At 66.1% G+C, this 57,671-nt stretch carries 43 protein-coding genes, 1 tRNA gene and 1 pseudogene (1 of these 45 running past the window's edge); 28 read left to right on the top strand and 17 right to left on the bottom strand.

Annotated elements, in window-relative coordinates:
* Nucleotides 1-214 carry the 3' end of a DUF3592 domain-containing protein gene (locus A5686_RS09890; protein WP_156750022.1) on the top strand. Its footprint begins 341 nt before the window's first position, so only the last 214 of its 555 coding nucleotides appear in the window; its start codon lies off the left edge, out of view; it ends in the stop codon at nt 212-214.
* Nucleotides 215-265: 51 nt separating this feature from the next.
* Nucleotides 266-1,420 carry a glycosyltransferase family 1 protein gene (locus A5686_RS09885; protein ID WP_067933605.1) on the top strand — a complete coding sequence of 385 codons (1,155 nt, stop codon included), beginning with the start codon at nt 266-268 and terminating at the stop codon, nt 1,418-1,420.
* 15 nt (nt 1,421-1,435) lie between these two features.
* On the opposite strand, the gene A5686_RS09880 is transcribed toward A5686_RS09885, so the two are convergent.
* Both A5686_RS09880 and A5686_RS09875 read right to left on the bottom strand, forming a co-directional pair.
* Nucleotides 1,436-2,674 carry a cytochrome P450 gene (locus A5686_RS09880; protein WP_067933603.1) on the bottom strand — a complete coding sequence of 413 codons (1,239 nt, stop codon included), beginning with the start codon at nt 2,672-2,674 and terminating at the stop codon, nt 1,436-1,438.
* A gap of 116 nt (nt 2,675-2,790) precedes the next feature.
* Entirely contained in the window at nt 2,791-4,020 is a 1,230-nt protein-coding gene (locus A5686_RS09875; RefSeq protein ID WP_082947568.1) for a cytochrome P450, read from the bottom strand.
* A gap of 158 nt (nt 4,021-4,178) precedes the next feature.
* Here A5686_RS09875 and A5686_RS09870 point away from each other — a divergent pair, with 158 nt between their 5' ends.
* A complete protein-coding gene (locus A5686_RS09870) occupies nt 4,179-7,352 on the top strand; it encodes an adenylate/guanylate cyclase domain-containing protein (RefSeq protein ID WP_067933601.1) in 3,174 nt (1,057 codons plus the stop codon).
* A gap of 86 nt (nt 7,353-7,438) precedes the next feature.
* Nucleotides 7,439-10,630, top strand: coding sequence for an adenylate/guanylate cyclase domain-containing protein (locus A5686_RS09865; protein ID WP_231986335.1), 3,192 nt, complete (start codon nt 7,439-7,441; stop codon nt 10,628-10,630).
* 25 nt (nt 10,631-10,655) lie between these two features.
* Here the strand turns inward: A5686_RS09865 and A5686_RS09860 are convergent, their stop codons facing one another.
* Nucleotides 10,656-11,480: an SDR family oxidoreductase gene (locus A5686_RS09860; RefSeq protein WP_067933599.1), complete on the bottom strand. Its 825-nt coding sequence runs from the start codon at nt 11,478-11,480 to the stop codon at nt 10,656-10,658.
* Nucleotides 11,481-11,537: 57 nt separating this feature from the next.
* Here A5686_RS09860 and A5686_RS09855 point away from each other — a divergent pair, with 57 nt between their 5' ends.
* On the top strand, nt 11,538-12,230 hold the full coding sequence (locus A5686_RS09855) for a demethylmenaquinone methyltransferase (RefSeq protein WP_067933595.1): 693 nt from the start codon (nt 11,538-11,540) through the stop codon (nt 12,228-12,230).
* Nucleotides 12,231-12,237: 7 nt separating this feature from the next.
* On the opposite strand, the gene A5686_RS09850 is transcribed toward A5686_RS09855, so the two are convergent.
* Together A5686_RS09850 and menJ are read right to left on the bottom strand one after the other, a co-directional pair.
* A complete protein-coding gene (locus A5686_RS09850) occupies nt 12,238-12,648 on the bottom strand; it encodes a DUF732 domain-containing protein (protein WP_067933594.1) in 411 nt (136 codons plus the stop codon).
* 113 nt (nt 12,649-12,761) lie between these two features.
* Nucleotides 12,762-14,000, bottom strand: coding sequence for a menaquinone reductase (menJ, locus tag A5686_RS09845; RefSeq protein WP_067933592.1), 1,239 nt, complete (start codon nt 13,998-14,000; stop codon nt 12,762-12,764).
* Nucleotides 14,001-14,022: 22 nt separating this feature from the next.
* On the opposite strand from menJ, the gene grcC1 reads away from it, so the two are divergent.
* The 3 genes from grcC1 (at nt 14,023) to A5686_RS09830 (ending at nt 16,280) form a co-directional block, all read left to right on the top strand.
* Nucleotides 14,023-15,030, top strand: coding sequence for a nonaprenyl/(2E,6E)-farnesyl/geranylgeranyl diphosphat synthase (grcC1, locus tag A5686_RS09840; RefSeq protein ID WP_067933648.1), 1,008 nt, complete (start codon nt 14,023-14,025; stop codon nt 15,028-15,030).
* A 102-nt stretch (nt 15,031-15,132) separates the two neighbouring features.
* Nucleotides 15,133-15,996, top strand: coding sequence for a zinc metalloprotease HtpX (htpX, locus tag A5686_RS09835; RefSeq protein ID WP_067933590.1), 864 nt, complete (start codon nt 15,133-15,135; stop codon nt 15,994-15,996).
* A 29-nt stretch (nt 15,997-16,025) separates the two neighbouring features.
* Complete coding sequence (locus A5686_RS09830; protein ID WP_067933588.1) at nt 16,026-16,280, top strand: helix-turn-helix transcriptional regulator; 255 nt, start codon at nt 16,026-16,028, stop codon at nt 16,278-16,280.
* 94 nt (nt 16,281-16,374) lie between these two features.
* Here the strand turns inward: A5686_RS09830 and A5686_RS09825 are convergent, their stop codons facing one another.
* The 4 genes from A5686_RS09825 to A5686_RS09810 all read right to left on the bottom strand — a co-directional run bounded on the left by A5686_RS09825 (nt 16,375) and on the right by A5686_RS09810 (nt 21,432).
* Entirely contained in the window at nt 16,375-17,925 is a 1,551-nt protein-coding gene (locus A5686_RS09825; protein ID WP_067933586.1) for a SulP family inorganic anion transporter, read from the bottom strand.
* Between the two features lie 242 nt (nt 17,926-18,167).
* Nucleotides 18,168-19,193, bottom strand: coding sequence for an NAD(P)H-dependent glycerol-3-phosphate dehydrogenase (locus A5686_RS09820; protein WP_067933584.1), 1,026 nt, complete (start codon nt 19,191-19,193; stop codon nt 18,168-18,170).
* 137 nt (nt 19,194-19,330) lie between these two features.
* Nucleotides 19,331-20,842 carry an NAD(P)/FAD-dependent oxidoreductase gene (locus A5686_RS09815; protein WP_067933582.1) on the bottom strand — a complete coding sequence of 504 codons (1,512 nt, stop codon included), beginning with the start codon at nt 20,840-20,842 and terminating at the stop codon, nt 19,331-19,333.
* A gap of 98 nt (nt 20,843-20,940) precedes the next feature.
* The gene (locus A5686_RS09810) at nt 20,941-21,432 is read right to left on the bottom strand and encodes a YajQ family cyclic di-GMP-binding protein (protein ID WP_067933580.1); all 492 of its coding nucleotides are present in this window, start codon (nt 21,430-21,432) and stop codon (nt 20,941-20,943) included.
* Between the two features lie 69 nt (nt 21,433-21,501).
* Here A5686_RS09810 and A5686_RS09805 point away from each other — a divergent pair.
* Nucleotides 21,502-21,585 (top strand) — tRNA-Tyr (locus A5686_RS09805).
* 1,314 nt (nt 21,586-22,899) lie between these two features.
* Here A5686_RS09805 and A5686_RS09795 read toward each other — a convergent pair.
* Nucleotides 22,900-23,997: a methyltransferase gene (locus tag A5686_RS09795; RefSeq protein WP_082947567.1), complete on the bottom strand. Its 1,098-nt coding sequence runs from the start codon at nt 23,995-23,997 to the stop codon at nt 22,900-22,902.
* A 458-nt stretch (nt 23,998-24,455) separates the two neighbouring features.
* Between A5686_RS09795 and A5686_RS09790 the strand changes: the two genes are divergently transcribed.
* Genes A5686_RS09790 through A5686_RS09780 form a run of 3 tightly spaced genes read left to right on the top strand, consistent with a single transcriptional unit; the run spans nt 24,456 to nt 28,170 of the window.
* Complete coding sequence (locus A5686_RS09790) at nt 24,456-26,792, top strand: hypothetical protein (protein ID WP_067933642.1); 2,337 nt, start codon at nt 24,456-24,458, stop codon at nt 26,790-26,792.
* A 9-nt stretch (nt 26,793-26,801) separates the two neighbouring features.
* On the top strand, nt 26,802-27,653 hold the full coding sequence (locus A5686_RS09785) for a hypothetical protein (RefSeq protein ID WP_067933578.1): 852 nt from the start codon (nt 26,802-26,804) through the stop codon (nt 27,651-27,653).
* Between the two features lie 19 nt (nt 27,654-27,672).
* Nucleotides 27,673-28,170: a hypothetical protein gene (locus A5686_RS09780; protein ID WP_067933577.1), complete on the top strand. Its 498-nt coding sequence runs from the start codon at nt 27,673-27,675 to the stop codon at nt 28,168-28,170.
* 32 nt (nt 28,171-28,202) lie between these two features.
* On the opposite strand, the gene A5686_RS09775 is transcribed toward A5686_RS09780, so the two are convergent.
* The gene (locus A5686_RS09775; protein WP_231986336.1) at nt 28,203-29,507 is read right to left on the bottom strand and encodes a hypothetical protein; all 1,305 of its coding nucleotides are present in this window, start codon (nt 29,505-29,507) and stop codon (nt 28,203-28,205) included.
* A gap of 160 nt (nt 29,508-29,667) precedes the next feature.
* Here A5686_RS09775 and A5686_RS09770 point away from each other — a divergent pair, with 160 nt between their 5' ends.
* Entirely contained in the window at nt 29,668-31,110 is a 1,443-nt protein-coding gene (locus tag A5686_RS09770; protein ID WP_067933574.1) for an amidase, read from the top strand.
* 130 nt (nt 31,111-31,240) lie between these two features.
* Here the strand turns inward: A5686_RS09770 and A5686_RS09765 are convergent, their stop codons facing one another.
* Nucleotides 31,241-32,131 carry an NYN domain-containing protein gene (locus A5686_RS09765; RefSeq protein WP_067933572.1) on the bottom strand — a complete coding sequence of 297 codons (891 nt, stop codon included), beginning with the start codon at nt 32,129-32,131 and terminating at the stop codon, nt 31,241-31,243.
* A gap of 46 nt (nt 32,132-32,177) precedes the next feature.
* Between A5686_RS09765 and A5686_RS09760 the strand changes: the two genes are divergently transcribed.
* Entirely contained in the window at nt 32,178-33,050 is an 873-nt protein-coding gene (locus A5686_RS09760; protein ID WP_067933570.1) for an alpha/beta fold hydrolase, read from the top strand.
* Between the two features lie 89 nt (nt 33,051-33,139).
* Here the strand turns inward: A5686_RS09760 and A5686_RS09755 are convergent, their stop codons facing one another.
* Together A5686_RS09755 and A5686_RS09750 are read right to left on the bottom strand one after the other, a co-directional pair.
* Nucleotides 33,140-34,402, bottom strand: a complete 1,263-nt coding sequence (locus A5686_RS09755) for a cytochrome P450 (protein ID WP_067933569.1) — start codon at nt 34,400-34,402, stop codon at nt 33,140-33,142.
* Between the two features lie 89 nt (nt 34,403-34,491).
* The gene (locus A5686_RS09750; protein ID WP_067933568.1) at nt 34,492-36,693 is read right to left on the bottom strand and encodes an FUSC family protein; all 2,202 of its coding nucleotides are present in this window, start codon (nt 36,691-36,693) and stop codon (nt 34,492-34,494) included.
* 111 nt (nt 36,694-36,804) lie between these two features.
* On the opposite strand from A5686_RS09750, the gene galT reads away from it, so the two are divergent.
* Both galT and A5686_RS09740 read left to right on the top strand, forming a co-directional pair.
* A complete protein-coding gene (gene galT, locus A5686_RS09745) occupies nt 36,805-37,902 on the top strand; it encodes a galactose-1-phosphate uridylyltransferase (protein ID WP_067933567.1) in 1,098 nt (365 codons plus the stop codon).
* On the top strand, nt 37,899-38,999 hold the full coding sequence (locus A5686_RS09740; protein ID WP_067933566.1) for a galactokinase: 1,101 nt from the start codon (nt 37,899-37,901) through the stop codon (nt 38,997-38,999). Before galT ends, A5686_RS09740 begins: the two co-directional genes overlap by 4 nt.
* Before the next feature lie 45 nt (nt 39,000-39,044).
* On the opposite strand, the gene A5686_RS09735 is transcribed toward A5686_RS09740, so the two are convergent.
* Complete coding sequence (locus A5686_RS09735; protein ID WP_067933565.1) at nt 39,045-39,725, bottom strand: LpqN/LpqT family lipoprotein; 681 nt, start codon at nt 39,723-39,725, stop codon at nt 39,045-39,047.
* A 202-nt stretch (nt 39,726-39,927) separates the two neighbouring features.
* Between A5686_RS09735 and A5686_RS09730 the strand changes: the two genes are divergently transcribed.
* A complete protein-coding gene (locus tag A5686_RS09730; protein WP_067933563.1) occupies nt 39,928-42,555 on the top strand; it encodes a GH92 family glycosyl hydrolase in 2,628 nt (875 codons plus the stop codon).
* A gap of 4 nt (nt 42,556-42,559) precedes the next feature.
* Here A5686_RS09730 and A5686_RS09725 read toward each other — a convergent pair whose 3' ends face one another.
* Entirely contained in the window at nt 42,560-44,935 is a 2,376-nt protein-coding gene (locus tag A5686_RS09725; protein WP_067933560.1) for a lysylphosphatidylglycerol synthase transmembrane domain-containing protein, read from the bottom strand.
* Between the two features lie 162 nt (nt 44,936-45,097).
* On the opposite strand from A5686_RS09725, the pseudogene A5686_RS09720 reads away from it, so the two are divergent.
* The 11 genes and pseudogenes from A5686_RS09720 to A5686_RS09670 form a co-directional block, all read left to right on the top strand.
* Nucleotides 45,098-45,614, top strand: a pseudogene (locus tag A5686_RS09720) (SAM-dependent methyltransferase); the annotation flags it as partial.
* A gap of 147 nt (nt 45,615-45,761) precedes the next feature.
* Nucleotides 45,762-46,709 carry a class I SAM-dependent methyltransferase gene (locus tag A5686_RS09715; protein WP_067933558.1) on the top strand — a complete coding sequence of 316 codons (948 nt, stop codon included), beginning with the start codon at nt 45,762-45,764 and terminating at the stop codon, nt 46,707-46,709.
* Between the two features lie 77 nt (nt 46,710-46,786).
* Nucleotides 46,787-47,509, top strand: coding sequence for a FadR/GntR family transcriptional regulator (locus A5686_RS09710; RefSeq protein WP_067933556.1), 723 nt, complete (start codon nt 46,787-46,789; stop codon nt 47,507-47,509).
* Complete coding sequence (locus A5686_RS09705) at nt 47,506-48,303, top strand: ABC transporter permease (protein WP_067933640.1); 798 nt, start codon at nt 47,506-47,508, stop codon at nt 48,301-48,303. Before A5686_RS09710 ends, A5686_RS09705 begins: the two co-directional genes overlap by 4 nt.
* Nucleotide 48,304: 1 nt before the next feature.
* On the top strand, nt 48,305-49,183 hold the full coding sequence (locus A5686_RS09700) for an ABC transporter permease (protein ID WP_067933554.1): 879 nt from the start codon (nt 48,305-48,307) through the stop codon (nt 49,181-49,183).
* Nucleotides 49,184-49,186: 3 nt separating this feature from the next.
* Nucleotides 49,187-50,398, top strand: a complete 1,212-nt coding sequence (locus tag A5686_RS09695) for an MCE family protein (RefSeq protein ID WP_067933548.1) — start codon at nt 49,187-49,189, stop codon at nt 50,396-50,398.
* A complete protein-coding gene (locus A5686_RS09690) occupies nt 50,395-51,426 on the top strand; it encodes a virulence factor Mce family protein (RefSeq protein ID WP_067933547.1) in 1,032 nt (343 codons plus the stop codon). Before A5686_RS09695 ends, A5686_RS09690 begins: the two co-directional genes overlap by 4 nt.
* Nucleotides 51,423-52,967, top strand: a complete 1,545-nt coding sequence (locus tag A5686_RS09685; protein ID WP_067933546.1) for a virulence factor Mce family protein — start codon at nt 51,423-51,425, stop codon at nt 52,965-52,967. Before A5686_RS09690 ends, A5686_RS09685 begins: the two co-directional genes overlap by 4 nt.
* Nucleotides 52,964-54,463 carry a virulence factor Mce family protein gene (locus tag A5686_RS09680; protein WP_067933544.1) on the top strand — a complete coding sequence of 500 codons (1,500 nt, stop codon included), beginning with the start codon at nt 52,964-52,966 and terminating at the stop codon, nt 54,461-54,463. Before A5686_RS09685 ends, A5686_RS09680 begins: the two co-directional genes overlap by 4 nt.
* A gap of 50 nt (nt 54,464-54,513) precedes the next feature.
* On the top strand, nt 54,514-55,635 hold the full coding sequence (locus tag A5686_RS09675; RefSeq protein ID WP_255405006.1) for a virulence factor Mce family protein: 1,122 nt from the start codon (nt 54,514-54,516) through the stop codon (nt 55,633-55,635).
* A gap of 3 nt (nt 55,636-55,638) precedes the next feature.
* Complete coding sequence (locus tag A5686_RS09670; protein ID WP_067933541.1) at nt 55,639-57,189, top strand: MCE family protein; 1,551 nt, start codon at nt 55,639-55,641, stop codon at nt 57,187-57,189.
* 395 nt (nt 57,190-57,584) lie between these two features.
* Here the strand turns inward: A5686_RS09670 and A5686_RS27900 are convergent.
* Nucleotides 57,585-57,671 (bottom strand): hypothetical protein (locus A5686_RS27900; protein ID WP_231986244.1); only part of this gene is annotated, 87 nt, incomplete at its 5' end.

Here is a 57,671-nt window from a genome sequence, read left to right as displayed (position 1 = left end):
CAAGAACGATCCGAACCTGGTGCGCGTGCAGCATCGCAATGCCGGGCTGGCGATCATCCCCGCCGGATCCATCGCGGTGGTCGGCTGGCTCGCCGGGGCGGCGATGCTGATCGCGCTGGCGCTGCTGGACAAGTGGCTCGACCGTCGCGACGTGCCGCCGGACGCGGCCGAAAACCAGGTAGCTAAAAGCGCCGGACCTGCAGATTTCGCGTGACGTATGCCCGCAGGCAACCTTATCGACAGCCGAGACTGACACGGTGGTGCCGTGCGCGTTGCCATCGTCGCGGAATCGTTTTACCCCGAGGTCAACGGTGTCAGCAACTCGGTGATCCGGGTGCTCGAGCATCTGCGCCGGACGGGTCACGAGGCCCTCGTCATCGCGCCCGACACGCCTCCTGGCCAGCGCAGGGCGGATCGCATCTACGACGGGATCCGCGTTCACCGGGTCCCGTCCCGGATGTTTCCCAAGGTGAGCACCCTGCCGCTCGGTGTGCCCACGCCCCGGCTGGTGAAGGTGTTGCGCGGGTTCGATCCCCATGTGGTGCATCTGGCTTCGCCGGCGCTGCTGGGCTATGGCGCGGTGCGGGCGGCCCGCTGGCTGGGGGTGCCGACGGTCGCGGTGTACCAAACCGACGTTCCTGGGTTCGCGGCGAGCTACGGCATTCCGATGACCGCGCGGGCCGCCTGGGCGTGGTTTCGTCATCTGCACGGGCTCGCCGACCGTACCCTGGCACCGTCCAGCGTGACCATGGAAGCGCTTGTCGCTCATCGGTTTCCGCGGGTGCACCGATGGGCGCGCGGTGTCGACGTGCTGCGGTTCGCCCCGTCCGCGCGTAGCGAGGCGCTGCGACGACGGTGGTCGCCGCAGGGCAAGCCCATCGTCGGGTTCGTCGGTCGCCTCGCACCCGAGAAACACGTCGAGCGTCTCATCGGGCTTGCCGCCGACGACGCGGTTCGGCTCGTCATCGTGGGCGACGGTGTCGACCGCAACAAGCTGCGATCGGCAATGCCGACAGCGGTTTTCACGGGTGCGCTATACGGCGACGAACTCGCCGCGGCGTACGCCAGCATGGACGTGTTCGTGCATCCCGGTGAGCACGAGACGTTTTGTCAGGTCGTGCAAGAAGCGCTGGCGTCGGGGTTGCCGGTGATCGCCCCCGACGCCGGCGGCCCGCGTGACCTCGTCACACCCTGGCGTACCGGCTTGTTGCTGGGTGTCGATGAGTTCGAGGCGAGGCTGCCCGCGGCCGTCACCCATTTGATCGACGAACGCCATCGCTACGCGCCGGCGGCCAGGCGCAGCGTGCTCGGCCGTAGTTGGCCGGTCATCTGTGACGAGCTGCTCGGCCACTACGAGGCGGTGCTGTCGCCGTCGGCTCGACGGCAGGTGATCGCCGGACGGTATGCGCAGGGCCAGTGAACGAGCGGTCGGCGCCTACCGTCCCGCGTCGAATTCGATTGGCAGCGTAGCCGGTCCGCTGATTGCGGTGAGCGGCTTCCACGGGGCGGGGCCGGTGCGACGGACATTGGGCATGCGGCGCGCCATGACCGTCAGGGCTTCGGCGAGCTCCAGTCGGGCCAGGTTGGCACCGAGGCAGTAGTGCATGCCGGCGCCGAACGTCTGCATCGGCAGGGGGTCGTCGCGGGTGATGTCCAGGCGGTCGGGGTCGTCGTAGACGGCGGGATCGCGGTTTGCGGCGGCGGTGTTGGCGATCACCAGCGTGCCGGCCGGGATCATGAATCCGGCGATCTCGACGTCCTCGAGGGCAACGCGGAGGGTGAGGCCTGCGATCGGCGAATGGCGCATTGTCTCTTCGACGGCGTTCGCCGCGAGTTCGGGACGTTCGGCCAGCAGCGCCCACTGGTCGGGGTGATCGCACAGCACCTGCACCGAGGCGGCCAACTGGTTGCGCGTTGTGTCCGTGCCGGCCATCAACAGGCCCGCTACCAGCATCCGCAGCTCTTCGGCGTTGAGGCGATCGCCGTCATCCTCGGCGCGGATCAGATCCGAGAGCAGGTCGTCGGTCAACGTGAGCCGGCGCTGAGCGACCATGTCGTCGATGTAGGCGTCGAGCTCATCCCATGCCGCCAAGATGGTCCGCTCATGCGTGGCGACCTCCCAGCTGAAGGCCTTGAAGATGTCGTCCGTCCATTCCGAGAACAGCTTCCAATCCTCGGCCGGGGCGCCCAGAAGCGCACAGATGATCGGGATCGGATATTGCCGGGCGATGTCACTGACCACGTCGCAGCGCCCGGTTGCGCTGTGTTCGTCCACCAGTTCGTTGATCACCTCGACGATCGTGGTGCTCAGCCGCGCGGTGGCTCGCGGTGTGAAGGCCTTGGATACAAGGCGGCGCAGCCGCTGGTGCGCGGGCCCGTCAAGGCTGATCAGGTTCGTTGCGACCCGCTCCCACAGCGGGCCACTGGTGATGCCTTGCGAGGCCAGGAACATGCCCTGGGGTACGCGGAATCGCGGGTCACGCAGGACGGTTCGAACCAGTTCGTAGGTCAGAAACTCCGGCCCATGGGGGCCGATGGCGATGGGCGCCTGTTGCCGCACCTGGCGGATGATCGTGTGTGCCTCTTCCAGGCTTTGGCAATGCTCATAGTCGATCGTCGGGAATCCGGCATCAAAGACGCTCGGGCAACTCGGCGCGTCAACTGTGATGGTCATGGTGGCCCCCAGAAGTCGTTGGTGCTTACCTTCATGTCCCAGCCTCGAGGTCTGGGCCGTCAAGCACACGCGTAGCCGACTACCTGTCTTGGGGTCCTGGTACTTATCTCACGCGATCACCGAGTGCGCACGGGGCAACCCGGCGTGAACCGAACCGGCATCGAATGGATGCCGTTGATCAAGGTCGACGCCATCCGTTCGACGGGACCGGCCGGCTCAAGGTTCTTCATCCGCGTCAACACCTCGGATATCAGCGCGCAAGCTTCCACTCGGGCCAAGTTCGCGCCGAGACAGAAGTGTGTGCCCCCCGCGCCGAATGCAAGGTGCCGGTTGGGGTTTCGGGTCAGATCGAGTCGGTCGGGATCGGCGAAAAGTTTCTCGTCCCGATTGGCCGACGGGTAGAACATCGCCACCCGATCGCCCTTCTTGACCGGCACCCCGCGCAGCTCGGTGTCCTCCATGGCCGTCCGGGTGAACGCTATCACCGGGCTGACGTAGCGCAACAGCTCCTCGACCGCCGTCGGCAGCAGTGACGGGTCGGCCTCCAGCTTGGCGCGCTGCTCGAGGTTCTCCATCAGCGCACACATGGCGCCGGCGACCAGGTTGCGGGTGGTGTCGCCGCCCGCGTTGATCAGCAGCATGAAGAAGGAGTTGAATTCCAGGTCGGTGAGGCATTGACCATCGACTTCGGCATGCAGCAGCGATGTGGCGATGTCATCCTCGGGATGCGCGCGCTTGCGGGCCATCAGGTCTGTGGAGTACGCCATCATTTCCATCGCTGCCTGGGTGGCGTGCTGGTCGCCGAGCAGCCCGGTATTCATGATTTCGGTCAGCTCGTAGAGTCGGTAACCGTCTATCAGTGGAATGCCGAGCAATTCGGCGATGACGTATGAGGGCAACGCCCCGGCGACCGCCTTGACGAAGTCGCACTCGCCTCGTTCGACGACGGTGTCGACCACGTCGCCCGCCATGTCCTCGATGCGCGCATTGAGTTTGGCGACCTGTCGCGGCGTGAACCCCTTGCTGACCAGGGTCCGCAGCGCGGTGTGGCGCGGCGGGTCCATCGTGATCATCATGACGCCCCGCGGGTCGAATAGGTCATCCGCACTGGGTGTTTCGAACCACACCGCCGTCGCCTCCGACGACCACGTGACGCTGTCGCGGGAGACGGCTAGAACCTCGTCGTAGCCGGTCAGGGCGAAAAACCCCGGTCCGTCCTGATACGGGTGCCATGCCACCGGCATGCGCTCGCGCAGCGCGCGGTACGCCTCGTGCGGTATGCCCGCCGCGTACGTGCGTGGGTCGGCGAGATCGACTCCACCAATGCTGATTGCGTCTTCGGTCACGGTCTACCTCCGGGCAGCTGTGCGCAATCTTCCTCCGAAGTTGACCGGATGACTCGGGTATTCGACTACCTGATACGGGTCAGTACCGCGGGAACGACCCAACCGCCTATCCTTTGAGGACTCTAAAAACCTTGGGGGCCCGATCGGCGGAGGGTCGAATGACGGCCATAGCGGCGTGCCAAACGTGTGGCACTGAGCCTCTGGAGAACGCTCGGTTCTGCCACGGCTGCGGCTCGCCAGTCAAAGGACCCGATACCCGCGCGGAGTACAAGCAGGTCACGGTCTTGTTCGCCGATGTAGTGCATTCGATGGACATCGCCGCGGCGGTGGGCGCGGAGCGGCTCCGAGAGATCATGGCGGATGTCGCCGACCTCTGCGCGGCGGTGGTGCAGCGATATGGCGGCACCGTGGACAAGTTCACCGGCGACGGCATCATGGCGGTGTTCGGCGCGCCGGTTGCGTTGGAGGACCATGCCGTTCGCGCCTGCTTGGCGGCGTTGGGGGTTCAGGAGGACACGACGCGGCTTGCCGTCGACGTCGGCGCCCGCGACGGGGTAGATCTGCGGTTACGGGTGGGGCTTAACTCCGGGCAGGTGATCGTCGGCGAAATCGGCTCGGGGCCTTTCGGTTACACCGCCATAGGCGAGCAAGTCGGCATGGCTCAGCGGATGGAATCGGCGGCTCCGCCGGGCGGGGTGATGCTCAGCGCGTCGACGGCCCGACTCGTCGAAGGCGCGGCGAACCTCGGTGCACCCGAGTTGGTTCACATCAAGGGTTCCGACACGCCAGTGCCGGCCCATCGGCTGCTGGGCATGGGCGACGAGCAGCGCGATGACTGGCATGCCGAGTCGAAGCTGGTCGGTAGGCGCGAGGAGATGTCGGCGGTCGAGGGTTTGCTGCAGCGCGCACTCGAGGGCGACGGCGCGGTGGTGGGCGTGGTGGGGCCACCGGGTATCGGCAAGAGCCGTCTGGCGCGTGACGTCTCCGCGATGGCAGCAGTTCGCGGCGTCGACGTGTTCGTCGCCTCCTGCGAATCACACACCAGCCAGATCCCCTTCCACGCCGTGGGGCGCCTGCTGCGCGCGGTCACGGGCATCAATGGTCTTGACCCGCCCGCCGCCCGGGAGCGGATCCGGTCTCAGGCTCGCGACGCGGAACCGGAGGACTTGCTGCTCTTGGACGACCTACTGGGCATCGCCGACCCCGACGTGGGACTGCCCAAGATCGATCCGGATGCGCGGAGGCGGCGGTTGACCGGGCTGGTCAACGCAGCGTCGCTGGCCCGCGAAACGCCGGCGCTTTACGTCATCGAAGACGCCCACTGGATCGATGAGGTCAGCGAGTCACTGCTGGCCGATTTCATCACCGTGATCCCGCAGACACGCACGCTGACATTGGTCACCTACCGTCCCGAATACCACGGTGCGTTGAGCCGGGTTGTTGGCGCCCGAACCATCGCCCTTCCGCCACTGAGTGATCCGGAAACCGCAGGATTGGTCTTGCAGCTGCTCGGAACACACCCGACAGTCGGTGAGTTGGCCACCAGGATCACCGAGCGGGCCGCGGGAAACCCGTTCTTCGCCGAAGAAATGGTGCGAGAGCTTGCTGATCGCGGCGTGCTGCAGGGCACCTCGGGCGCGTACAGCTCGACGGCGGACGGGGCCGCGGTGCGCGTGCCCGCCACGCTGCAGGCCACCATCGCCGCGCGCATCGACCGGCTGGACGTGAAGGCAAAACGCACCCTGAGCGCGGCGGCGGTCATCGGCTCGAACTTCAACCGGGACCTGTTGGAGACGTTGGGCATCGAGCCCGCGCTCGAGGAGCTGGTGTCGGCCCAGCTCATCAATCGGATCGGGTCCGGCCAGCGATCGGAGTATGTGTTCTACCATCCGCTGATTCGGACGGTGGCCTACGAATCGCAGCTCAGGTCGGATCGCGCCGAGCTGCACCGGCGCATTGCGGCAGCGATCGAATCACGTGCTCCGGCCGTGGCCGATGAAAATGCCGCCTTGATAGCCGAACATTTGGAGGCCGCCGGTGACGAGCACGGCGCTTATGGCTGGCACATGCGGGCGGCGGCATGGGCGACCAACCGTGACATCGCCGCGGCCTGGCTGAGCTGGGAGCGCGCCCGAACGATCGCCGACGCGCTACCCGCGGACGATCCCAACCGATTGACCATGCGCATCGCACCCCGAACCATGTTGTGTGGCATCGCCTTCCGGGTCAACGAGCACGTGGCCGGTGAGCGCTTTGAGGAATTTCGCGAACTGTGCGCCGCCGCGGGAGACAAGGCCTCACTGGCCATTGGCATGGTAGGGCTGGTGATGGATCATGCGCTTGACGACCGGCTGCGGGAGGCATCGCGGCTGGCATCGGAGGCCATGGCTCTCATCGAGTCGATCGACGAGCCCACCCTGACAGTGGGGCTGTCCGTCGCGCCCATCTTCACCAAGGGTGAGAACGCCGAATATTCGGATGTATTGCGGTGGTCCCAGAGAGTCATCGACCTGGCCGCCGGTGATCCGGCGAAAGGCAACTTCATCATCGGATCTCCCCTTGCGCTCGCCTTGACGAACCGGGCGATCGGTCGTTATGCCCTCGGCCGCGGCGGATGGCGAGAAGGCCTGGAGCAGGGTCTGGCCATGGCCCGCAGCACCGACCCCATGTCCTACGTCACGGTCGTGGCATACGTATACTTCGCGGGAATAGCCTACGGCGCAATGAGATCCGACGACCGTGCGGTACGCGAGATCGAAAACTCATTAGTTATCGCCGAACGATCCGGTGATGATATGGCACTGGCAATCGCGCGGATGACGTTGGGTGTTGCGCTGGTGCACCGAGAGACGGCCAAGGAGCGGGACCGAGGGCGAAAGCTGCTAGCCGAGTCCAACAATGGGTCGGTACGCCGTCGATATCTCCTGTCGCAGTTATCGATCGTCGAGGTGTACTTGGCGCGGGAGAAGGTTCGCCGTGGAGACCGCGATGAGGCCATACCGCTCATGCTTGCCGCGGTCGACCATCTGTTCCGCAAGGGGCTGGGGCTGGGTTGGGGCCTTCCAGCCACGGGCGCTCTGGTGGAGACATTGCTCGATTGCGCACCCGTCGATCACGTGGCCGAAGCCGAGGCGGCAATCGAGCGGCTGGCGAACGAGCCGGCCGAAGAGTTCCTGGCGATACGTGAGGTCTGGGTACTACGACTGCGGGCGCTGCTGGCGCGAGCGCGCGGTGAGGACGCCTCCTATCAGGACTTCCGGGATCGGTATCGCGCCATGGCCGACGAACACGGGTACGAAGGCCACATCGCGCGGGCCGCGGCGATGCCATGACGGCGGCGAGAGACTCTAAAGACTTTGCCCAAAGGCGGTGCAGCGATATTGCAGACATCGTTGACCAGCGGTGACACGATACTGACGTGGATGACGGTAGTCGCGGTGCACTGCCAGCTGCGGGCCTGCAATGTGGGTCGTGCGGTACCGAACTGCCACTGAGTTCCAAGTTCTGTAACGAGTGCGGCGCGCCGGTCACAAAGGTCAGTCGATCGGCGGAGTACAAGCAGGTAACGGTGCTATTCGCCGACGTGGTGCATTCGATGGACATCGCGGCGGCGGTTGGTGCTGAGCGGCTGCGCGAGATCATGGCCGAGCTGGTGGACCGCTGCGTGGCGGTCGTGCAGCGCTACGGCGGCACCGTCGACAAGTTCACCGGCGACGGCATCATGGCCGTGTTCGGCGCTCCGGTGGCGATGGAGGATCACGCGACCCGGGCTTGTCTGGCGGCCTTGGGTGTCCAGGAGGAGACCAAGCGGCTTGCCGTCGAAATCCGGGACCGCGATGGCGTGGACCTCCAGTTGCGGGTAGGACTTAACTCCGGTCAGGTGATCGCGGGCGAGATCGGTTCGGGGTCTTTGGGTTACACCGCCGTCGGTGAGCAGGTCGGGATGGCTCAGCGGATGGAGTCGGTCGCCCCGCCGGGTGGGGTGATGCTCAGCGAGTCCACCGCCGGCCTCGTCGAGTACGATTTCGCCTTGGGCGCAAAGGAATTCGTCCGCATCAAGGGTTCCGTGGATGCCGTGCCAGCGCGTCGGCTATTGTCCGCGTCGGCCGAACGCCGGGTGGGTCGTCGGCGCTCTCGCCTCGTGGGCCGCGAGTCGGAGACGGTGGCGATCTCGGCGATCTTGGATAGGGCGCTCGATGGGGTCGGATCTGTGGTCACCGTCTCGGGGCCGCCGGGCATCGGCAAGACGCGATTGGTCCGCGAAGCCGTTTCTGCCGCGACAAGCCGTGGCTTCGAGGTGTTTTCCACCTACTGCGAATCGCATACCCGGGAGATCTCGTTCCACGTGATCTCACGACTGTTACGCGCAGTGTTCGGACTCGGCGGTCTCACACCACAAGCCGCCCGGATGCGGGTGCGCGCAGCCGTGCCGCATACCGACGCCGAGGACCTGCTGTTGCTCGATGAGCTGCTGGGCATCCGTGACACCGATATGCTGGCGCCCGACATAAGCCCGGACGCCCGGCGGCGGCGGCTCATCGAGCTCATCAACGCAGTTTCGCTGGGTCGGGCGAAGCCCGCCGTATATGTCATCGAAGACGCGCATTGGATAGACGGCGTCAGCGAATCAATGCTCACCGATTTCGGGGCCGCCTTCGTTCGAATGCGAGCCACGATGTTGATCACGTATCGCCCCGAGTATCAGGGGACCTTGTCGGAACTCACCGAAGCCGCGGCCATCGTGCTTGCACCGCTGAGTGATTCGTACATCGACGAGTTACTGGGTGAGCTGCTCGGTGGGGATTCGTCGGTTGGCAGGTTGTCCACGGTGGTGGCCGACCGCGCGGCGGGCATACCATTCTGCGCCGAAGAGATCGTGCGCGATCTGGCGGAGCGGGGTGAGATCGAGGGCGAGCCGGGTGCCTACGTGTGCCTAAGAGAAGTAGGCGACGTGCACGTACCTCCCACTTTGCAGGCCGCCATCGGTGACCGTATCGACCGGCTCACTCCCTTGGCGAAGCGGACGTTGAACGCCGCAGCGGTCATCGGCGCTCGATTTCGCGCCGAGCTATTGGAGCGATTGCTCGAGCGGACAGACCTGACGCCACTCATCGAAGCCGAGCTGGTCGACCAAGTCACCTACGGAGACGATGCCGAATACGCGTTCCACCATCCGCTCACTCAGAAGGTGGCATACGAATCACAGCTCAAGGCCGCGCGCTCGGACTTACACCGGCGCGTGGCGGCGATGATGCTGCAGACGAGCGCCGCAGCCACCGGCGAGGGGGCGGCCATGATCGCTGCTCAATATGAGTCCGGGGGTGAGCTGGCCGAGGCATATGAATGGTTTATGCGCGCCGCGACGGGTTATGGGCCGCGCGACATCCGTGCGGCACGCGGAAGCTGGGAACAGGCCGCACGGGTTGCCGACCAAATGTCCGACGATCGTCCAAACTGTTTGGCGATGCGGATCTCACCGCGGGCTTTCTTGTGCGGCAGCGCCTTTCGCGTGGGTGGGGTTCCAGAAACCACTGGCTTCGATGACTTGCGCGATATCACGGCCGCGGCTGGCGACAAGAAGTCACTGGCAGTGGGCATGGCGGGCTACCTCAACACGCTGACGTTCAATTCGCGCCACCGGGAAGCCGTGCATGCGGCGTCCGAGTTCGCCGTGCTGGTTGAGTCGATCGGAGAGCCAAATATGGTCGTGGGCCTCCTCTATGGGGCGGCCCAGGCGAATTGGGAAGCCGGTGAGGCGGCTGAAAGCCAGCGGCTGGCGCAGCGCATTATTGACCTCGCAGACGGTGACCCCGTCATGGGGAACTTCGTCATCGGATCTCCGCTCTCCTGGGCCATTACCTTGCGGGGCGCATCGGCGATGTTCTTGGGCCGCGCGGGGTGGCGGGCCGACATCAAACGAGGCATTGCGACCGCGCGGTCGTTTGACGCGACGACCCGAATTCTGGCGCAGGTGTACAAATTAGCGGTCGCGACGGGAAACGATGCCATAGTGCCCGACGCGGAGGACATCTCGTTGACATCGGAGTCACTGGAGATCGCGCTCCAGTCGGGGGACAACGCCGCCGTCAGCTTCGCATACCTGAATCGAGCGATGGCATTGCTGCACGGTCCCGAGGGTGACCACACGGCCGGCATTGAGGCATTGACCGCAGCGCGCGAAATGATCGTTCGCGAGAAACTCACCGCCACATTGCGGAGGCTGACCGATCTCGAGTTCGCTCGGGCAAGACTTCGGTCCGGCGAGTTCGACGGCGCCATCGCTTTGGCACGCCGGGTTCTCGACGAGCAGTTCGCCACCGACGAGATGGTCTTTCGTGGTCCTGCCACCGCGGTGCTGGGCGAGGCATTACTTGATCGCGGCACAGAATCCGACATCGATGAAGCCCAGGAAGCCGTGGACAGGCTGGCTGCCGTGCCGACTGAGCCGGGCTTCGTCCTGCACCAACTGCCCATTCTGAGGTTGCAGGCGCTCCTTGCCAGGAACAGCGGAGACAAGCTCGGCTACCAGAAGTTCTTGGCTCGCTTCCGGGAGAACGCCCTCGCTGCAGACTTCGAGGGATACGTGGCGCAGGCCGACGCGATGGCCTGAAACGCCGTCTCGAGATAGCCGCGAATTACCCCTGCGCGAGCTCCGCGACGGGCTGCCATTCCTCCCAGTTCGCGAGCCGGCTTTCGTAGTCGGCCTTGGCCGTCTCCAGGGGGGAAGCTCCGAAAAACACTCGCAGTGGCGGCTTTTCGGCGTCAACCACCTTGAGCAGCGCGGCCGCGGACGCCGACGGGTCACCCGGGCTGGCCCACCGGCGGCTGCGCTCCGCCTGTACGGCGGCGCGAACGTCGTCGTAGGCCGCCAGCGGCTCGGCGTGCCCGGCAGAGTCACCGGCCCAGTCGGTGTCGAAGCCACCCGGCTCGATCAACGTGACGTGCACACCGAACGGAGCGACCTCCTGCGCCAGCGCTTGCGAGAAGCCCTCCAGCGCCCACTTCGACGCGTGGTAGATACCCACCAACGGAAAGGCTGTGATGCCTCCGATCGAGGAAACCTGGATGATGTGCCCGCTGCCCTGCTCGCGCAGGTAGGGGAGTGCCGCCTGCGTGATCCACAATGCCCCAAAGACATTGGTCTCGATCTGGTTCCGCGCGTCCTGCTCGGAGAGCTCCTCGATGAACCCGAATTGACCGTAGCCGGCGTTGTTCACCACGATGTCCAGCCGGCCGAAGTGGTCGTGCGCCTGCCTGACCGCCGCGAAATCCGCCGCCCGGTCGGTCACGTCCAGACGGATGGGCAGCAGCGCGTCGCCGTACTTCTGCGCCAGGTCGTCCAGCGAGGCGGTGTTGCGCGCCGTGGCGGCGACCTTGTCACCGCGCTCTAGCGCCGCGATCGTCCACGCCCGTCCGAAACCTCGCGATGTACCGGTGATAAACCAAACTTTTTCCGTCACGCAGTCATACAACGCCTACCGCGCGACCGCATTCCCCTAACGGGTAGCGTTTCTCGCGTGAGTCGTGCGGAGTTGGACAAGGATCCCCGCGATGTCGCGTCGATGTTCGACGGCGTCGCCCGCCGGTACGACGTGACCAACACGGTGCTGTCGATGGGGCAGGATCGGTACTGGCGCAAAGCCACCCGGTCGGCGCTGGGCATCGGGCCGGGTCAGAAGGTGTTGGATCTCGCCGCGGGCACCGCGGTGTCCACTGTGGAGCTGAGGAAGTCCGGGGCGTGGTGCGTGGCCGCCGATTTCTCGGTCGGCATGCTGGCGGCGGGTGCGGCGCGCGACGTTCCGAAGGTCGCCGGCGATGCCACCAGGCTGCCGTTCGGCGACGATGTGTTCGATGCCGTGACAATCAGTTTCGGGCTGCGCAACGTCGTCGACCCCCGGGCGGGGCTGCGCGAGATGGCCCGTGTCACGCGCCCCGGCGGCCGGTTGGTGGTGTGCGAGTTCTCCACGCCCACCAATGCGCTGTTCGCCACGGTCTACAAGGAGTACCTGATGCGGGCGCTGCCACGGGTGGCGCGGACGGTCTCCAGCAATCCCGACGCTTACGTGTACCTCGCGGAATCGATCAGGGCATGGCCCGATCAGGCGGAACTGGCGCGGCAGATAACGCAGGCCGGATGGTCCGGAGTGCGCTGGCGCAACCTCACCGGCGGCATCGTCGCCCTACACGCCGGATACAAACCGTTGCGTTGACGACGTTCTAGTGATTGCCGGCGGCTTGCACGAAGCCCACCTGGTCGGGGCAGTAGTGATCGACAGCCGCGCCGAGGAACTGAAACGCCTGGCCCTGAGTGGTCCCGCGGGGCAGGTTGCGCTGGATGAAAGTGGCCGACTTGTACGCGTCGCCGTCCACGCCCCTGCCAATCCGATCGCAGGTGATCTTGCCCAGCCACGCCAACTGGTCCTGCGGCTGGTAGATGCCGAAGCCGTTGACGGTGTTCTTGAACGGCGCGTCGTAGTCGCTCGGGGGCGACGGCGTCCGCGGGGTGGGGTATGGCGCCGTGGGCGGCGGATCCGCCTGCGCCGGCACGGAGAGCTGCGCCGACGTAGCCAGCGCGGCGAGCGCGATGGCGGCGGCGGCCGAGATAGTAGCCAGCCTCGTTCCCTTCATCAGGGGGACTATACACGCCTCTCTCGGGGTGCGCGGGCGAAAGTGAATCGCCGATTTCGGCCCCCGCCTTGCCCGCCGAGGGCCGTCGACCAGCGGCGATGCGGGACGCGGAGTCAGCTGAACGGCGTTCTACGGTCGAGCAGGCGCGACAGCCGCCCGCCGCCCCGCCAGGCGCGCGCCACCCAGTCCGCGTCGTCCTCGGTGACCAGATTGGCCATTACCCGCACGGCGATGGTCATCAGGGTCGTCGAGCGCATCGCGATCGGTCCGGTCGACGGCAGGAACCGCTGGAACGTGAGCAGCAGCGCCAGCCTGCGCGCCACCGAGAAGCCGCGGCCGTAGTGCTGCTGCAACAGCGACGGCCACACCTGCGACAGGTCGGGGTGATCCAGCAGCGCCGCGGCCAGCCGCCCGGTCTCGAGCCCGTAGTCGATGCCCTCGCCGTTGAGTGGGTTCACACAGGCCGCGGCGTCACCGATCAGCATCCAGTTGGCACCGGCCACGCCGGACACCGCGCCGCCCATCGGCAGCAGCGCCGAGGCGACCGCCCGCGGTCGGCCGGTAAAACCCCACTCGTCGCGGCGCAGATCGGTGTAGTAGTCGATCAGCGGCCGCAGTGCCAGATCGGCGGGCCTCTTGGACGTCGACAACGCCCCGACGCCGATGTTCACCTCGCCGTTGCCGAGCGGGAAGATCCAGCCGTAGCCCGGCAGCACTTTGTCCTTGGAGCCATCGGGTCCGCGCAGTTCCAGATGTGACGTCAGCCAGGGGTCGTCGGCCCGCGCGGTGGTCAGATAGCCGCGGACGGCGACGCCGTACACCGTCTCCTGATGCCAGCGCCTGCCCAGCTTGCGGCCCAGCGACGAGCGGGCGCCGTCGGCGACGATCAACTGGCCACAGCTCACCTCGGTGCCGTCGGCCAATGTCACCGACGTCACCCGGCCCGATGAATCATGTTGCGCGGCAACAGCCTTGGTGCCGAGCAGCATCCGCGCCCCGGAATCTTCGGCGACTTTGCGGATCCGGTCGTCCAGCTCGAAGCGGGCCACCGCGCTGCCGGTCGACGGAAATGACGGGCCGGGCCAATCGACTTTTACCTCGCCGCCGAAACCGCTCATCCGCAGTCCTCGATGCCGAATTCGGGTGTCCAGCCAGTCGCCCAGCCCCAGCCGTTTCAGCTCGGCGACCGCGCGGGGGGTCAGCCCGTCCCCGCAGGCCTTGTCGCGGGGAAAGCTCGCCGAATCGACGACCAGTACGTCGTCGCCCGCGCGGGCCGCCCAGGCCGCCGCCGCCGAACCGGCGGGTCCGGCGCCAACGACCAGCACTTGGGCTCGGGTCGCTCCCGTCTTCATGCACACCAGTATGTTTGGTCCCGTGAGTACTCCGGTAACGGTGGTGGCGGGCGTCGACTTCGGCAACCCCGCTTTCGCGGCGGCCGTACGGGACGGTGTGGGGCGGATCGAGCAGCTCATGGACACCGAGTTGCGCGGCGCCGACGACATCATGACCGAGTCGCTGACGCACCTGTTCAAGGCCGGCGGCAAGCGGTTCCGGCCGCTGTTCACCGTGCTGTCGGCGCAGATCGGACCCGACCCGGACAGCGTGGACGTGACCATCGCGGGCGCCGTCATCGAACTGGTACACCTGGCCACGCTGTACCACGACGACGTCATGGACGAGGCGGAGGTTCGCCGCGGCACACCCACCGCCAACGTGCGCTGGGGCAACAACGTCGCGATCCTGGCGGGGGACTATCTGTTCGCCACGGCCTCCCGGTTGGTCTCCCGGCTCGGGCCCGAGGCGGTGCGGCTGATCGCCGAGACGTTCGCCCAGTTGGTCACGGGCCAGATGCGCGAGACACGTGGGCTCGTCGAGGGATCGGATCCGATCGAGCACTACCTGAAGGTGGTGTACGAGAAGACCGCGTGTCTGATCGCCTCGGCGGGCCGGTTTGGTGCGATGTTCTCGGGTGCGGACGCCGATCAGGTGGAGCGGCTGAGCCGGCTCGGCGGCATCGTGGGCACCGCGTTCCAGATCTCCGACGACATCATCGACATCCACAGCGACTCCCAGGAGTCCGGCAAACTGCCCGGCACCGACGTGCGCGAAGGCGTGCACACCTTGCCGATGCTCTACGCGCTGCGTGAACCCGGCCCCGAGGCGGACCGGCTGCGTGAGCTGCTGGTCGGGCCCATCGAGGAAGACGACGCGGTGGCCGAGGCGCTGGCGCTGTTGCGGACGTCGCCGGGCATGACCAAGGCCAAGGAATCGCTGCACGAGTACGCCGAGCAGGCCCGCCGGGAGCTGGCCCTGCTGCCGGACGTCCCCGGCCGTCACGCGTTGCAGACGTTGGTGGACTACACCATCAGCCGGCACGGGTAGCGGCGCCCGCAGCGGCCCTGCGGAACCAAAAAGGCCGTCTCGGGCGTTCAATGAGCTGTAATCGGCAATAACGCGCTGTTGAGTGTTCCGAGGAGGACACCGATGACCTGGCATCCGCACCACAACACGTTCAAGACGTTCGCGTTGCTGGTTGGCATGTCCGCGTTGATCGTGTTCGTCGGCTCGCTGTTCGGCAGGACCGCCATGTTCCTCGCGGTGCTGTTCGCCATCGGCATGAACATCTACACCTACTACAACAGCGACAAGCTGGCGCTAAGGGCGATGCACGCGCAGCCGGTCTCGGAGGTGCAGGCGCCGGGCATGTACCGAATCGTGCGGGAGCTGGCCACCGCCGCGCACCAGCCGATGCCCCGGCTGTACATCAGCGACACCAACGCGCCCAATGCGTTCGCGACCGGCCGCAACCCGCGCAACGCGGCGGTCTGCTGCACCACCGGCATTCTGGACATCCTCACCGAGCGCGAGTTGCGCGCCGTCCTGGGCCACGAGCTCTCGCACGTCTATAACCGCGACATCCTGATCTCGTGCATCGCAGGCGCGCTGGCGTCGGTGATCACGGCGCTGGCCAATATGGCCATGTTCGCCGGCATGCTCGGCGGCAACGATCGCGACGGCGAGAATCCCTTTGCGCTGCTGCTGGTTTCGTTGCTCGGTCCGATCGCCGCGACGGTGGTGCGGTTGGCCGTGTCACGGTCACGTGAATACCAGGCGGACGAATCGGGCGCGGTGCTGACGGGCGACCCGTTGGCGCTGGCGTCGGCGCTGCGCAAGATCTCCGGCGGGGTCCAGGCGGCGCCGCTGCCGCCGGAACCACAGCTGGCCAGCCAGGCGCACCTGATGATCGCCAACCCGTTCCGGGCGGGCGAGCGGATCGGGTCGCTGTTTTCGACACACCCGCCGATCGAGGACCGTATCCGCCGGCTGGAGGAAATGGCGGGGCGGTAAGCGGGGTCTGCAAGTACCATTGGGCGTGGATGGTGATGGCGATGACTGAACCCAACTCGATGGACATTCACGAAGCCGGGCTGGCGCTGGATCTCCCCGACTTGATCTTCGAAACGCGTGCCGGCGCCGGCATGAACCAGGCCCAATTGGCCGAGGCGCTGGGCACCACCCACGAAGCCGTCGCGGCGTGGGAGGACGGGACCGAGGTACCCCGCGTCGACGTGCTGCAGCGGCTGGCGCAGGTATGCGGCAAGCGGTTGCACATCCGCATCGACGTCGACTGACCGACCCTGCCGGCGGGTTCCTTGCGGAATTGAGTCACATTCGATTGCGGTCGCGCATGCGCTATCGCATCCGGCGCGGGCAGTGGCCAACCAATTATGCTGCGGCTTCGGATCTTTCGGCGTCGACCGGCGATTCGTCCGGGTGGCGGCGACCCGCCTCGGTCACGCCCTGGATCTGCACCGTCCCGCCCGTCGCCTCATGCTGTCGCTGCCAGTCGGTAATAGCCTGATGGGCAGCGTGATCGAGGTAGTGGACCGCAACGGCGACCGTCACGGTCGCGCCCTGCGGCACCGATGTCAGCATTCGCGTGAGCCTCGGCAGCGCCAGGAAGGTGCATGCCGCACCCTCGATGCTGACCCGCCATTCGTCGTCCACGGGCGTGGCTTCGATCTTGGCCCGGATGACGCGCCATCCGGTCAGCGCGATCGCCAGCGCGAGCCCGATCATGACCCCGTGCAGCAGGTTGAGGAAGATGACGCTGACTGCCGTCACGATGTAGACCCCGAGATCACCGTGCTTCATTGCGGTTTCGATGTGAGCCGGCTGCAGCAGCTGAATCCCGATGACGATGAGCAGCCCGGCGAGGGCGGCGGTCGGAATCTCCTCGACCAGCCCGGCGAACGGGATGGTGAACAACAGGATCCAGAATCCGTGCATAATCGCTGAGGCGCGGGATTGGGCGCCCGCGTTGACATTTGTCGAGCTGCGGACGATCACTCCGGTCACCGGCAGCCCGCCGACGGTGCCCGACACGATGTTGGCGGCTCCCTGCCCCACCAGTTCGCGGTTGAAATCGGTGCGTGGCCCGCGGTGCATCCGATCGACCGAGACCGCCGACAGCAGGCTTTCGACGCTGGCAATGAGCGCCACCGTGATCACCCCGATCGCGATCGCGCCCCAGTTCCCGTGGGGCAGCTCAGGCAATTGCAGCGCATCCAGCGGTGACCCCTCGAGGTTGATCCGGCGCACATGGAACGGGAAGACCACCGAGATCAGCGTCACGGCCACAATGGCGACCAGCGGACCCGGAACGCGGCGAAGTTTGGCCGGCACCCATCGCCAGCCCACCAGGATGACGATCACCAGCATCCCCAGGATCGCCCCGGGGCGGTGGGCACCGATGATCTGGCCGGGTAGTCCGACAAGGTTGTGCCAGGCCGTGCTCTTGGATTTCCCGCCGAGCAGCACATGCGCCTGCTGCAGGGCGATCGTGATGCCGATGCCGGCCAACATGGCGTGCACGACGACCGGTGAGATCGCGAGGGCGGCGCGCGCAACACGGCTGAGCCCCAGCAGAACCTGCAGGACTCCGGCGGCAACGGTGATCAAGCACGTTATGCCCCAACCGAAATCGGAGATCAGGTCGGCGACGACAACCGTCAGGCCGGCCGCGGGGCCACTGACCTGCAGCGGGGATCCACCCACCGCGCCGACGATGATTCCGCCGACGATCGCTGCGATCAGGCCGGCCAGCACTGGGGCGTTCGAAGCGATTGCGATGCCCAGTGACAGGGGCAGCGCAACCAAAAAAACCACGAGTGATGCCGGCAAGTCGTGCCGGATGATGCCGCGCAACCGTTTGCTACGCGGTGCGGACCGGTTTTGTGCACCGGTTTGCTCACCCGGTTGTTCGACATTGTGCATCGGTAGCGTCCCTCGGTAGCTGTTAGCGGGGGATGTTCCGATATCCGCCCCATTGCGCGCTCATTACCTCGTCGTAAAGCGCTGGCGTACAGACGATTACGACCGGACCGACTCACAGGATCACAGCCGAAAACCACTGCCCGCCTGGACCGACGGTATTTTGCTGGCAATGGTCGGTCAAGCCGACGGGCGCCGCCCATAGAGAACGCAAAGATTTGAATTTTCAAACCTTTGAAACCGGTTCAAAAACCGGAGCCGTGCACCTCGTGACCGGGGACCTCGGCAATCAGGCCTCGATAGGCCTCCTCGACGGTGGAGCCGTGGTTGATCACGGCGTCGACTTCACGGGCGATCGGCATGGTCAGGCCGAACTCGTTGGCAAACTCCATGATGACGCTGGCGGCCTTGACACCCTCGGCCACCTGGTTCATCGAGGCGATGATCTCGTCGATCGGCTTGCCCGCCCCCAGTTGTTCACCGACGTGTCGGTTCCGGCTGCGCTGGCTGGTACAGGTGACGATCAGGTCGCCCAGGCCGGCCAGGCCCGGGAAGGTGTCGGGGTGGCCGCCCAGGGCGACGCCCAGCTTGGTCATCTCGCGCAGCGCGCGGGCGATCACCAGCGCGCGGGTGTTCTCCCCGATGCCCAGCGAATAGCCCATCCCGACCGAGATGGCGTAGACGTTCTTCAGGGCGCCGGCCATCTCCACCCCGACGACGTCGTCGGTGGTGTACACGCGGAAGCGCCGCGTGCGGAACAGGCCCGACAACCGGGTCGCCAAGTGCTGGTCGGGCATCGCCAGGACCGCCGCGGCGGCATAACCCTCGCCGACCTCGCGCGCGATGTTCGGCCCCGCCAGGATGCCGGCGGGATGGCCGGGCAGCGTCTCCTCGATGATCTGCGACATCCGCATGTTGGTGCCCTGCTCGAGCCCCTTGACCAGTGACACCACCGGTACCCACGGCCGCAGTTCCTTGGCCAGCTCGCTCAGCACGCCCCGAAAGCCGTGCGAGGGAACGCCCATCACGACGACGTCCGCCGAGTTCGCCGCCTCGGCGAAGTCGGTGGTGGCGCGCAGGGTGTCGCTCAGCACGACGTCGTTGCCGAGGTAACGGCTGTTGCGATGGTTGTCGTTGATGTCGGCGGCGGTCGCCTCGGAGCGCACCCACTGCAGCGTCGGCCCGCGGCGCGCGCAGATTGACGCCACGGTGGTGCCCCAGGAACCGCCACCGAGGACAACGACTTTGGGTTCGCGCTTCTCAGATGCCATGGCGACCAGCGTATTGCGGACACCTGCGATTTTGTAGCAGTTCCTCGTTTAGCTTCTCGCGAGCTCCGAACGCAAGCTGAACGGCAGAACGGTATGGCTGTGAGTGTCCATCCAGGCGAACGTGTAATCGCCGCGGGCTATCCGGCCAGCGGCGCCCGTTCGTCGACCCGGCCGAACACCATGGCCTCTTGGATGCGGTCGAACCGGTAGTCCAGGGCGTCGGCCAGATAGTTCTGCCGCACGTTCCACGGTCGTTTGGTGCCCGACTTCGGCAGCGCGTGCACCGAGCGCAGCACGTACCCGGCGTTGATGTCCCACGACGGCTTCTCGGTCATGGGCTCGTTGCCCCGATGCGGTGCCGCGTGGGTATAGCCGTGAGCGGCCATGTGTTCGATCAGCTTTGCCGTCGCCCGGGCGGTGATGTCGGCGCGCAGCGTCCACGACGCGTTGGTGTAGCCGACACACCAGAACAGGTTCGGCACGTCTTCGAGCATGTGCGCTTTGTAGACGAAACGGTCGCTGACCTTGATCTCGTTGCCGTCCAGGCTGATCGCGGCCCCGCCCAGCGCCTGCAGCTGCAGGCCGGTGGCGGTGATGATGATGTCGGCGGCGAGGTGCCCACCGGATTTCAGCGCGATACCGGTCGCGTCGAAATGGTCGATGTGATCGGTGACCACCTCGGCGCCCCCCGCAGCGATGGCGCTGTACAGGTCCGCGTCGGGGATCAGGCACATCCGCTGGTCCCACGGGTTGTAGCGCGGCTTGAAGTGGGTGTCGACGTCGTAGCCGGGGGGCAGGCTGCTGATCGCCTTGCGCCGCAGCAGCCACCGCACCAGCCCCGGCGCCTTGCGGGACAACGCAAAGAACACCGCCTCGGTCAGGGCGCTGTACATGCGGATGACGAGATGAGCGGGCTTGCAGGGCAATAGCTTTCGAGCCAGCGCGGCGACGGCGCCGTATTTGGACGCCGCAATGAGATAGGTCGGCGAGCGCTGCAGCATGGTCACTTTGGCGGCGCGGTCCGACAACGACGGCAGGAGCGTGACCGCGGTCGCCCCGCTGCCGATCACCACGACCTGCTTGCCGCTGTAGTCCAGGTCTTCGGGCCAGTGCTGCGGGTGCACCACCGTGCCCTCGAACTGTTCGATGCCCGGGAAGTCGGGGGTGTAGCCCTCGTCGTAGTTGTAGTAGCCGCTGCCGAAGAACAGGAAGCGGCCGCGGTATTGCTTGCGTGCCCCGTCCTGCTCGACGGTGACCGTCCAGGTGTCGGTTGCGGAATCCCAGTCCGCCGATCGCACATAGCTGTTGAACCGGATGTGCCGGTCGATGCCGTACTTGTGTGCGGTGGCGGCCAGGTACTCGCGGATGTGCACACCGTCGGCGACGCCCTCTTCACGGGTCCACGGCTCGAACGGGAAGGACAGCGTGAAGATGCTGCTGTCCGAGCGCACACCGGGATAGCGGAACAAGTCCCACGTCCCGCCGATCTGCGCGCGCCGCTCCAGGATGGTGTACGTCAGGTGCGGATTGCGCTCGCTGATCCGATACGCCGCGTCGATGCCGGAGATGCCGGCACCGACGATGATCACGTCGGAGTATCCGGCCTCGGTGGCACCGCTATCGGAGGCCTCCTGAGGAGTCACGGTCATCTGAACCTCGCTCAAATTGTGGGACTCGTCACCAGCGTAGAGACCCACCGGTTGGTCGGGCTAGTAACCCGCGGATCCGCGCCAGAGGTCCCCACCGGTCAGCGGTAGTTGACGAACTGCAGCGCCACGTCCAGCTCGGCCTGTTTGAGCATCGCGATCACGGCCTGCAGGTCGTCGCGCTTTTTGCTGGTGACCCGGATTTCCTCGCCCTGGATCTGGGTTTTGACGTTCTTGGGGCCGTCGTCACGGATCAGCTTGGTGATCTTCTTGGCGTTCTCACTGCTGATGCCCTGCTTGAGGGAGCCAGTGATCTTGTAGGTCTTGCCCGAGGACTGCGGTTCGCCGGCGTCGAAGGCCTTCATCGAGATGTCCCGGCGGATCAGCTTCTCTTTGAAGACGTCGACCGCCGCCTTGACGCGTTCCTCGGTGGACGACGTCAGCTCGATGGCATCGTCGCCCTTCCAGGCGATTTTGGTGTCGGTGCCGCGGAAGTCGAACCGGGTGGCCAATTCCTTGGCGGCCTGGTTGAGCGCGTTGTCGACCTCTTGGCGATCCACTTTGCTGACGATGTCGAACGATGAGTCCGCCATGCCTTTCGTCCCTTCATCCGGTGATAGGCGTTTGTGCTTTGTCTACTCGCTCGTTGTAACCTGTCTGGCGGCAGGTTGCCCGAGCGGCCAATGGGAGCGGACTGTAAATCCGTCGCGAAAGCTTCACAGGTTCGAATCCTGTACCTGCCACCAACAGGTCTGGGGCCGTTTGCGCCACTACGACTGGCTTAGGCGCACGGTCAATACGCAGTCGACGTCGCAGCGGTGTCGAGGCACTTCGCCACCGCGTCACAAACGCGCGCCCACTGGCTGTTCAGCGTCAGCACCGCCGTCTTGCATCCACATGGACGCGGGGTCTGCACTGATCAGCCGTCAATTAGCAAGAGCCAGTGCGGATTCCGCTTGGTTGGTGGTCAAACTTGGGTTTTTGGCCAGGCGCCCCTAGCAACCGGCGCGAACTGCGGCGCAGTTGATGGCACCGCCCTCGATCATGATGCAGCTCGACGATCCCATCATCACACCGATTAGTACTACGGCCAGTGCGGCGGCTTTCAGCGTCCTCGTCTTGCTCTTCGTGCCCATCGGTCACGCCCTTCTGCTAGTTAAAACGCCGTCGCATTTAAAGCCGACGACTATTAGATGCTATCGCCGTCATTGGGCGTGTGTGCAATATCGCGTAAATTGGTGGAAAGGCTCGAGTGCTTTGCGCTCGAGTCTTCGCGCGTCCGGATTTTCATCAGCTGATTTCGAACCTGGATGTCAAGGCAGTTCTTGTTCGTTATTCGAACGAGGAAACGCTCGCCTTGACGACCTGTGGCGCACGGAGCTTATGGGTCAGCTCATCCACTCGGGTTGCCTGCGCGTAGCCACGGAACCGTCACCTAGGTGGCAATAGATCGTACCTGTGCGCGGATGAGTCCATGATCTGCCGCCGTCGTGCGACGCGATGGGCTCGGTGTGACAGTTCGCGCACACGTCGGTAAGCGCAACGGCATACCTGCGCCGCCCTCGCCACATGCTGGGGAGACCTTCGTGTTGGTGGTGATGTTTCCCGATTTGTCGACGAGAGTTTATGCCCCTAGGTATTTGCTCACAAGCGTTCGCAGGTTGGCGAGTGGCAGCAGTAATGGTGCGCATTTATCGAGCGATTCGCTTGTCAATGCAATGACAAATCGACCCAGTTGGCGAGGGCGGGGCGGCGGCGGTACGGGTGCAGACAACTTCGGTGCGCTTCGACTTTGCGCGCATATTCGAACAGCCGAGCCGGCACTCCGTGTCCGCTGTTGAGCGCCATTCAGCCGACACGCAGCAAGTATGCAATTGAACTTTAGAAGCGGTGATCCTGGCGTTGTACCTAGATCTTCCGTTGAACGATGAAGCCAGCTTGATTAGGCAAACGGAAACAGCAGCGGTATGTAAATCCGTCGCGAAAGCTTCACAGGTTCGAATCCTGTAGGTGCCTCCACGAGGTGGGGGCGTTTGCCCCGATCGGGTCCAAGGGGCGTCCTAACTGGGTATGGCTTCGATGACGCAGAGCGGCCCTGCCGTCTGCACCACGCGCTGCAGCCGGAAGCCGCCACGGTCAAGTAGGTCGGTCCACTGCTTGAGGCTGCGTTCCAGTGCGCCCCCCATCACCAACATCTCCATATCGGCGTAGTACCCGAGGAACTCGCGGTCATGATCGGGAAGGACCATCTCCAACAGCAACAGCTTCGCACCTGATGGGGCCCCGGCTTTGATGGTGCCCAGGATCGCGATGGCTTTGTCGTCCGGCCAATCGTGGATGACGTTCTTCATCACGTAGGCGTCAGCGGCCGGCACGCTTTCGAAAAACGACCCGCCCTTTACAGTGACCCGGTCGGCGACACCGAGCGCGGTCAAAATCGGCGGCGCACCCTCGACCGCCTGCGGCAGGTCGAACAGCACGCCGCGGGCAGCGGGTGCCGCGGCGAGAATGGATGACAGCAACCGGCCGTGACCGCCACCGATATCGGCGATGACGCCGAAGTTGCTGAAGTCGTAGGCGGCGACCACCGCCGCCTCCAACACCGACGACGTGGACGTCATCGCGTTGTTGAACATCTCCGCGAACTCCGGGTCTTCGGGGAGGTAGTCGAAGAAGTCCTTGCCGAACACTTTTGGGGGATTCGGCTCCCCGGTGCGCACCGCGTCGGCGAGCCGCGTCCAGTTTGCCCGGTGTTGCGCCGAGCCATAAAACAGCGCGGCTCCGTGCATCGAGATCGGCGAGTCGCTGCGCAACGTGTCGGCCAGTGCGTTGAGTGCGAACCGACCGTCGCGGCGCCTGCGAAACACGCCGCGGCTGATCAGTAATCGCATCAGCCGCGCCACCGTGTCCGGGTCGGCCCCGACGCGGCGCGCCAATTCCTCCTTGGACAACGGACCGGCGGCAAGCGCGTCGGCGATGCCTAGCTGTGCGGAGGCCGAGACAGCCTGCGACAAAAACGCACCGAAGATGATGTCGAGCACCGTGATCGGCGGAGGTGCCAGTCGCTGGTATAGGCGCCCCGCGTGATGGCGGGCTCGTTCGACCGCGCGAGCCACCCGGGCGGGCGGCAGCTTCGGGGTTGACGTCGGTGACGGCATCTTGCTGCTCCTTCGCAACGAGCCTTCGCGCTCGATCTGCTCTCGGTTGACGCCGAAAGCCTAGAGGTGGCGTCGTTTTTGGTCCAATTCAACGACCGGCTGGGAAAGACCGTCGTCGGCGTCGCGTCAGGACGTCGCCCCGGCTGAATTGATCGGCGAATCTGCGGCGGTAACTTTCCTCGAGCGGGGCAGGGGTGGCGATGCACCTGGAAACCCGCACGAAGGCTCGGGTCCGGGCTGCGAACGAACATACGCGTGCCGCCACGATCGGCCCTACTCGAGCTGACCGGGGCGAGGCAGGTGACTGGCACGTGTGGCGCCGGCCTTAATATGCTTGGCCAGCAAAATCGCCGTCCGCGTGGGCGACAATGTCGGCGGCGATGGTCGTGAACCGCGGGGAGGGATTGCATGTCGCTCGACACCCATTCCCGGCGTCGGTGCGGCCATTCGGGGCTGCGATGCAGCTGAACTATCTCAGCATCGCCGAGCTCGTCGCGGGGGCCGGCGGCGACCCCTGGGAGATCAACCGGACTCTGCAGGCGGGCCAGCCCGGGCAGATTTCCAGTCTGGCCACTGCGTTTCATGCCGCGGGCCGCTCCAGCTCGGAAGCCGACGCGACTTTCGAGCAGGCCCGCAAACGTTTCGAGGCAGCCTGGAACCACCAGAACGGTGACAGCCCGATCAACACCTCCGCCGAAGTGCAGCGCACGGCCCAGGCGCTGGGCGCGCAGTCCCAGCAGCTGCCCAAGATCGGCGCCGATCTCGAAAACATCGCCGCCGCCCTGGCCGACGCGCAAAAAACCGGCGCCCAGGAGATCGCCACCCTGGAAGGTCGGTTACTACTGCTCGACAAGATCATCGGCGCCGCCACGAAGGACCTGCAGGATCCCAACCTCGACCCGAAGGACCGCCACGCCCTGGAGACGTTGATCACGGACGCGAAAGCCGACGCGGTCGACGACACTCGAGACGCCCTTGACCAGTTGCGTGCCACCCGCGACAACTACACGAAATCACTGCACGGGGCGCAGAAGAATCTGGCTGACGACGGGTACGACCCGGCGCGCGTTCTGAGTGTCGACGGGCACGCCGCCGAGACGCCCGAATCTGCGGAGCAGGATGTGAAGGCCGCGCTCGCCGGCGATAAGGGTGCCGCCGCCCGGGTGAACGGAGTGCTCGGCTCTGTCACCGCCGACCAGGTGGCCGGCAAGGCTCCGCTGACCGCCGAGCAGGCATCGGTGTTGAGCCAACTGCAGGCCCAGGAGCATGGCATGAGCATCGATGCGCTCAAAACCGCCGAGCAGCGCCTCGGCGACGAGAGGGGATTGATCGGCAACTCCTGGCAGCTGATGAGCAATCCGAACATCACGTTCCCGAAGACGCCGACAACCATCGGTGCCAAACAGGGCACCGACACCGTGAAAGGCGGGACCACGCAGTTGCCGGACAGCGTGCAGGAGGTGTTGCAGGCGCCGGGCTGGTTGTACGCCGACCAGACCAGGACGATCGCCGACATCGTCAAGGACGGTAACCCGTTGCTGCAGCGCAACACTGGGGTTGATCAGGGCTTGCTGCACAAGGGTGCGCAGATCATGACCCAGGACTGGGCGCGCAACACCTACGACCAAACGGTCGAGTCGGTGTTCTGGGCTGCCGGCCGCGACCACGGGGCCGTCAATTGGATTGTCAATCAGCAGGGAATCTGCGACCAGTCGACCCAGGACTTCTTGCAGAACATCACCCACCACGCCTGGTCCGACGGTGGCGACGCGGCCGGCTCGTTGTTCAGCTGGACCAAGGACGCGGCGGGCCCGGAAGCCCAGATCGCGGGGCAGACCGCGCAGACGTATGCGGCCTACCTCGGTCAGCATTCGCACGAGCTGCTCGATCTGCCAGGTCATCACACGCTGGGCCAGGTCGATCCGAAGCTGACGCAAGCCATGGCCACCGGGCTGTCGCCCTACGTCGCCAACATCGCCGGCGGAACCAACGACCTGTCACCCTTCTTCCACGCGCCGGACTCCAATCAGGACGTGGAATCGAGACTGCCCATCGCCAAAGGCATTTTCTCCGTGCTCAGCACGGACAAAGACGCGTCGAACACCTTCAATGGTGCTGCGATGCAGCAAATCATGCAGGACCAGAACCGGTACGCCGAAGCGATCGCGCATCATGTGCCGGGCGCCGTCGCCAACGACGCCGATCTGCAGCAGGCCGCCACCTTGAAGGGATTGGTCGACGTCGGGGTGAACAACGCCGTGCACGCCGAGGGACTCAACGGCGCCCAACAGGCCACCGAAGCCTATAACCGAAAGACGTCGGCGTACGACAGCCTGGTGAAGGGCGGCGGCACGGTGGCGGGCTTGGCGGGCAAGGCGCTGCCGCCGCCGTATAACATGATCGGCACACTCGGCGGCCCGGCGCTGTCCATGGGCGCAGATGCGTTGAAGCAAGACATCATTGGTGCCGCGCCATCGTCGACCGCGCCGCCCGAGGTTCAGATACCGCACATGCAAGACAGCGCCGCGTATTCACAGGTGCTCGACGGCCTGATCGCCAACCGCGTGCCGATCGGATTGACGCAACAATTTTTTGCGCCGGACGTTCCCGGTGACCCGCACAGCCCAATGCACATCGCCACGTATGACGAATACAAGGCGAACGGCGGTACGTGGGACAATTACAAATACAATCAAGCGCTAAAGGGTGCGGTGCAGAGGATATTGGGTGACGAGAGCGTCATCCCACACATGCAGCACCAATATGACGAAGTGACCCAATTACCCAACCCATAGGGAAGTTTCATGAGTCTCGGGCGACGGCGCGGATTTCTCGGTCGAATCGTCACTTTGACGCTGTGCGCCGTTGTCGCGGGCTGCGGTCCCAAGGACGCTGCGCCTCCAGCGGAACCTGCGCCGAAGATTCCCTGGACGGGAATGCTGTCGGAGCTTCGCGCGGTGTGGAGTGCCGAGCCGGGAATCGATTTGCTCACCACACCGGCCGTGGTGGTGCGCGCCTACCTCGAATCGATCTTCGTGGCGGCCAACGCCGGCGACATCGGTTATGCCTACCCCGGATTCACCCATGCCGTCGCGCCGAATGCGCCACAGGGCCAACCGGACAGCGCCCGCGACCGCTGGCCCGACACCGAGCATCCATTGCGCGATCGACTGGTCGGCACCGATCGCTACCACTTCTTACGGCTCGACACCGCCGGCCGTCAGGTCACGGCCGTGGTGTGCGATTGGGCCTACGCCAGCGCGCTGGATCTCGGTGGCGGAAACTACGGCTGGAAAAGCGCGTTGCCCGCCACCGATCCCGCGGCCCGGATCGCCGTGCATCGCGTCGCGATGACCGCCCCGGAGGATGGTCCGGTAGCGCCAGTTGCACCGCAAAAGGGGACCGCGGCGGCTCCTGTCGACGATGTCTTCGGCGGTTGGCACGTCGTGGGCCACAATATGACTGCCGACCGGATCCCCGAGTCGAACACCGATCCGGTGGAGTGGCCCTCCGAAGTGGCCGATGCTCGATCTTGCGTCGACAAAGCGCCGGACCCGGCGGACCGCCGCCTGTATCTGCTCAACGGCGTGCACCCTCGCTCGGAATTTCCCACGTTGCCGCCATACCCGGGTTGGCCTGCTGGAAGTTCATCGTAGATGATCGAAAGGCAATCTGTTGCGTAACAAGGCAATCAGCGTAGTGGCCGTCGTGGCGGCCGTCGCGTCGGTGGCAATGACGCTGATGCCGTGGATTGACGTAAGTCAACTGGGATTACCCATCAGGTGGAATGGTCTCGGCAGCTACGTCGGCGAGCACGGCGAATACTACGGCTCCTCGCTTACCGACATGGTGGACGGCACGCCGGGGTGGATCGTGGTGATCGCCTCGCTGGCGGCCGCCGGCGCGCTCCTCGGCGCGGCGCGAGTGCGCCGGCTTGGGCTCGTCGCATGTGGGTGCGCCGTCGTCGCGTTCGTGACCGCTGTCTTGTGTTTGGTGTATCCCGCGATCCTGGCCGGCGACGCCAAGAACGAGCTGGGAATATCTCTGGTCCCGGACCGGCAAGTGCTGAACTACGGTGCGTTGATCGCCGAGGTGGCGGCCACCGGCGTGCTGGTGGTCTGTGCCGCACTCATCGTTGTCCGAACGAGAAGCGGCGTCGGCGAAGACAATTGAGGGCCCGCCGGTCGTCTGACGGCGAACGGGGCTCAGAACCAGGGCCCGGGGTAGTGGCCGTCCTGGTCTTGCACCATGACGATCTCCTTGCACTCGCCGTTGGACCCTGGCGCGGTCTCGCCGCGGCACACCAGCGTCCACCCGGAGATCCGCCCGAAAGGCCGTAGTGCCCAGTTCGATGCCACGGGATCGGTTGCGGGCAAGGCGATTACGGAGAACGTTCCGCCGGTGCCGGTGATGTAGAGGTGGTCTTCGAAATACGCCAGCTTGGAAATCGACAGCTTCTTGGCGTCGTCCCTGCTCTTCTGGAAGTCCCACTGCTGGCTGCGCAGGTTCCATACGCCGAAACCGAGTTGGGAGGCGTCCGAGTTGTGGGCGTCGACGAACAGTTTGCCGTCGGACAGCATCGCGGTCACCCCACCGCCGGAAATCCGGTCGGAATCGCCGATTTTGATGATGGACTTGGCGTCGAGGTCGTAGAACATCGTCGACAGCACCGGGGGGTTGTCTGAATCCCGGTGCGTGATCTGCACCAGTTTGCTTGGGCCGTCGGTTAATTCGGCATCGACGGATTGCAACTCGTTGTCCTGATAGATCGCTTCCCCGTTCGGCCGGCGCAGCTCCGCGCCGGAAGTCTTGCCGGGCTCGGTGTTGCGCGCAAACGCAAGCACGTCCTGCCAGACGCGCCCGGGCTGCGGATCGTTCCACATCATCGACAGATCGCCCCCGGACAGGACCACGGTCCGTGGTGGTGATGCGGTACGGCCGTCGGTGAAGGCGTTCAGCCACGCCACGCCCGAGGCGGTCGAGGCCAGGCCCCAATCCTTCGGCGCGGCCAGTTTCAGCTCCGGGGCCGGCGGCTGCAGCTCCTTGCTGGCCAGCTGCCGGCCCGACTTGGTGTCGTACACGTAGGCGGTGGTTTTGGGGGCTTCGGGGGCCGGGGCCTGTGCCGGCTTGACGGTGGTGACGACGTAGACGACTTTCATGTCGTCGGCCGTGCCGGTCGGCGCGCAGATGGCGCCGGTGACGTTCTCGCCGGCGGGAACCGACGGGACGCCGGGCGCGACGTACTGCCCGGATTTCGGGTCGAAGATTTTCGGCCGGATGTCCTCGAGCGCCGACTTGCTGGCCGAAAACTTCTCCGGGCAACCGAAATACGCCGTTCCGCCGTAGCTTTTCCAATCCTTTTCCAGCGGGCCGGTTATCGGCGCGGGTGGCGCGGCCGCCCGTGTGCTGGTCTTCGAGACCGATGTCGAGGTGGTGGCGCTGAGCGGGGGCGGTGCAGCGGTTTCCGAACAGGACGCGATGGACAGGCAGGCAACCGACGCGACCCCGATCGGGGCAAACCACTGTCTGGACACGGTTCGCCCCTTGATCCCACCCATCAATAAACCCCCGTTGAGTTCGTGCAACCAACGAGCGTAAGGCCGCTGCGTCGGCACCGCGACTCGTGTGCGGGTGCGGGTGTGACGTTGACCCCGTGATACACCGGAAGCCATGACTGCTCTGGCCGACGAGACGCGCTGGATGGACGCCACGGATCAGGCGGCGCTGGTGGCCCAAGGCGAGGTCACGCCGAGTGAACTGCTGGAGGCGGCGATCGAGCGGATCGAGCGTGTCAATCCCTCGCTGAACGCCGTGGTCATCGAGTGGTTCGGGCACGCGCGTTCGGTGGCGGCCGACCCGGGCCTGCCCAACGGCCCGTTCCGCGGGGTCCCCTTCTTGCTCAAGGACCTCTACACCAGCTTCGCGGGCCAGACGCTGTCGAACGGGAATGTTGCGCTGAAAGAGGCCGCCAAGGTCGACGTCCGCGACACCACGCTCGTGGCCCGGTTCAAGGCGGCCGGGTTGGTGATCGCCGGCCGGACCAACAGCCCCGAGCTGGGCAGCCTGCCGACCACCCAGCCGCTCGCGTGGGGGCCGACCCGCAACCCCTGGGCGCAGGACCGCACGGCGGGCGGATCCAGCGGCGGCGCGGCCGCCGCCGTGGCCGCGGGGATGGTCCCGTTCGCCAACGCCTCGGACGGCGGCGGAAGCATCCGCATCCCGGCGTCCTGCTGCGGGCTGGTCGGACTCAAGCCGAGCCAGGGCCGGATCACCGTCGGGCCGGTGCGCGCCGAGGTGGGCCTGGGCGTCGAACTGTGCGTCAGCCGCACGGTGCGCGACACGGCGGGCCTGCTCGACGCCGTTCGCGGGCCCGGGGTCGGGGACACCGTGATCGCGCCGCCGCCCGAGCGCGCCTACCTCGACGAGGTCGGTGCCCAACCCGGCCGGCTGCGCATCGGGCTGCTCGACGTCCACCCGCGCGACGACTTCCTGCACCCCGACTGCGTCGCGGCGGTGCGTGCCGCCGGATCGATGCTCGAGGGGCTCGGGCACATCGTCGAGCCGGCGTGGCCGGCCTGCCTAGCCGACACCACCTTGACCGAGAAGTTCATGGCGCTATGGGCCACGCAGATGGCGATGGGGGTGCGCGGCTTCGGCCAGACGCTCGGGCGTGAGCTGACCTCCGGCGAGGTCGAGCCGGTGAACTGGGTGCTCGCCCAGCGGGCCCGCCTAGTGAGCGCGCTCGACTACGCGGTGGCGCAGGAGGCGGTCTATGCGTTTCGGCGGTCGCTGCAGCAGTGGTGGGCCGACGGCTGGGACCTGCTCCTCACGCCGACAGTGACCGAACCACCGCCACTGCTAACCGAATTCGAGAACGATCCCGAGCACCCGACGGCGCCGATGCGGCGCGCCGGCCGGTTCGCCGCGTTCACGCCCCCCTTCAACATGAGCGGGCAGCCGGCGATCAGCCTTCCCCTGCATCGCAACGCTGAGGGCCTTCCCGTCGGCGTGCAGCTCGCCGCCGCCTACGGGCGCGAAGATATCCTCATTCGTGTTGCGTCCCAATTGGAATCGGCCCACCCCTGGTCATCCGATCGTCCGGCGACCCACTGATGCTGACAAGTCTGCGGCGGGCGATGAGACGAACTAGGCCGCTTCAATATCCCCACGGTGGTTCACCTGCTCGCTCGCCCGGCGCTTGTCACCCGCCGTTAGAGCGAAATATGTGTTGCCACCCCGTCGTTCACTCCTGCGCGCGCAGCCGCACCATCCGCGTCGTCGACGTCTCATCCAGTTCGACGACATCCGAGCGCGAACGCAGGAAATCGCTGAACGAGCGGAATCCCAAAGATCTTTCGCTGAACGATGGGTCCATCCGCTTCATCTGTGCCTTCACGGCCGAGTTGTGCAGCCAGTCGACATCGTCTTTCTCCAAGCCGATCCGCAGGGCCCGCGTCAGCAACGCGGTGGCGGCGGCCTGCGGGTCGGGCTGCTCATCGGGCTCGTCCCCCTTGGCCGACTTGCTGCGAGTGGTCCGTTTTTTCGGCTTGTCCGCCTCCGCGCCGGCGGGCGCCGGTTCGGGCACCGGTACCCCCGGCAGTGCGTCGTAGATGACGAAATCGTCGCAGGCCGCCGCGAGCGCGCGGCTCGACGCACCTGCCACGCCGATGCCGACAACGTACCGGCCGAGCCTCTTGCAGCGCTGGGCCAACGGAATGTAGTCGGAGTCGCCGGCCACGACCACCACGTGGGTCAGATCGGGTAGCCGGAACATGTCCTCGACCGCGTCGACGGCCAACCGGATGTCGGCGCCGTTCTTGCCGTAGGCCGCCGCCGGGAACAACTGCACCAGGTCGACCGCGCGGGCCACCAGCTGGCCGCGATACCCGGCGTTGATATCCGCCGACCAGTCCGCGTAGGCGCGGGTGAGCACCAGGGTGCCGAACGACGACGCGAAGTCGAGGATTGCGGCGACGTCGACGGTCGCCGGGTCCAGCCGCTCCGCCTGCTGCTCGAGCCCCTTGGCCTTGTCCCGCTGAAACGAATTCCGTCCGTGAATCTGGTCGTACCGGGAGATCACGATGTTGTCGAAGTCGAGGTAGACGGCCACTCGGGTCAAAACCGGTTCGGTCATGCATTAGATCATTGCTGAGCAGGACCAAAGCGGGTACACAACCCACATGAATGAGCTGAAGGTTCTCGAACTACACGGCGATCGCATCGCCTACCGCGACGAGGGTGACGGCGAGGTGCTGCTGCTCATCCACGGCATGGCGGGCAGTTCGGAGACGTGGCGGGCGGTCATCCCGCCGCTGTCGAAGAAGTTTCGCGTCATCGCCCCGGACCTGCTCGGTCACGGCGAATCGGCGAAGCCTCGCACCGACTACTCGCTGGGCGCCTTCGCGGTGTGGCTACGTGATTTCCTCGATGAACTCGGCGTCAGCCGGGCCACCGTCGTCGGTCACTCGCTTGGTGGCGGCGTCGCGATGCAGTTCGTCTACCAGCACCCCGACTACGCCCAACGGTTGATCCTGATCAGCAGCGGCGGCCTGGGGCCCGACGTGGGATGGGTGTTGCGGCTGCTCTCGGCGCCCGGGGCGGAGCTGGTGTTGCCGATCATCGCCCCGCCGCCCGTGCTGTCCGTCGGCAACAAGCTGCGGTCCTGGATGAAAAGCGCCGGCATCCGCTCACCGCGCGGCGCGGAGCTGTGGAGCGCCTACTCGTCGTTGTCGGATGGCCAGACACGGCAGTCGTTCCTGCGGACGCTGCGATCGGTCGTCGATTACCGCGGACAGGCGGTCAGCGCGCTCAACAGGCTGCGGCTGCGCGAGGATCTACCGGTCATGGCGATCTGGGGCGAGTGCGACGGCATCATTCCCGTCGACCACGCGTACGCCGCGCACGAGGCGCGCACGGACGCCAGGCTCGAGGTGCTGCCCGACGTGGGTCACTTCGCCCAGGTGGAGGCGCCAAACCAAGTGGTGGAGTTGGTCGAGGACTTCATCGCCACCGGTGAGCGCCGCGACAACGAAAGCCCACAGCCGAGCTTGTGATCGATGGCCGGCCAGGTTGGAAACGACGGCACTCTCATGCATGATGTCGATCACCTCTGCCTCCAGATCGGATGTAGGGCGCGGGCTACTCAGCGTGCCGTCGCCGGACACTCTCCCCGGTAGTCGACCCGCCAGTGTTTGATGCCGTTGATGAAGGACGACCGCAGCCGTTGCGGGTCGCCGGCAGAGCGCAGGTCGGGCATGTGGTCGGCGATCGCGTTGAACATCAGGTCGATCGTCATGCGGGCCAGGTTGGCCCCGATGCAGTAATGCGCCCCGGTGCCGCCGAATCCGACATGCGGGTTGGGGCTGCGCAGAATGTCGAACGTGAACGGGTTGTCGAAGACCTCTTCGTCGAAATTCGCCGACCGGTAGAACAGCACCACCCGCTGGCCCTTCGCGACGGGCACGCCGCCGAGTTCGGTATCCACCAGCGCGGTGCGCTGAAACGCCGTGATCGGGGTGGCCCAGCGGATGATCTCGTCGGCCGCCGTCTTCGGCCGTTGCTCCTTGAATAACTCCCACTGATCCGGGTGGTCGGTGAACGCCATCATCCCTTGGGTGATCGAGTTTCGGGTCGTCTCGTTGCCGGCCACGGCCAGCGTGACCACGAACATGCCGAACTCGGCCTCGGAGAGTCGCTGATCCTCGGAATCGGCCTTGATCAGCGTGGTGACGATGTCCCGATCTTTCGGGCCGGGTTCCTCGGCCTTGCGTGCCGCCAATTGCATGGCATACCACATCAATTCGCCCGCCGACGTCGTCGCATCATGGTCGGCGAACTCTGGGTCGTCGCTGCCGATCATGTTTTTGGTCCAGTCGAACAGTTTGTCGTAGTCCTCCGCCGGTACGCCGAGCAGGCCCGAAATAGCCTGCAGCGGAAGCTCGCACGCCACCTGACGGACGAAGTCTCCCGACGCGTGCGCCGCCGCATCGGCAGCGATGCATCGCGCGCGTTCGGTGAGTTCGGCGCGTAACCGTTCGACCGCGCGAGGCGTGAAGCCACGCGAGATGATCTTGCGCAGCCGACTGTGCCGGGGATCATCCATCATGATCATCGAGGATCGCCCCGCCTCGATCTGCCGCTGCGCCAAGTCTTCTCGATAGCGCGGCACGATCGACTTGCTGGCCGATGAGAAGACATCGCTGCGCAATGACACCTCACGGATGTGGCGGTGCTTGGTCACCACCCAGTAGCCGCCGTCGCCGAAGCCCCCTTGCTCGAGCGGCTGCTCGTTCCACCAGATGGGTTCCGTGGCCCGCAATTCGGCGAACTCTCGCACGGGAAGCCGATGGGCGTAGATGTCGGGGTCGGTGAAATCGAAGCCCGGCGGGAGGTGCGGTGTCGCCATGGGTTTCTCCTCGACTCCTGCTTGCCGGCCGCGGCGGCTAGCAAGATGGTAGCCGCCCACGTTCGGATTGCGTAGCAAATCGAGGCCCCTCAACGCGAGGGCGCGGGGCTGACCGTCCTGACGCGTTCGCGCCCACCGAGATTGGTGGCCGCGGTGATGACGGCGCGCTCGATCTGGCGCAGGGCGTGCACGGCGGTCAGGAAGCGACGGGTGTCGTTGGCCGTGTCGCCGGGGCCGTTGCCGTCGCATTGCCGGGCCACCGTCTCGGCGGCGTCGAGCTCGTCGGTCGCCGAGACCAGGGTCGGGGCGTGGCCGCCCTCGATGGCTTCCTGCAGGGCATCGATGTTGCGCCTCGTCTGGGCCGCGGCCGCGCAAAAGGCTTGCGCTAGTTCCGAGGATGGCGCCCCGACCGGGTCCTGATACTGCTCGGCGCTGCGCGCCAGGCTCCGGCCGTAGCGGTCGCAGGCGGTGAAGATCCGCAGGGCGCGGCGGATGCTGCGCCGCCCGGCAAGTCCGGCGACGCCGGCCAGCAACGGTTTGGCGGTGACCCGGAACTGCTGCAGGTCCCGGTCGAGCCGGCGCGCCTGCTCTGATGGGCTGACGCTGAACTTGTCACCGAACATCGTCGCGGCCGAGGTCTCGATCAGGACGGACAGGCTCGTCAAGAAGGCGCGAGCTTCGCTGCGGATCGCCGTTCTGGTGTTGGTGGGCAGCACCAGGACCGCGACCGTAACCCCGATGACGGCACCGATCGCCGTTTCTTCGATCCGCAGCATCAGCACGGCGAACGAGAACTGGCCGAGCAGGCCGTACAGCAGCGCCAGCATGGTGGTGATCCAGAAGGTCATCAGGCTGTAGGTGACCGTCATGAAGTAAAAGGCGCAGAACAGGCACACGAAGATGCCGGCCAATGCCGCTCGCTCATGACCGGTCAGCAGCGTGGCCACCAAGACGCCGCAGGGCACGCCGAGCAGCGTCCCGAGCAGGCGTTGCCAACCCTTGGTCAGGGTTTCGCCCCACGAGTTGGTGCCCGCGAAGATGACGAACGCCGCGATCACCGCCCAATACCAGCGCGCCGGCGAAACCAGCTCGCCGACCACGATGGCCAAGGCTGCGGCGACGGAGACCTGAATGGCCTGCCGGGTGGTCGGCCGCAGCCCGGTGGCCGGCTCGTCCTCGGTGTTGTCGGGGACGGCGTCGGGTGGCTGGGGCGGGGTGTCGGCGTCGTCGAGAGGTCGGCCGGCGGCCACCCGGTCGACGATCGCCCGGACGTCGGAAGTCGCCGACGCGGCGTTGATGATCGCCAGTGCGAGGCGGCGCACGGCCGCGCCGCCCTCGTCGTCGCCTGCGGGCTCGTGCTGCCCGTCGAGCAGCCGCTGCGCGCGCTCGGCGGCCCGGCGCAGCCCGTCGGGTTCAGGAAGCCGGATGGCGCGCGACAGTTGATTGAGCGCGTCGACGACCGCGGCCCGGGTGGGCGCGGGCATGGAATCGGGGTCCTCGCAAGCGAGGACGGCCGCCCGCCGGCCTGCGGTGGCCACCCATTCGATGGCGAGCTCGGCATCTAGCAGCCAGGGGGCCAATTGTTCGGCGGTGACCCCGGGCCACAGGGTGCCCGGGTCGGCCTTGTCCTCGATCTGGCTCTGCACCATCAGGGCGGTCTCGTTGAGCCGGACGGTGCGGGCCCGCATGCGCCGTCGCCGTCGTTCGTCTAGGCGGCCGGTCCGCACCGCTTCGGCGGTCGTGTCGAGGACGATCGCCATCCGCGCCCGCAGCGCCCGAATGGTGGCACTCAGCACCCGCTCGGGTCGATCGGGCATCACGTAGGTGCTCATCACGTACGTGCACACGGTGCCCACCGCGACCGCCCCGATCATCCAGGGCAACTCCGCGACGCGGGCGTGCAGATACAGCGTGAAGAAGTAGGACATGAATGCGACCATGCCCAGCGCCCTGCCGCGTGCGCCGAATCGCCGGATATATGCCGCGGTGAACACGACCACCACGAAGACGGCGTCGCTGACCACCGCGTGCGGCGCCAGCACCGCGGCCGCGGTGATGGACGCCGCCGCGGGCAGCGGCAGCAGCGCCATGGTGATCCGCTGCTGGCGCGGGTCGGCTTCGTTGACCGAGCGCGACGCGACCATGGTGATGACGACGCCCAACAGGGCGACCGTCAGTGGTTGTCCCGTAGCCCTGGTCAGGATGAAAAGCACCAGCAGGGAAAGGCCGAGCGCGCCCGTGGTCCGGGTCGCCATTCGCAGCCGAAGCAAGCCGGGATCGGAGCCGATCACCCAATTGCGCGCGCGCTCCTCAAGAACACTTATCGACAGACCGCCTCTCTTGCGCTTACGCATCATGGTTACCCGAACCGCGCCGCGGCGACCAAGCTAGTCTTCGACATCGTGACTGAGCCGACCCGCGCGAAGCTGGCTGACGGTCGTGACCTGCTGTTCTTCGCGCTGCCCGGGCATCATCCGGCACCGGTCGAGGACCGCCGGCCGCTGCCGGCGCGATCCACCGAGCAGCAGTCGCAGTTGCGGTTCGACCGAACCACCGGGCAATGGGTCATCATCGCGGCGCTGCGCCAGGACCGCACCTACAAGCCGCCGCCGGAGGCGTGCCCGCTGTGTCCGGGACCGACCGGGCTGACCAGTGAGGTGCCCGCCCCCGACTACGACGTCGTCGTATTCGAGAACCGGTTCCCCAGCCTGTCCGCCGCGCTGCCGTCGTTGCCCGCCGTCGCGCCGGTGCCCGCCGAGGACGGCTTCGTGACCGCGCCCGGGCATGGCCGCTGCGAAGTGATCTGTTTCTCCGCCGACCACACCGGGTCCGTCGCCCAGCTGGAGCCGGCGCACGCGCGGCTGGTCGTCGAGGCGTGGCGGCATCGCACCGCCGACCTGTTGGCCAGGCCGGGCATCGAGCAGGTGTTCTGCTTCGAGAACCGCGGCGAGGAAATCGGGGTGACGTTGACTCATCCGCACGGCCAGATCTACGGCTATCCGTACCTGACGCCGCGCACCGTCACCATGCTCGAGCAGGCGCGTCAACATCGAAAACGGCACGGCACCAATCTCTTCGGTGATTTGCTCGCACGTGAGGCCGCCGACGGCAGCCGCATCATCGCGCGCAACGAGCTGTTCACCGCGTTCGTGCCGTTCGCGGCGCGCTGGCCGGTAGAGGTGCACATCTACCCGAACAGGCTCGTGCGCAACCTGACCGAACTCAGCGGGAGTGAACTCGACGCGTTCGTCCTCGTCTACCTCGACGTGCTCGGGCGCTTCGATCGGATGTATTCCGAACCGCTGCCCTATATCTCGGCGCTGCACCAATACTCCGACACCGCGGCTCAGGCCGAGGGCTACTTCCACGTCGAATTGATGTCCATCCGGCGCAGCGCCACCAAGCTCAAGTACCTGGCGGCATCCGAATCGGCGATGGACGCCTTCATCGGTGACGTCACTCCGGAGAATGTGGCCCAGCGGCTGGCCGAACTGCGATGACGATCCGTTACGCCGCGCCGGGGCGGATCAATCTGATCGGCGAACACACCGACTACAACCTTGGTCTAGCGCTGCCCATCGCCCTGCCGCAGCGCACCGTCGCGACCTTCACACCCGCCGACGACGACGCGATCACCGTGGTCAGCGACCGCGCGGATGCCCCGGTGCGTGTTCGGATCGGCACGGCTCCAAAAGAGGTGGGCGGCTGGGCTGCCTACGTCGCCGGGGTGGTGTGGGCCCTGCGCCAGGGCGGCTACCCCGTGCCCGGCGGCACGATGTCGATCACCAGCGATGTGGAAATGGGATCGGGCCTGTCCTCCTCGGCGGCGCTGGAATGTGCGGCGCTGGGCGCGATCGCGTCCGCGGCCGGGCTCCACATCGACTCGGCGGAACGGGCCCGGCTGGCCCAGCGCGCCGAAAACGAATATGTGGGCGCGCCAACGGGTTTGCTCGACCAGCTTGCTTCGCTATTTGGCCGCGACGCGACGGCGGTGCTGATCGACTTCGCCGACCTCAGCGTCACGCCGGTGGTTTTCGACCCGGACTCCGCGGGTGTCGCGTTGTTGCTGATCGACTCCCGGGAGCGCCACAGCCACGCCGATGGCGACTACGCGGCGCGGCGCGCGTCGTGCGAGCGGGCGGCCGCCGATCTGTCGGCATCGTCGCTGCGTGAGGCGCAGGACCTCGCGGGTCGACAGGGCCTCGCCGTCTTGGCCGGCGTGCGTGACCCGGTCGACGCCCGCCGCGCCCGCCACGTGCTCACCGAAAACCGGCGAGTCACCGATTGCGTTGCGGCGCTGTGCGACTCGGACTATCCCGAGGCCGGGCGAATTTTCACCGCCTCGCACGCCTCCATGCGCGACGACTTCGAGATCACCACCGAACGCATCGACCTGATCGCGGACACCGCGGTGGGCGCGGGCGCGTTGGGCGCCCGGATGACCGGCGGCGGCTTCGGCGGCTGTGTGATCGCCCTGGTGCCGCTGGACCGTGTGGATACGGTCGGCGCGGTGGTGCGGCGCGCCGCGGCCGGCGCCGGCTTCGAGACACCTTCCGTCATGCGAACCCGCGCGGCCGCGGGTGCGGGAATCGTGTGAGCGAACCCGCGGAGCCTGCCGGTCTTTGCGGGCGCGCAGCCGGGTTCAGCCGGCGCTGATGGTGGTCTGTTCGTCGATGACGTTGGTGGCGTCCATCAACGGACCTTGATCGGTCTCGAGCCCATCGGCGTTGAGTTGCAGCACGTAGACCGCGCCCTGACTGGGGATGACCACCGTTTTCTGCGCGATGGCGCGAGTCTGACCGCTGCGCTGGTACGTGCCGCCCACCTGCCAGGCCTGGTAACCGCCGAGCGTGGAGGCGGAGCCGTTTCCGCTGCCCTGGAATCCGGGCAGATTTTGCACCTCGCCGGGCGCGTACTCGATGAGCTTCGCCGGGTCGACGTTGCCGCTCAGCCTGGAGAACAGTGCCGAGACCGTGGGCGGATCCGAGGGATTGGCGGGCGCAAGTTGCACGATGCCGCCGTAGGAGGTACCGGAGTCCGCATTGAGCTGCCAGCCCGCAGGCACCGGCAGGTCGACGTTCGGGCCGGGATCGCCGTGGTGCACCGGCGTCTCGGAGATGTTGTTGTCTTTCACGTAGTCGGCGATGGTGTATTTGGCTTTGGCCGCCGCTGCCGCGCTCGTGTGCGACGACGTTGACGAGGCCGTCGACGTGGTCGACGAAGTGGACGTCGACGTTTTATCGCCGGATTTATTGTCCTGGCCGCAACCGACGAGCACCAAACTCAGCGCTACGGAAATGGTTGCTAGCGTCAAATGTTTCATCGATCCAATCTCCCGAAAATTGGGCCGGTACCAGCGCCAGCCGTGGTGGGCTGACAGTAACCGAAATACCTTGCAGCTTTGCCGGTATTTTTCTGATCTGGCGACGCGGCGACACCGCACCGCCGATCGTTATCGAAATTCGTCGGCCAAAACGCCATACGAATATGGCGTTATGCGGTCTTTTTCGGAGTATTAGACAGGTATGCGCTCGCGGCGGGCCCTCATCGCAGTCATCGCGGCGTCGGCTGTCTTCATGGTCTTCATTGCCGCGGCGCCACCGAAGGGATACGACGGTCCGCCCGTGGTCGTGGCGAACCCGGTCGACCATGTCGCGACCCTCATCGGCACCGGGACGGGCGGCGAGACGGTGGGGGAGATCAACAACTTCCCCGGCGCCACCGTGCCGTTCGGGATGGTGCAGTATTCGCCGGACACGGTCGGCAACTACGCCGGATACAACTACGACAATCCGCGCGCCACCGGCTTCAGCATGACCCACGCGTCGGTGGGATGCGCTGCCTTCGGCGATATCTCGATGCTGCCGGTCACCGGCGCGATCGGCCTGCAACCGTGGAACGCCGCCGAGGAGATCGCTCACGACGACACCGAGCAGGGTATCCCCGGCTATTACACGGTGCGGTTCCCCGGGACCGGGGTAAAGGCCGAACTCACCGCCACCGCGCGCACGGGCGTGGGCCGTTTCAGCTACCCGCGCAACGGCCGTGCAGCCCTTCTCCAGGTGCGCTCCGGCTCGTCCTTGGCGGGTAACTCCCGAGCGACCATCCAGATCGGTGAGGACAACACCACCATCACCGGGTGGGCCACCAGCGGCGGCTTCTGCGACAAGCCGAACGCCTACACGGTGTACTTCGCAATGAAGTTCAGCCAGCCTTTCACCTCGTACGGATCCTGGGATGGCAATGTCGTCCACGCCGGCGCCCGCAGTGCGAACGCGCCGTACAGCGGCGGCTATGTGGAATTTCCGGCCGGCTCGACGCTCGAGGTGCGCACCGCGATCTCCTACGTCGGCATCGACGGGGCGTGGTCGAATCTGGCGGCCGAGGGCGCGGCGGGCTTCGATGACGTTCGCGGCGCGGCTTCGAGGGAATGGAACGCCGCATTGTCCCGTGTGACGGTGGCCGGCCGCGACTTCGACGATCTGACCACCTTCTACACCTCCTTGTATCGATCGCTTCTGCACCCCAACGTCTTCAATGATGCCGATGGCCGCTACGTGGGGTTCGACGGCTCCATCTATACGGTGGCCGCCGGCCACACGCAGTACGCCAACTTCTCCGACTGGGACACCTACCGGTGCCTCGCCGCGTTGCAGGGGTTGCTGTTCCCCGACCGGGCCAGCGACATGGCCCAGTCGTTGGTGAACGACGCCGAGCAGAGCGGTGCGCTGCCGCGCTGGGCGTTTGCCAACGCGGCAACCGGCGAGATGACCGGGGATAGCGTGATACCGCTCATCGTGACCCTGAATACGTTCGGGGCCAACGACTTCGACACCAAAACGGCGCTGCGCTACATGGTCGATGGGGCGACCAAAGGCGGGATTGGCCTGAGCGGTTATGTGGAGCGTCCCGGCATCGCCACCTACCAGCGGTTCGGGTATGCGCCCTTCACGTTGGAGTTCGGCCGCAATGGCTGGATCGCCGACGCGTCGATCACCCTCGAGTGGTCACTCGACGACTTCGCCATCTCACGATTCGCCGAGACGCTGGGCGACGCCGCGACCGCCGCCGCATTCCAGAAGCGGGCTCAGTATTGGCAGAACCTGTTCAACCCGACCACGCGATACATTTCGCCGCGCAGCTGGTCCGGCTTCTTCCGGCGCGGTCCGGGGGTTGTGGTGGCGCCGGGGAACTTCGGCCAGGTCGGGTACGACGAGGGCAATGCCGAACAGTACGTCTGGTCGGTACCGCACAACGTCGCGGGCCTGGTGACGGCCCTCGGCGGCCGCGCCGCCGTCGCCGATCGGCTCGACCGCTTCACCAAGAAGCTCAATGTGGGGCCCAACCAGCCTTACCTGTGGGCCGGCAACGAACCGAGTTTCGGTGTGCCGTGGCTGTACAACTACATCGGGCAACCATGGAAGACTCAACGCACGGTCGACCGGGTACGCGGGCTGTTCGCTCCGACCGCCGACGGTGAGCCGGGCAACGACGACCTGGGCGCACTGGCCAGCTGGTACGTGTGGGCGGCTATGGGCCTGTACCCGGCCACCCCGGGAACGCCGATCCTCACCGTCGGCGCTCCGCTGTTCGACCGCGTCGAAATAGCTTTGCCTGCAGGGAAATCCATTCGAATCGCAGCGCCCGGCGCATCCGGGCCCCGTCACCTCAAGTACATCAGCGGCCTGAAGGTCGACGGCCGGGCAACCGACCGTACATCGCTGCCCGAGTCGATCATCAGCACCGGCGGCACACTGCTATTTTCGCTGGCGGCCTACCCGGACAAGCGCTGGGGCACAGGCGAAGCGGACGCGCCGCCGTCGTTCGCGGCGGGCACTTCGGCGGTGGCCGTCAACGTTGCTGAGCCCGTCGTCACGATCGCACCCGGACACACCGGCAGCGTTACCCTCGATGCGCAACGCATGACGGAGGGCACCGACGGCTACGCCGTCACGGGAGCGTCCTCGGATGTCGGGATCGACGTGAAGCCCGCATCGGGTCGATTCGCCGCTGACGGATCGGCCAGGGTCACCGTTGCGATCACGGTCGCCCAGCCGGTACCCGAGGATTACTACCTGGTGTCATTGACCACCACGGTCGGCCAAAGCGTGCGTACCTCAACGGTTTTCGTAGTAGTTCAGGCGGAAAACTAGATCCTCAGACCATGTCATTGGTGGTCAGCCACCGCATCACCGGCCAGCCGACGAACACCGGCAGCCAGCAGGTCAGCACCCGGTACAGCAGGACCGACGGCACGCCGACGGCCGCCGGCACGCCGAACGCGGCCAGACCACCGATCAGGGCCGCTTCGACCGCTCCGACACCGCCGGGCGTGGGCGCTGCAGAAGCCAGCGTCCCGCCCACCATGGTGACCACGGTGACGGCAACGAAAGTCGTTCCGCCGCCGAATGCTTCGATGCTGGCCCATAACGCCAGTGCCGCACCGAGGGTGGTGCCCGCAGAACCCAGCAGGATCAGAGCCAGCCGCCGTGGTTCGCGCGCGAGCTTGACCAGATCGGTCACCACCTCGTTCAATTTGGGGCGCACTTCGGTCGCCAGCCATTTGCGCAGCGTGGGCACGAACAGGAACGTGCCGACGATGCCCAGCGCAACCCCCGCGATCAGGTACAGCAGGGTCGCGCTCGGGACGAAATGCCGCAGGTTCATCGATGCGCCGGCCGCCGCACTGAACAAGACCAGCAGCGCGATGTGCACGATCACCTGCACCGACTGTTGCAGGGCCACTGCGGCGGTCGCTCGCATCGCCGACAGGCCGCTCTTCTGTAAGAACCGCGTGCTCAGTGCCAACCCGCCGACGCCCGCCGGCGTCGTGGTTGCCGCAAAAGTGTTGGCCACCTGGGCGATTGACAGCGTCCAGAAGTTCACCATGCCGTCCGCGCAGGCCCACAATGCTGCGGCCGCTCCGACGTACGTCAGGGCCGATACCAGCAGGCCCAGCAGCGCCCACGACCAGTTCGCGGTCCTGAGTTGAGAGAAGAACGTCGGCGCCGTGCTGATGAAGGGGTACGCGACATAGACCAGCGCGCCGAAGAGCACCAGCTGAACCAACTGGCTGCGAGTGAACCTGGTGATGGTCTGGGGCTTGATCTGGTCGGCGCCGGTTTGGCGCTTGACCTCGGCCCGCGCGCCGGAGATGACGGCACCGGCGTCCGGCACCGACCGCCGAATATATTGCGGCACAGCGACTTTGGTGAGCCGACGAGAGGCGGCGAGGATGGTGTCCTTCCCGAACACTTCGATCGCCGCGCCCACCGCGGACTTCGGGTCGTAAAGGGCGGAGGCGGTCACCAGGAGCTGTGCGATGTCGGATTGGAGTTGGGCGTCGGTCGCACCGTATTCGGCGTTGCCGAACCCACCGAACATCACGGTGTCGTCCTCCACCGTGATGTGGTGGCTGCGTAGGTCGCCGTGGGCGATCCGGCGGTCGTTGAGGACTCGCAGCGATTCCCACAGCCGGGCAACGGGAATCGTTTTCGCGCATTGGTCGATGGGCGTCCCGCCAGGAGGTCGGTGCGAGTAGAGCATCCAGCCCCGGTCCAGTGGGGCGACTGCGACCGTCGCCGTGTTGGCCAGGCCCGCGTCGCCGATGGCGATCGCCATCAACGCTCGATGCTCCACGGCCCGGCGCATGGAGGTCACCAGGGGTGCGGTTTCGGCGTCGCGTAGTTTCAGCTTGTCCCACAGCTGGCGCAGGGCCCCGCCGCTGCGTTGATGCGGGCCGTACAGCTCGATCAGCGCCGTTTCCCCGAGATGTTCGCCATCGGCCGAAAGGATCAGTGGGCCGCGGCCGGCCGGCCGGACCACGGTGAGCCGCGTAACGGCGAAGCCGGCCTTGGCGAGCGCACGCACCGCGGCGTCCAGCGGTACCTCGAGCGCGGGAGTGCCGACGACGAGCACCACCAGCGCGCCGACGACCCATCCCACCGCCAGGCCCACCAACGAGCGCGCCGGGACGATGGCACTGACCACCAGATGGATGGGGACGAAGGCCAGCAGCAGCGCCCACCACCAGCGCCGCCAGCGCGCCGGCAGCCACGGCCCCGACACCGTCAGCACCGCCGCCAGCATCCCGATCCACCGGGGGTCGTCGAGCAGCTGCGCGGGCAGCGTGGTCAGCCGGTCGAGGGCGTCGAAGTGCCACCGTGGCGCGGAGAGGCCGGTGCCGCTGATCGACAACAAGACGATCGCGATCAGCCCCGCGGTGGCGTACGCGCCCAGCAGTTTCCACTGTCCGGCGACGATGAGGCCGATGAGGATCATGAACGGCAATGCCACGATCGCCAACCCGTAGATCAGGTAAACCACGTCGGATTGCGTCGGCGACAAGACGCCGACGATCTGCGAAACGGATTTCTCCAACGCGATCCATTGCGGGCGGGTGATCACCGAACCCGTGATCACCAGCGCCAAGAAGAGCGACGCCAGCAGCACCCGCAGAATGTCATTGGTCCGCCGGGTCAATGGCTGCAGCAAGTTGCCGGAAACGACGACGTCGCGCCCGTCAACTCGCATGTCTCAACGATCCTTCGGGTTTGCGCCGACACCGTGCTTCCGGCCTGCTAAGTGGCCCGCCGACAAGTTAACTCAATACCCGGTTCATGGACAGCTCCCACTCATCCGGCGCGCGTAGGGTCGGGTAAGTAGGCGTGCTGGCAAAAGCGGGAGGGAACCGGCGTGGCCACGACGGACAACGACAGCTCGGAGATCACCGAGAGCGTCGGGGCGACGGCGCTCGGCGTGGCCGCGGCCCGGGCGGCCGAGACCGAAGGCGAGAACCCGCTGATCAGCGACCCGTTCGCGTGGGTGTTCCTGCAGGCGGCCGGCAACGGCAGGTGGGAGGTTCGCCCCTGCGAACCTGCCCGCCCAGATCGCCGAGATGGAACCCGACCTCAGGCCGCGGATGCAGGGAATGGTCGACTACATGGCCGCGCGGACGGCGTTCTTCGACAAGTTCTTCCTCGACACCACCACCGCGGGCGTGCGCCAGGTGGTGATTTCGGCTGCGGGACTGGACTCGCGGGGCGTGGCGGTTGCCCTGGCCGGACGGCATCACGGTGTGCAAGCTGGACCAGCCGAAGGTGCTGGACTTCAGGGCGTCGACGCTGATGACAACGGCGCGCGGCCGACCTGCAAGCTGGCCAGCGTCCCCGTCGACCTGCGCCACGATTGGCCGTCCGCATTGCGGCGCGCGCCGGCACGGCTGGGCTGTGACGGTCACTGCGGCGCTTCAGCTGATGGCCGGCTACGACCGCAGGCCACCTCGGGACATCGACCACGCCACACCGCAGACGCTGTTTGTATCGGCGCGACGGACCAGAAAGGCAGGGTGACCGGATAGATGAGCGGAGCCAGAACCGACGACGACAGCTGGGAGATCACCGAAAGCGTGGGGGCGACCGCGTTGGGTGTGGCCTCGGCCCGCGCGGCGGAGACCCGCAGCGAAAACCCGTTGATCACAGATCCATTCGCCCAGATCTTCCTCGACGCGGCGGGTGACGGTGTGTGGAACTGGCACTCTGGCGCACAGCTACCGGACGAGGTCGTCGACGCCGAACCGACGTTGCCGTTGCAGATGCAGTCGATGGTCGGCTACATGGCTTCGCGTACCGCGTTTTTCGACAAGTTCTTTCTCGATGCCACCGGGGCGGGCATTCGCCAGGCGGTGATCCTGGCGGCCGGTCTGGACGCGAGGTCCTGGCGGTTGCCCTGGCCGGCGGGCACGACGGTCTACGAGCTCGACCAGACCCGGGTGCTGGACTTCAAGGCGGCCACGTTGGCCGAGCATGGGGCGCAGCCCGCCTGCAACCGCGTATCGGTGGCGGTGGACCTTCGCCAGGACTGGCCGACCGCGTTGCGGCAGGCGGGTTTTGATGTCCGTGCGCCCAGCGTCTGGTCGGCCGAGGGCTTGATGCCATATCTGCCGGCGGCCGCCCAGGACCTACTGTTCGAACGCATTCAGGAGTTGACCGTCCCCGGCAGCCGGGTGGCGGTGGAGGCATTGGGCCCGAAATTCCTCGACCCACAGGTCCGCGCCAACCGCCGTGAACGGATGGACCGGATCCGCGGGCTGATGGCCGGTATCGATCCGGACCGCGAGCTGCCCCGAACCGACGAGCTCTGGTATTTCGAGGAGCGGGAGGACGTAGGCGAGTGGTTCGGCCGCCACGGCTGGGAAGTGACGGTGACACCGTCCGACGAGTTGATGGCCGGCTACGGGCGCGCGGCGCCCGAGGAAGTCCGCGACTACGTGCCAGCGAATCTGTTCGTGGCAGCGCAGCGGACGTAGCTTTAGCCGAACGGAAAGATTGCGACACGCCGGTGGTCTGACCACCTGACTGGCTTTCGGCCAGCCACACTGGCCGCATGGCGCTCCAGCCGGTAAGTCGCCGATCCGTGCCTGAAGCGGTCTTCGACCAAATCGCGACCGATGTGCTCAGCGGCGAGATGCGGCCAGGTGCGGCGTTGCCCAGCGAGCGTCGGCTGGCCGAGGTTCTCGGGGTATCCCGGCCCGCTGTCCGTGAGGCGCTCAAGCGGCTCTCGGCGGCCAGCCTGGTCGAGGTGCGCCAGGGCGGCGTCACCACGGTGCGAGATTATCGGCGGCACGCCGGCCTCGATCTGCTGCCCCAGTTGTTGTTTCGCGACGGCGAACTCGATGCCGCCGTTTTCCGCAGCCTCCTCGAGGCCCGGTTGCGCATCGGCCCGAAGGTCGCAGAACTGGCAGCCGAACAACACGGACCCGAACTGGTTGGGTTGCTTGCACATTCGCTGCTCAGCCTCGAGGTCTCGGCCGGCACGCTCGAGTGGCAGCGAGAAACCCTCGCTTTCTGGGATCATCTGGTCGACAGCTCCGGTTCGATCGTGTTCCGGTTGATGTACAACCCTTTTCGGCCGGCATACGAGCGGGCTTTGACCGCCCTGGCCGACGCGATGAAGACCGAGGCCAACCGAACGGACATGTACCGGACGCTGGCCCGGGCGGTCTTTGACGGCGATGCGGCCGAGGCGGGCAAAGCCGGCCAGGACGTTCTCGAACTCGCCAACTCCACCATGATCGCCGCGCTCGAATGGCGGGAGAAGCGGCGATGAGCAGCCACGCGGTGATTGCCACGTATCTCCGCGGCCAGGTGCAGCCGGGGGTCGACGCGGTCGGCGGTTTCTTCCGGACCTGCGTGCTGACCGGCAAGGCGCTGTTCCGGCGGCCCTTCCAGTGGCGGGAGACGATCGAGCAGGGCTGGTTCATCACCAGTGTCTCGCTGCTGCCGACCCTCGCGGTCGCGATTCCGCTGACCGTGCTGATCATCTTCACGCTCAACATCCTGCTGGCGGAGTTCGGCGCGGCCGACATCTCCGGCGCCGGTGCGGCTTTGGGCGCGGTGACGCAGCTGGGTCCGCTGACCACCGTGCTGGTGATCGCCGGTGCCGGATCCACCGCGATCTGTGCCGACTTGGGCGCGCGCACCATTCGCGAGGAGATCGATGCGCTCGAGGTGCTCGGCATCGACCCGATCCACCGGCTGGTGGTGCCCCGCGTCGTTGCCGCGACCATCGTCGCCACCCTGCTCAACGGCGCGGTGATAACCATCGGCCTGGTCGGTGGATTCGTGTTCGGTGTTTTCATCCAGCACATTTCGGCAGGCGCCTACGTGGGAACCCTCACGTTGATCACCGGCCTGCCCGAGGTGGTCATCTCGGTGGTGAAGTCGGCCATCTTCGGAACCATCGCCGGTCTGGTCGGCTGCTATCGCGGACTGACCACGAAGGGCGGTCCCAAGGGTGTCGGCACCGCCGTCAACGAGACGCTGGTGCTGTGCGTGATCGCGCTGTTCGCCGTCAACGTGGTGCTGACCACGATCGGCGTGCGGTTCGGGACGGGCCGCTGACGTGGCCGTGATATCCGCGCCCGGCGCGCTACGCGCCCGCTACCCGCGAACGGCAGCCAACCTCGACCGCTACGGCGGCGGCACGGTCCGAAGGCTGTACCAGATCGGGATTTTCGCGAGGTTCGCCCGGATCAGCGTCGGCCAGATCGGGTGGGCGTTGCGCCATTACCGGCGCGAGACGCTGCGCCTGGTCGCCGAGATCGGCATGGGTACCGGCGCGATGGCCGTGGTCGGCGGCACCGTCGCGATCATCGGGTTCGTGACGCTGTCCGGCGGATCGCTGATCGCCATTCAGGGCTTCGCGTCGCTGGGCAACATCGGCGTGGAGGCGTTCACCGGCTTCTTTGCCGCACTGGCCAACACCCGCATCGCCGCACCGATCGTCGCCGGGGTCACCCTGGCGGCCACCGTCGGCGCCGGTGCAACCGCCCAGCTGGGTGCCATGCGGATCAGCGAGGAGATCGACGCGCTGGAAGTCATGGGCATCAAGTCGATTTCGTTTCTGGTCTCCACCCGAATCCTGGGCGGGCTGGCGGTGATCGTGCCGCTGTACGCCCTCGCCCTCGACATGGCATTCACGTCGGGCCAGGTCGTCACGACGGTGTTCTATGGACAGTCAAACGGCACCTACGAGCACTACTTCCGCACCTTTCTGCGCCCCGAGGACGTGGGCTGGTCGGTTCTGGAGGTCGTCATCATCGCGGTGGTGGTGATGATCACCCACTGCTACTACGGCTATACGGCCAGCGGCGGTCCGGTCGGCGTCGGCCAAGCGGTCGGTCGATCGATGCGATTCTCACTGGTTTCGGTGGTGATTGTGGTCCTGCTCGCCCAGTTGGCGCTCTACGGCGTCGACCCGAACTTCAATCTGACGGTGTAACCGATGACGCCGGTGCCGCGGATGGGTCGACGCGCCTGGGTGTACGTCGAGGGTGTGACGCTGCTGTTGGTCTCCGGACTGGTTTTGGCGCTGGTGTACCTGCAATTTCGCGGGGACTTCACCCCTAAGACCGAGCTGACGATGGTCGCCACCAGGGCCGGCCTGGTGATGGAGCCGGGATCCAAAGTCACCTACAACGGGGTCGAGATCGGCCGGGTGGCCGGTATTTCGGAAATCGAGCGTGACGGCGCCCCGGCCGCCAAGCTGGCGTTGGAGGTGAATCCGCGCTACATCAAGCTGATTCCGGTGAACGTGGTGGCCAACATCGAGGCGGCGACACTGTTCGGCAACAAATATGTATCCCTGATTGCGCCGGAAAACCCGTCAAAGCAGCGCATCTCGCCGCATGATGTGATCGACGCACGCTCGGTGACCACCGAATTCAACACGTTGTTCGAGACGGTCACCTCGATAGCCGAAAAAGTCAGCCCGATCGAGCTGAACGCGACGTTGTCCGCGCTGGCGCAGGCGCTGGACGGACTGGGAAGCAAGTTCGGGCAGTCCATCGTCAACGGCAATGCGATTCTGGCGCAGCTGAATCCGCGAATGCCGCAGATCCGGTATGACGTGCGGCGATTGGCGGACCTCGCCGACGTGTACACCAGGGCCGCACCCGACCTGTGGGCCTTTCTGCGCAACGCGATGACCACTGCACGCACCCTGACCAGGCAACAGGGCGACCTGGACGCCGCGCTGCTGGCGGCCGTGGGTGTGGGTCACAACGGGGAGGACATCTTCGCCCGGGGCGGGCCGTATCTGTCGCGCGGTGCCGCGGATCTGGTGCCGACGGCCGACCTGCTCGACACCTACAGCCCCGAACTGTTCTGCATGATCCGCAACTTTCGTGACGCCGCTCCGGAAGTCGCGAAAGCGGCTGGCGGCAACGGTTATTCGCTCGCAGCGGCCGGTTCGATCATCGGTGCGCCCAATCCCTATGTCTATCCGGATAACCTGCCGCGGGTGAACGCTCATGGTGGCCCCGGCGGGCGGCCCGGCTGTTGGCAGAAGATCACCCGGGACCTGTGGCCCGCACCGTATCTGGTGATGGACACCGGCGCCAGCCTCGCGCCGTATAACCATTTCGGACTCGGCCAGCCGCTGGCCACCGAATACGTCTGGGGCCGCCAATTCGGGGAGAACACGATCAATCCATGAAAATCACCGGTACAGCAGTCAAACTCGCCATCTTCTGGTCGGTGCTGGCGATGTTCACCGTGATGATCGTCATCGTGTTCGGCCAGGTGCGATTCGATCGCACCACCGGATACTTTGCGGTGTTCACCGACGCGAGCGGGCTACGGGCGGGGCAGTTCGTGCGCGCTTCGGGGGTGGAAGTCGGCAAGGTCGCCAAGGTGACATTGATCGACGGTGACACCCGGGTGTTGGTGGAGTTCAAGGTAGATCGCTCACTGCCGCTGGACCGCGGGACGACCGCGTCGATTCGCTACCTCAACCTGATCGGTGACCGCTATCTGGAGCTCAAACACGGCGAGAGCGGCCACCGACTGGCCCCCGGTGGCCAGATCCCGCTCGAGCACACCCAGCCGGCCCTGGATCTCGACGCACTGATAGGCGGATTCCGGCCGCTGTTCAAGGCCCTGGACCCCAACAAGGTCAACAGCATCGCCCAGTCGATCATCACCGTTTTCCAGGGACAGGGCGCCACGATCACCGACATCCTCGACCAGACGGCGACACTGACCAGCGCGCTGGCCGACCGGGACAGGGCGATCGGCGAGGTGATCAACAACCTGAACACCGTGCTGGCCACCACCGTCAAGCACGAGAAGGAGTTCGATCGCACCGTCGACAAACTCGAATTGCTCATCACCGGCCTGAAGAACAGGGCCGATCCGCTGGCCGCGGCGACCGCGCACATCAGCGAGGCCGCGGGAACCGCGGCCGATCTGTTGAGCGAGGACCGGCCAGTGCTACACGACACGCTCGGGCACCTCGAGGGCATTCAGCAGTCGCTCATCAACGACCTGCCGACGGTTGACGACGTGCTGGGAAAACTGCCGGGCGCGTTTCGCGTAATCGGCCGTGCCGGCGGCATTTACGGAGACTTCTACAACTTCTACCTGTGTGACATCTCGATCAAGGTCAATGGGTTGCAGCCTGGCGGTCCGGTGCGCACGGTAAAGCTGTTCGGGCAGCCGACCGGGAGATGCACGCCGCAATGAGAACGCTGACGGAGTTCAATCGCACCCGCGTCGGCCTGATGGGCGGGCTGGTGACGCTGCTCGCCGTCGGTGTGGGGCAGAGCTTCACCAGCGTGCCGATGCTGTTCGCCACCCCGACCTATTACGCACAATTCGCCGACACCGGTGGCATCAGCGTCGGCGACAAGGTGGAGATCGCCGGGGTGAACGTCGGTTTGGTGCGTTCGCTGGTGATCAGCGGCGATCGGGTCCTGGTTGGCTTTTCGATGCCCGGCAAGACGATCGGGACGCAAAGCCGTGCCGCGATTCGCACCGATACCTTCCTGGGCCGCAAGAACATGGCGATCCAGCCTCGTGGTCCGGATGCGCTGCGGCCCAACGGGATCATCCCTTCCGGCCAGACCACTACCCCGTATCAAATCTATGACGCGTTCGTCGATGTCACGAAGGCGGCGACGGATTGGAACATCGACGTCGTCAAACGGTCGCTGAACGTCTTGTCGGAGACGTTCGATCAGACCGCACCGCACCTGAAGGCAGCGCTGGACGGTGTCGCCAAATTCTCCGGCACCATCGGTAAGCGCGACGATCAGATCAAGCGGCTGCTGACCAACGCCGACAAGGTCACTCGCGTGCTCGGCGACCGTAGCCAACAGGTCGACAGTTTGCTGGTCAATGCCAACACTTTGCTGGCCGCGTTCCGGCAGCGCAGCCAGGCGCTGAGCATCCTGCTGAGCAATGTGTCATCGGTGTCGACACAGGTGTCCGAATTCATCAAGGAGAACCCCAATGCACATCACGTGCTGCTGGAGCTGGGCACGGTCAGCGACGAGCTGGTCAAGCGCAAGCAGGAACTGTCCGATGTGCTCTTACTGGTCAGCAGATACACCGCATCCCTGACCGAAGCGGTCGCGTCGGGACCGTTCTTCAAGGCGATCGTGGCCAATCTGATTCCCGCTCAGGTACTTCAGCCGTGGCTCGATGCGGCGTTCAAGAAGCGGGGCATCGACCCGGAGAACTTCTGGCGCAGCGCCGGGCTGCCGGCATTCCGCTGGCCCGACCCCAACGGCACAAGGTTTCCCAATGGCGCACCGCCCCCGGGGCCGCCGGTGCTGGAGGGCACCCCGGACCATCCGCGGCCGGCCGTACCGCCGGGATCGCCCTGTTCGTACGCGCCGGCACCCGACAGTCCGCCGCGGCCCGGAAACCCCTTGCCCTGTGCGCTTTCCGATCAGGGACCGTTCGGCGCGGTGCTCGGCGGTTTTCCGGCGCCGCTGGATGTCGCGGCGTCGCAGCCAAACCCCGACGGACCGCCGCCGGCGCCCGGTATCCCGAGCGCGCGCCGGCCGGGTGAGGCGCCGCCGGACATTCCCGGCACCGTGGTACCGCTTCCCGAGCATGCGCCACCGGGGGCACGTACCGAGAACCTGCGCCCGGCAGGTCCGACCCCGCCACCGTCGACGTTGGCCCCGGGCCTGCCCCCCGGTCCACCGGCGGCGCCGGGACCGGGACCGCAGCTGCCGGCACCATTCATCACGCCCGACGGAACAGGGGACCGATGAGCACCATCTTCGATATCCGCAACCTGCGATTGCCGAAAGTGTCCGCCCGGGTGGTGGTGGTCGCGGCCTTGGCCGCGGTCTTCGTCTTCGTCGCCGCGGCGGCCGGAGTGCAGCTCTACCGAAAACTAACCACTACCACGGTCGTCGCGTACTTCTCCGAGACTCTGGCGCTATATCCGGGCGACAGAGTCCAGATCATGGGTGTGCGGGTCGGTTCGATCGACAAGATCGAGCCGGCCGGCGACAAGATGCGAGTCACCTTGCACTACAACAACAAATACAAGGTGCCGGCCAAGGCCACCGCATCGATTCTCAACCCCAGCCTGGTGGCCTCGCGCACCATTCAGTTGTCACCGCCCTATACCGGCGGACCGGTGCTGAATGACGGCGCGGTCATCCCGATCGAACGCACTCAGGTGCCTGTCGAGTGGGATCAGCTACGCGACTCCATCAACGGGATCCTGCGGCAGCTGGGCCCGACCCCCCAGCAGCCGGCGGGGCCGTTCGGCGACATCATCGAATCGGCCGCGGACAACCTGGCCGGCAGGGGCCAGCAGGTCAACGACGCCCTGAACAACTTGTCGCGGGCGCTGACCGCGCTCAACGAGGGACGAGGGGACTTCGTCGCGATCACCAAAAGTCTGGCCCAGTTCGTCACCGCGCTGTATCAGCACAAACAACAGTTCGTCGCGCTCAACGACAACCTCGCTTCGTTCACCGACTGGTTCACCAAATCCGATCACGACGTGAGCGACACCATCACCCACCTCGACGACGTTCTCGGCGCCGCCCGAAAGTTCTTGAACGACAATGGGGCCGCGCTGACCCACGATGTCGACAACCTCGCCGACGTGACCACCACCATCCTGCAACCCGAGCCGCGAAACGGCCTGGAAACCGCCTTACACGTGCTACCGACCTTTGCGGGCAACTTCAACAACCTCTACCAGCCCGCCCACAGCTCGCTGGTGGGCCTGTTCGTGTTCCCCAACTTCGCCAACCCGATTCATTTCATCTGCAGCGCCATTCAGGCCGGCAGCCGGCTGGGTTATCAAGACTCGGCCGAGCTGTGCGCACAATATCTGGCGCCGGTCCTGGACACCCTCAAGTTCAACTACGCGCCCGCCAGCCTGAACCCGTTCAACTCCGCGGCCACGCTGCCGAAGGAAGTCGCGTACTCCGAAGAGCGACTGCGCCCGCCGCCAGGGTACAAAGACACCACCGTTCCGGGCATCTTTTCGCGCGACACCCCCCTTGCGTATGGCAACCATGAGCCGGGCTGGGTGGTCGCGCCCGGGATGCAGGGCACGCAGGTCCAGCCGGCTACCGCCAACATGCTCACCGCCGAATCGCTCACCGAGCTCGTGGGTGGTCAAGACGTCGCGCTTCCGCCGGCGGGGACCAATTCACCCGGGCCGCCGAACGCCTACGACGAGTCGAATCCGGCGCCCCCACCGTGGTTTCCGCCGCCCGCACAGGCGGGGCCGGCCCGGTGAGCGCGAACGGCACACCGAAGCCATCAAGGCGGCCCGCCGCCCTCGCTGCCCTGCGCCGCCAGCTCGTGCTGCTACTGGCCGCGGTGATGTTGACGTCCTGTCATTGGCGGGGCATCGCCGATATGCCGCTGCCGGTCGGCCACGGCACCGGCAGTGACCACATGACGATTTACGTGCAGATGCCAGACACGTTGGCGCTGAACACCAATAGTCGGGTAAGGGCCGCCGACGTGTGGGTCGGCACGGTGCGGGCCATCACCCTGAAGAACTGGATCGCCACCGTCAGGCTGGATCTCGATCCAGGCGTGCAGCTGCCGGCGAACGCGACCGCAAAGATCGGCCAGACCAGTCTGCTGGGCACCCAGCACGTCGAGCTGGCCGCGCCGAGAAACCCGTCCGTGCGGCGATTGAAGAGCGGCGACACGATCCCGCTGAAGAATTCCTCGGCCTACCCAACCGTCGAACGGACGCTGGCAAGCGTCGCGGTGATCCTCAATGGCGGCGGCATCGCGAACCTCGACGCGATCCAAACCGAGGTCGTCAACATCCTAGATGGTCATGCCCAGCAGATGCGCGAATTCCTCGGGCGCCTCGACACTTTCATCACCGCTTTGAACCGGCAACGCGATGACCTCACCCGCGCAATCGATTCGACCAACGAACTCCTGACCATCTTCGCGAATCGCAAAGACACGCTCGACCAAGTCTTGACCGACGTCCCGCCGCTGATCCAGCATTTCGCCGACACCCGCGAACTGTTCGCCGACGCCACCGAATCCCTGGGGCGCTTCAGCAGTGCCGCCAACCGGGCGTTGACCGATACCCGCCCTAACCTCCGCCGGAGCCTACAGTCGCTGCAGCGGCCGCTGCGCCAACTCGTCCCGGCCTCCCCGTTCGTGGCCGGCGCGCTGAAGTTGGGACTCACCGCGCCGTTCAACATCGATGACGTCTCCCAGGTGATCCGCGGTGACTACGTCAATGTGTCTGCCGTGCTCGACCTGACGCTGTCCACCATCGACAACACGACGCTGACCGGTACCGGATTCTCCGGGGCGCTGCGGGCGCTCGAGCAATCCTGGGGACGCAATCCGGACACCATGATCCCGGACGTGCGCTACACGCCGAACCCCAACGACGCCCCGGGCGGGCCGTTGGTGGAAAGGGGTGAATGAAATATGTTGCCCCGCTTGATCAAAACCCAGCTGGTGCTTCTGACGGCGGTGGCCGTGGCCGCGGTGGTGGTCCTCGGCTGGTATTACCTCCGGATACCGAGCCTGGTCGGCGTCGGTCGTTACACGCTTTATGCCGAATTGCCGCAGTCCGGGGGCCTGTATCGAACGGCCAACGTGACCTATCGGGGAATCACCATCGGCAAGGTCACCGGTATCGAACCGACCGAACGCGGCGCGCGCGCAACGATGAGCATCGAGGACGGCTATCGCATACCGGCCGACGCGGCGGCCAATGTGCATTCGGTGTCGGCGGTGGGCGAGCAATACGTCGACCTGGTGTCGACCGCCAACCGGGGTCCGTACCTGGCGGACGGTCAGACGATCACCAAAAGCACGGTCCCCAGCCAGATCGGCCCTGCGCTGGATGCCGCCAACCGTGGATTGGTGGTGCTCCCGAAAGACAAGGTCGCCTCACTGCTGTACGAGACGTCGCAGGCCGTGGGCGGGCTGGGGCCATCGCTGCAACGCCTGGTGGACGCGACCCAGGCGATCGCCCACGACTTCCGGGGCAGCATCGACGACGTCGACGAGATCATCGAACGTGCGGCGCCCATCGTCGACAGCCAGGCCGATTCCGGTGAGACGATTGGGCATTGGGCCGCCAATCTGAACACGCTGGCCGCGCAGACCGCGCAGAACGATCAGGCGGTGCGGAGCATCCTGGCCGGCGCGGCGCCGACGGCCGCGCGGGTGAACAGCACATTCGGCGACGTGCGGGAGTCGTTGCCGCAGACGCTGGCCAATCTCGAGGTCGTAATCGACATGCTCAAGCGCTATCACAACGGCGTGGAGCAGGCGCTGGTGTTCTTACCCCAATCCGGTGCGATCGCCCAGTCGGTGACCGCGCAGTCTCCGGGCCAGGCCGCGCTCGGTGTCGGCGCCATCTCGCTCAACCAGCCGCCGCCGTGCCTGACCGGCTTCCTGCCGGCATCGCAATGGCGGTCTCCAGCCGACACCAGCACCGCGGCGCTCCCGGCGGGCACCTACTGCAAGATCCCGATGGATGCGACGAATGTGGTTCGCGGAGCGCGCAATTACCCCTGCGTGGATGTACCGGGGAAGCGAGCGGCCACCCCGCGAGAATGTCGGAGCACCGAACCCTATGTGCCGCTGGGCACCAACCCCTGGTATGGCGACCCCGATCAGGTACTGACCTGCCCGGCGCCGAGCGCGCGATGTAACCAGCCGGTGAAACCGGGGCTGGTGATCCCGGCACCGTCGGTCAACAACGGCCTCAACCCGGCGCCCGCCGATCAGGTGCCGGGTACACCGCCGCCGATAAGCGATCCGCTGCAGCGACCCGGATCGGGCACCGTGTTGTGCAATGGGCAGCAGCCGAACCCGTGCACCTACACCCCGAGCGGGCTGCCCACCGCGCTTTACGACGTGCGCAGCGGCAAGGTCGTGGGTCCCGACGGTGTGGTTTATTCCGTTGCGAATTCGGCCACCATCGGAGACGAGGGGTGGAAGACGATGCTGGGGCCGGCAGCGTGAGACGGGAAGGCACGCCCGGTGCGACGCTCGCGAATTCGTGACATCAAATCCGTTGTGCCACTTCACTTCAATGGCTGCAGAGGCCGGCGATTTGTTTTGTCGGTGGTGACTCCTGGACCTGAGGCGGTCCCGATGGCGTCCGACAACCCCGAATGTAGGAAATCGGTTGACCCATTTCGATGCAGGCCCGCGAAATGCCGATCCCGGCTGCGACATGTGCTATTGGGACACGCCGTAACGCGCGACGAAGTGCCGGGCGCCTCCTACGGCCAGTGGCGCATCACGGTGCGCGATCGTTCAGCCTTGACAATAGCTTGAGCCTGCTTTCGCGCCCACCGCACCCAATGTGTCTGCACCTCAACGTATTTCGGGTATCAGCCGCAGCGGTAACGACGCTAGTTGGTCGGTGGTGGTTGGGGTTGGAAGGGTTCATACCACCACCAGTTGGCGCGTTCGCCGGTGGGTGCGGGGTAGGGCGCCAC

Origin of the sequence: Mycobacterium sp. E2479 (assembly GCF_001667925.1) — a bacterium.
Taxonomy (GTDB): domain Bacteria; phylum Actinomycetota; class Actinomycetes; order Mycobacteriales; family Mycobacteriaceae; genus Mycobacterium.
Note: the sequence above shows the minus strand (reverse complement) of the source record. Positions and strands in the feature narration are given on the sequence as shown.

Bases quoted from the DNA above. Each gene is read 5' to 3' on its own strand.
- A5686_RS09880 (WP_067933603.1), bottom strand. From the start codon at position 2,674: ATGACCATCACAGTTGACGCGCCGAGTTGCCCGAGCGTCTTTGATGCC.
- A5686_RS09870 (WP_067933601.1), top strand. From the start codon at position 4,179: ATGACGGCCATAGCGGCGTGCCAAACGTGTGGCACTGAGCCTCTGGAG.
- A5686_RS09850 (WP_067933594.1), bottom strand. From the start codon at position 12,648: ATGAAGGGAACGAGGCTGGCTACTATCTCGGCCGCCGCCGCCATCGCG.
- menJ (WP_067933592.1), bottom strand. From the start codon at position 14,000: ATGAAGACGGGAGCGACCCGAGCCCAAGTGCTGGTCGTTGGCGCCGGA.
- htpX (WP_067933590.1), top strand. From the start codon at position 15,133: ATGACCTGGCATCCGCACCACAACACGTTCAAGACGTTCGCGTTGCTG.
- A5686_RS09830 (WP_067933588.1), top strand. From the start codon at position 16,026: ATGGTGATGGCGATGACTGAACCCAACTCGATGGACATTCACGAAGCC.
- A5686_RS09825 (WP_067933586.1), bottom strand. From the start codon at position 17,925: ATGCACAATGTCGAACAACCGGGTGAGCAAACCGGTGCACAAAACCGG.
- A5686_RS09820 (WP_067933584.1), bottom strand. From the start codon at position 19,193: ATGGCATCTGAGAAGCGCGAACCCAAAGTCGTTGTCCTCGGTGGCGGT.
- A5686_RS09815 (WP_067933582.1), bottom strand. From the start codon at position 20,842: ATGACCGTGACTCCTCAGGAGGCCTCCGATAGCGGTGCCACCGAGGCC.
- A5686_RS09810 (WP_067933580.1), bottom strand. From the start codon at position 21,432: ATGGCGGACTCATCGTTCGACATCGTCAGCAAAGTGGATCGCCAAGAG.
- A5686_RS09795 (WP_082947567.1), bottom strand. From the start codon at position 23,997: ATGCCGTCACCGACGTCAACCCCGAAGCTGCCGCCCGCCCGGGTGGCT.
- A5686_RS09790 (WP_067933642.1), top strand. From the start codon at position 24,456: ATGCAGCTGAACTATCTCAGCATCGCCGAGCTCGTCGCGGGGGCCGGC.
- A5686_RS09785 (WP_067933578.1), top strand. From the start codon at position 26,802: ATGAGTCTCGGGCGACGGCGCGGATTTCTCGGTCGAATCGTCACTTTG.
- A5686_RS09770 (WP_067933574.1), top strand. From the start codon at position 29,668: ATGACTGCTCTGGCCGACGAGACGCGCTGGATGGACGCCACGGATCAG.
- A5686_RS09765 (WP_067933572.1), bottom strand. From the start codon at position 32,131: ATGACCGAACCGGTTTTGACCCGAGTGGCCGTCTACCTCGACTTCGAC.
- A5686_RS09760 (WP_067933570.1), top strand. From the start codon at position 32,178: ATGAATGAGCTGAAGGTTCTCGAACTACACGGCGATCGCATCGCCTAC.
- A5686_RS09755 (WP_067933569.1), bottom strand. From the start codon at position 34,402: ATGGCGACACCGCACCTCCCGCCGGGCTTCGATTTCACCGACCCCGAC.
- A5686_RS09740 (WP_067933566.1), top strand. From the start codon at position 37,899: ATGACGATCCGTTACGCCGCGCCGGGGCGGATCAATCTGATCGGCGAA.
- A5686_RS09735 (WP_067933565.1), bottom strand. From the start codon at position 39,725: ATGAAACATTTGACGCTAGCAACCATTTCCGTAGCGCTGAGTTTGGTG.
- A5686_RS09730 (WP_067933563.1), top strand. From the start codon at position 39,928: ATGCGCTCGCGGCGGGCCCTCATCGCAGTCATCGCGGCGTCGGCTGTC.
- A5686_RS09725 (WP_067933560.1), bottom strand. From the start codon at position 44,935: ATGCGAGTTGACGGGCGCGACGTCGTCGTTTCCGGCAACTTGCTGCAG.
- A5686_RS09715 (WP_067933558.1), top strand. From the start codon at position 45,762: ATGAGCGGAGCCAGAACCGACGACGACAGCTGGGAGATCACCGAAAGC.
- A5686_RS09710 (WP_067933556.1), top strand. From the start codon at position 46,787: ATGGCGCTCCAGCCGGTAAGTCGCCGATCCGTGCCTGAAGCGGTCTTC.
- A5686_RS09705 (WP_067933640.1), top strand. From the start codon at position 47,506: ATGAGCAGCCACGCGGTGATTGCCACGTATCTCCGCGGCCAGGTGCAG.
- A5686_RS09695 (WP_067933548.1), top strand. From the start codon at position 49,187: ATGACGCCGGTGCCGCGGATGGGTCGACGCGCCTGGGTGTACGTCGAG.
- A5686_RS09690 (WP_067933547.1), top strand. From the start codon at position 50,395: ATGAAAATCACCGGTACAGCAGTCAAACTCGCCATCTTCTGGTCGGTG.
- A5686_RS09685 (WP_067933546.1), top strand. From the start codon at position 51,423: ATGAGAACGCTGACGGAGTTCAATCGCACCCGCGTCGGCCTGATGGGC.
- A5686_RS09680 (WP_067933544.1), top strand. From the start codon at position 52,964: ATGAGCACCATCTTCGATATCCGCAACCTGCGATTGCCGAAAGTGTCC.
- A5686_RS09670 (WP_067933541.1), top strand. From the start codon at position 55,639: ATGTTGCCCCGCTTGATCAAAACCCAGCTGGTGCTTCTGACGGCGGTG.